Genomic DNA, 57,098 nt, shown 5'->3' with positions numbered 1-57,098 from the left:
AAGTTTGGAACAGCTAGCATGCGTAAACATCATGGATTTCACGGATGTGTCACTGACGGCGTTGCGCGTCCTGCGGGCCGTGGCCGAACAGGGAACCTTCACCGCGGCCGCGGCGTCGCTCGGCTACACCCAGTCCGCGGTCTCCCGGCAGATCGCCGCGCTCGAGCGCGCGGCAGGCACCGAACTGCTGGAGCGGCGGCGCGACGGGGCCCGGCTCACGCCCGCCGGCCGCGTCGTCATGCGCCGTGCGACGTTCGTACTCGACGAGATCGCCGCGACCGCCAGGGAACTGTCGGGCCTGCCCGAGCAGACCGGAACGGTCCGTCTGGGCTGGGTGCCCAGTGCCGGTGCCGTGCTGCTGCCCCGAGCCCTTGCCGCACTGCGTGAAAGCGATCCCGGACTCGAGGTCGTCGGCCGCGAAGGCGGCACCCCGGCCCTGGTCCGCGCCCTGCGGGCGGGCAGTCTGGATCTGGCCCTGCTCGCAGCGGCGCCACCGTTCCGCGCGCCGGACACCGAGTCGCCCCCACTCGAGCTGCGGACACTCACCGAGCGCCCGCTGTGTCTCGCGGTGCCCGCCACGCATCCTCTCGCCCGCGGCATCTACGCGGATGTGGCCGATCTGCGTGGACAGCGCTGGATCGCCGGGTCCCCATCAGGAGAGGACCGCCTGATGGGCGTGTGGCCGGGCCTGGACGAGCGCCCCGAGATCGCTTTCACCGCCCGTGACTGGCTGGCCAAACTCCACCTCGTCGCCGCAGGGTGCGGACTGACCACCATCCCCGCCTCGCTCGTCTCCGCGGTACCCCCCGGCGTGCGGATCCTCCCCGTCCGCGGCGGCCCGCAGGAACAGCGACGCCTGCTCCTGGCCCGCCTGCCCGACCCGCCGACCCAGGCCGTGACACGTGTGTCCGCTGTCCTCCGCGCGACGGTGGTCGACGTCCACGCGCCCCATCCCGACGCATGAGTGCGGTGCTGCGCCGGCCCGGACCCGCGCCTGCTCATGACGTCTCGATCAGCTCCAGCAGATTGCCCTCCGGGTCGGCGACGTACGCGTAGCGCATACCTTCACTGGCGCCGGGCGCAGGGCGCGAGACCGCAGCGGCGCCGCAGTCCTGCGTCAGGCGGGCGAACGCGCCGTCGGGATCCGGGACTTGAAGCGCCAGGTGGGTGAAGGTCTGCGCGGCGGTGGCAGCAAACGCATCGGTGTGCGAGAAGGGGCGCGATCCGGACCGCTCGACGAACTCCACCCGCAGGCCCGCCGCATCGCTCAGAACGACGGTGCGGACTCCCGCCTCAGGCATCTCTAGACGCTCTTCCACCTGCGTGAGCCCGAACGCGTCGGCGTACCAGGCTTCCTGCGCGGCAAGGTCCGCGACCGAGAGGCTGATGTGGTGAAAGCGAGCAGCGGACATGACGACTCCCCATGGTTAATGATATTTACCTGGTAAGTGATGTTAACCTATCGGGCATGGCTCCTCCCGCTTCTCGACGCCCTGTCGGCCACCATCACGGCGACCTGCGCAACTCCCTCCTGCGGGCATCATTGGAGCTGGTCGGCGAGCGAGGTCCGCACGGATTCACCCTCGCCGAAGCGAGCCGCCGGGCCGGCGTGAGCGTCGCGGCGCCGTACAAGCACTTCGCCGACCGGGACGCGCTACTGGCGGAACTCGCCGCACAGGGCTACCGGGAGCAGCAAAACCGCTTCGCCGCGGCCATGAACGGCATCGAGGACCCCGCCGAACAACTGGCGGCCTTCGCGGCGGCGTACGTCAGATTCGCCGCCGAGGAACCTGCTCTGTTCGATGTGACCTTCCATGCCGGACTCGACAAGTCCCAGTTCGCCAAACTGGCCACGGCGGGCGACCAGGTGGCCCGCCTCCTCCTGCCGAGGGCCCAGGAGCTTGCCTCAACCCCGGACGCCGCATTTGACCTGCTCCTCAGGATCGCCGCCGCCGCACACGGCCTGGCAGTCTTCCTTCGGCAGGGCTTGTTCGGTGCGGGAAATGCGGTCCTCTCCGACACCGAGGAGAAGGCCGCCCGCACGGCGCGGGCCATCACGCGACAGGACGCCAGCTCGTGATCACCTGAGTGATGAACTCCGGCGCGCAGCCCCAGGCCCGAGAAGGGCCACGTTCGTGAGACTGATCTGCTGGGACACGGAGTAGGACACAACCTGAAGCCGCAGGTCACAGCATCGCTACGAGACACTACCGTTGAGATCCCACATCTCAGAAGCTGTTGTCGTGCCGATCTTGTTTGACGCCGGTTCGAGTGTGGCGAAGACCGATAGCTGGTCTCGCAACGTTCGCAGCCGGTGGTCAGCAGCTTGCGAAGAAGGTTTGCTGGCCCCGATGGCGCACGGCAGGTGGCCCCGAAGGGCATCGGCTGGTCCTGCTATGGGGGCCGGCCACAGCCCGACTGCCAACAAGGCCATGCGGCCACGGTTACCGGTCAGAACGCTCAAGGCCGGCGCGACCACTGATCTGCTCTGTGGCTGGCGTTCGGACGAAACGGCGCGGTACAGGGTTGAGTCCTGACTACGGTCTGGCCGTGCCGGTGGAGTCTTCGGAGGGACAGGTGACGGCCCAGGCCGCCTCGATCATCTGAAAGATTTCGCCCACCGCGGCCTGCGGATCGGCCGCCTCACGAGCCAGCGCATAGGCGTCGATCACGAACCTCGCGATCGCCCGGCAGGCCGTTGGGGTCCCTGACAGGTCGGGATCGGCGGCGATGGCCGTCGCCAACGAATCCGCGTGGCGCAGCCGCATCGACTCTTCGTACTTCCGCAGGGCGGGTGATGCATCGATCATGCGCCAGATCGGGGCGGCGCTGTCCGCTGTGCAGTGTCGCACCAGGGACTGGATCTCGCGGCGCAGCGCGGGGATGAGCGGCTCGTGCGGCGCCCGGTCGGTGACCGCCCGCGTGAGGCGCTGCTCGAAGTCTTCGTCCTGTTCGAAGACCAGGGCCTCTTTCGAGGCGAAGTGGGAGAACAGCGTGGTGACGGCGACGTCGGCCTCGGCGGCCACGTCACGGATGCCCACCGCGTCGTACCCGTGCTCCAGGAAGAGCCGCAGGGCGGCGTCGGCGATCTTCTGGCGGGTCGCGGCCTTCTTGCGCTCACGGCGTCCGGTCGGCACGGTCATACCCTCACACTATCAGGTGCGAATGCATAACAGGTTCAAAACAATAACCGTTAGTGCTATGGTCACGGCATGAAGAAGGTGAGCTTCGCCGAGTTCGGCGGTCCGGACGTACTGCAACTCATAGATGCCGAGGATCCTCATGCGGGCCCCGGCCAGATCCGCATCGCCGTAAGGGCGGCAGGTGTGAACCCCGTCGACTGGAGGCTCCGTGAAGGCCAGGTCCTGGGGGCCCATCCGATCGAGTTGCCCGCCGGAGTCGGGCAGGACGCCGCCGGGGTGGTGGACGAGGTCGGTGAAGGCGTCGAAGGGTTCGAGGTCGGCGACCGCGTGTTCGGCGAAGGCACGAGCACGTATGCCGAGTTCGCCGTACTGTCGGCCTGGGCCCGCATGCCCGAGGGCCTGACGTTCGAAGAGGCGGCCGGCTACCCCTCCGTGGTGGAGACCGCGCTGCGCATCATCCGCGAGGTCGGTGTGCGCTCCGGGCAGACGCTGCTGGTCAGCGGCGCGTCCGGAGGAGTCGGATCAGCGGTGCTGCAGATCGCCCGCGACCGCGGCATCACGGTGATCGGGACCGCTGGGGCGGCCAACCAGGGTTATCTGCGCAGCCTGGGCGCCCTCGCCACGACATACGGCGCAGGGTGGGTCGAGCGGGTGCGGCAGCTCGGCCATGTCGACACAGCCCTCGACCTGGCCGGCTCGGGCGTGATCCGCGAGCTCGTCGAACTGACCGGGGACCCGCAGAAGGTCGTCTCCATCGCCGATCTCGGTGCGCCGGAGCTCGGTGTCCGATTCTCCGGCGTCGCCGGGAGCATGCCAGAAGCGCTCGCCGAAGCCGTCGGCCTCATCTCGCGGGGAAAGCTCCACATCCCGGTCGAGAAGTCGTACACGCTTGCCGAGGCCGCGGCGGCGCACATCGACAGCCAGGCCGGTCACACTCGCGGGCGACGGGTCCTGGTTGTCTGAAAACCAGCTGCGCGTCGTCCTCAAGCAGAAACGCCCTATCGCCCGGCCGGACCACGGTATAGGGCATTAGGAGACGTCAAGATGCTGGAAAACGCGACGGCCGGCCCTTACTGCAGAAGAGCCACACCCTTCCCCGGTTCGCTGCCCAACTGAGGGTGCTGCGTGGGGTGTCGGAGCCCTGGCCTACGCTTCACTCACCGGCCACGGGGCCGGCACAGGCTGCACACACAGCAGTCACACGCCCTTGGGGGGTCGAATCACCGTGCGTATCCGCACACTTTCGGCTGCTGTCGCGACGGCAGCCCTTTTCAGCTCCGCGGTACTGGTGGCCGGACCGGCGGCCGCCGACACCAGCGTGCCCATCAGCGTCGGCACCGTGAACGACACCGTCGTCGACGGCACCCACCAGCACCTCTACATCAGCGGCGACAGCACGATCTCCGTCGTGAGTTACACCGGCAAGGTGCTCAACAAGCTCACCGGCCTGCCCCAGGTGTCCGACCTTCAGCTGAGTCCGGACGGCAGCACCCTGTACGCCGCGGTCACTGGAGCGGACAAGATCGTCGCGTTCGACACCACGACGCTCACGCAGACCGCCGAGTACCCGACCGGCGCCGGGACGGCACCGCGCTGGATCGCCCTCACCGAGGGCCGTATCTGGTTCGGCTACGGCGACCAGTGGGATTCCGGGCTCGGCCGCATCGACCTGACCGCCGACCCGGCCACCGTGACCCTCGACCTCGCCGGCGACCACGACTTCGCTACTACGCCGAGGCTGTTCGCCGACCCGGCGAACCCCGACACCCTGGTCGCCCTGGACCCCGGCATCAGCAGCGGGCCGATCATCGTCTACGACGTGTCATCCGGTACGCCGGTCATCCGCGTCGCCGCGAACGAGGGCGGCTTCTACCGGGACGGCGCGCTCATGCCGGACGGGCAGTCGATCGTCGTGGCCGGGCCGGGCAACCGGGCGGTCACCGAATACCGGCTCTCCGACCTGCAGATGGTGCACGAGTACCCGGTCAAGGACGAGCCGGAGACCGTCAGCGTCGCCCCGGACGGCACGGTCGCGGCGACCGCGCTCGACACCGAGAACACCGGCGACACCTACGTGTTCCCCGGTGGCGCGGACGCCCCGGCCAGCGTCCGCAACCTGTCGGACGCGTGGATGCCGTGGGGCGGGCACTCGACGGCCTGGTCGGCGGATGGCACGAAACTGTTCGTGCTGACCGGGACCTCCGAGTTCAGGGACTTCCAGACCGTCACCGAACCGCGCAAGTACGTCGCCAAGCTCACCGCCGACGCCCCGGCCACCGGCACGCGCGCCAAGGCACTCACCGTCAAGGGCACGCTCACGACCGGTCTGAAGCTGCCGGCCGGCACCCTGCTGGACGTCGTGCGCACCGACCTGCTGTCCCCGTCGGGCACGTCGCTCGGCACCAGGACGCTGGGCGCGAACGGCACGTTCTCCTTCACCGACGCGCCCCCGGCCGGCGGCAAGGTCCGCTACACCGTGACCTACCCCGGGGACGCCGCGCACACCCCGGCATCCGCCTCGGACACCGTCAACGTCACCCGGGTCACGCCCGCCCTGACGCTCACCAACAACAAGAAGGCGTACGACTACGGCAAGAACGTGGTCTTCACCGCCCACCTCGGCACCACGTACAGCAACCGCACGGTGGAGATCTGGGCCGACCCGTACGGCGCAGACAAGCCGAACAAGCTGCTGAGGACCGGCAAGACCGATTCGCACGGCAACCTGTCGGCCACCGTCACCATGTCCCGGGACACCGCCGTGACCGCCGTCTTCAAGGGCGACGCCCGCTACGCCGGGCGGACCGTCAAGTCCACCGCCTACGCACACGTGAAGATCGCCAGTTCACTGTCCAAGTACTACCGCACCGGCACGATCGGTTCGACCCGCTACCGCTACTACCACAAGAACACCGACGCCGTCCTGACCACCACGATGACCTACTACAAGGGTCGCAAGGAGCGCCTGGACCTCCAGGTCTACTCAGGCGGCAAGTGGTACACCACGGACTCGGAGTACTTCTCCCTCGGCACCAGCGGCAAGTCCATCGTCAACCTCGGCCACGCCGGGACGTCCGGCGTACGCGCCCGGGTACGCACCTCTTACATCGACCCCTCCTCAGGCGACAACGTGAACACCACCACATACGGCGCCTGGAACTACTTCTACTTCACCAGCTGACACAACGAACAAGAGACGAGAGCGGCGGGGACAACCCGCCGCTCTCGTCTCCCCCGGGCGGGGGGGGCAGCCGCACCACAGGTCCCGCGGTGGCCACTTCATGTCGAGTGCGTATTCGCAGTGCACCTCAAGCCGACCGGTCAGATCCACACGCCTTCGACGTCACAGATCGACCGAATGTGTCCACTCGTGCCCGGGTCAGCCCAGCCCCGGCAGGCTGCGCAGTTCGGCGATCCGCAAGATCCGCGCGAAGACCAGGAACAGAAGGACCATGGCCATGCCGCCAGCAGCCAGCGAGAGCGCCGGCGTCCACGAGGCCGATGCCAGGCTCTGGTCGCAGGAGCGGGCGATGAACCACCCAGCAGCGCCGGCCGCGGTGGCAGCCGTGGTCAGCTTCGCGTAAGTGCGACTGATGCGTCGGCCATCGAGCAGCCCTTCCGTGTGTCGCCTGAGACGCAAGGCGGTCAGCAGTAGGCCGATCGCGTAGGACAGAGCGTAACCGGCGGCCATACCCGTCACGGCCCACTGCGGAGACAGCAGAAGGTGGCAGGCCGCGGCGAGCGCGATGTTGATGCCGCTGATCCACACTGCCATCCGGAACGGTGTGCGGGTGTCCTCGAAGGCATAGAAGCCGCGCAGCAGGAGGTACTGGCCGGAGAACGGGATCAGTCCCAGACCGAAGGCTTGCAGCATGTGCCCCAGGGGAACAGTGGCGGCTGTGTCGGCGGCGCCGTGGGCGAACAGCAGCTGTGCGATCTGCGGGCCGAAGGCGAGGAAGAAGAAGGCAGCCGGGACGATGACGACGCCGCTGACCCGCAGCGCGCGGGACAGGTCGGCGCGCAGGTCGTCCAGACGGTGTTCGGCCACGGCCCGGCTCATGCGCGGGAGCAGGGCCGTCACGAGGGAGACCGTGACGATCGACTGGGGCAGCATCCAGATCTGCTGGGCGTAGCTGTAGGCGGTGTAGCCGACGCCGTCCTGGGGCAGAGCGGCGTCGGCGGCGGATGCCAGCCGGGTGACCACGGTGCTCGCCACGAGGTTGGCCAGCACGAAGAGCAGCGTCCAACGGGCCGCGTTCACGCTCTTGCGCAGTCCGGTGCCTCGCCAGTCGAAGCGCAGGCGGAACCGGAAACCGGCGGCGCGAGCGTAGGGGATCAGGGCGAGAGCCTGGATGGCCAACGCGAGTGTGGTTCCGACCCCGAGCAGTCTGACTTGGGAGTCGGTGATGTCCGTGACCTGTTCGGGGGCGGTGATGAGACCGAGATAGATGCCGAACATGGCTATCAGGACAAGGTTGTTGAGGACCGGGGTCCACATCATCGCCCCGAACCGATTCCGGGCGTTGAGGACCTGACCGAAGATGCTGAACACTCCGTAGAAGAAGATCTGCGGCAGCAGGAAGCGGGCGAAGACCACAGTCAGTTCGAACGCGTCGTGGGTGGCGGGTGTGTCGTGCTGGTAGACGCTGATGATTCCAGGAGCGGCCCACGTTGCCACTGCGGTCCCGACACCGAGGACACAGAGCACCAGGGTGACCAGACGCTGCTCGAAGGCGGCTCCGCCGTCAGCGTCTTCCGCCCGAGCCCGGACCAGCTGAGGAACCAGGACGGAGTTCAGCGCACCGCCGATCAGCAGGAAGTACAAACTCGTGGGCACTGTGTTGGCCTGGTTGTAGGTAGTGGCCAGCAGCCCGGTACCCAGTGCGGCCGCCTGCAGCATCTGCCGTATGAGCCCGGTGGCACGCGAGACAACCGTGCCCGCCGCCATCAACGCAGACGAACGCAGCAGCCCGCCCCCGCCCTTCGGCTTCTTCGGGGCCGTGTTCCTCCGTCTGTCGGACCGATCTAACCGCTCGGGCGACGTCTCCTCGATCATGCGCACAATCTACGATCAGGCGCTCCCCCGGCCGGACTCGCCTCGGAAATCGAGGCTCAGGACAAGCCACCCAGGACACCATCACGGCCTTTCCCCTCGACTTGATCGGGGCCCCAGCGGGACACCGAGGACTCCACCACCACCGTGGCCGTGGAACCGGTGACCTCCGGTACCCGCACACTCAGCCGGCCCAAGTACCTCCTCCCACCCGACAGGCGGTCGACAAAGACAACACCGCCTGCGCCGCCAAGCCGAGCACGGCAGGCTGCCGCGTCCCGGAGTTCGTCTACGCCGACTCCACCACGGCCGCGGCCGGCAGCCTCGGTGACGTCAAGGACCAGGTCAAGCAGCTGAAGGTATGGCTCACCGACCCCGGTGCGAGCGCGGCCACCTCGACCGTCGTGGCCCAGTACGCCTACGCCTGCTCCGGGTTGCTGCGCGAGGCCTGGGACCCGCGGGTCACCGCCGTCCAGAAGGAGACCTACACCTACGACGCCGCCGGACGCATGGCGACGTACACGTCCGGTGCCGAACTGCCCTGGACGCTCAGCTACAGCAGCGGCAGTGACGTCAACGGCCCGGCCGGAAGGCTGCTGAAGGTCTCCCGGCCCACCCTGACGCCCGGCACCTCCGGCACCACCAACGGCACCGCCACAACTTCGGTCGTCTACGGCGTCCCGATCTCCGACAGCGCCGCGCCCTACCAGATGGACGCCGCCACGGTGGCCGCCTGGGGCCAGAGCGACCTGCCCACCCGGGCCGCCGCGGTCTTCCCGACAGATCAGGTGCCCGCCGCGAACAACGGCACGGCCCTGACCGCGGCCGACTACCGCCGGGCCACGATCACCTACCTCGACGACGGCATGAACACCCTGAACGTCGCCGAACCCGGCGGTCACATCTCGACCAGCGAGTCCCACCGGCACGGCCGTCGACGCGGCGTACTCGGCCCGCTGCTGCCGGTCGGCCTCGGTGATCTCCGGGTGGACGGGAGCCGTTTCAGGGGCTGGCCACAGCTGGATGAGGTGGCGCTCGCCGTGGTCGCCGATGCCGGGTTCCGGGTCATCGGCGTGGCAGTACAGGCGCATGCGCACCCAGTCTCCGCCGTCCGGGGCGGTGGGGAGCTCAAGGGGCGGCTCCTCGTCGGGCCACGCATCCAGGATGTCGCCCGACTCCAGTGTCGCCAGGTGCAGGGCGGGCAGCTCTGGGCGCAGGCTGAGTTCCTCGGCCCGCTCCCACCCGTCGTCGGTCTCCGGGGCGGGCGGGGCGTCGTGGAGCTCGATGGTCATCCGCAGGGGGCCGGTGTCGGTGGTGGTCAGGACGACGGCGTTGGCGTCGGTGGCCGGGCCGCAGCGCCAGCCGAAGGGCATCTCGGCGGGGTAGGTGTAGTCGTCGGTGAAGCCGACGAGGTAGCCGTTCTCGCCGAGTTCGACGGTGAACGAGGACGCACGGACCAGCATGAGGGCCTCCTGGAACGGGCAGGGTGCCTCCTCCTGCGGCGAAGCGGGAGGAGGCACCCTGGCTGGCTCGGCGGGAGTGTAGCGAGGCTCAGGCGATCACGTAGAACGGGTCGTCGTCCATGACGTGCATCTGGCCGCGCCACGCGGTGATACGTCCGTCCTGGGACTTGTTCTCGCTGACCTTCACCCAGGTGATCTCCCGCTACCCGCTGGTTGGCGGGAAGCTGCGTGCCGCCTTCCGTGGTAGAGGCGAACGGATACTCGTCGCAGGGCGCCGTCGGACTTGCCCTGGCTGGTGGTGTGCGCAATGGAGATGGTGAACTTCTCGCTCCAATTCGTGGAGCCGGCCTTGAGGGTCATCTGGTGCTTGACGTCGAAGTCAGCTGTGCCCTCGATGACCGGCTCCCGGTCGACGACCTTGATCACGTCTACGGGTCTGTGCGCGGTAGTCGACGGTCATGTGACCAGCCAACGGGTCTGTCGGCAGCCGTGTCCAAGGCTTGTTTCGCAACCCGTCATGCAGGAGCTGCATGACGGACGTGGCTTATGAGGCCGACTGCAGCCAGTGGTCAGGTGTGGCGGACGAGGAGCTTCTTCGCGGACTCGACAAACTCCGCGACGAGGAGGCTGGTGTCCGCAGCGCGGGTGGCGACGACGACCTGGCAGGGCTCGACCTCGTCGACTGGAACGGCGACGAGGCCGGGGCGGAGGGTGTGACGCAGGTCGCCGGCCGGGACGACGGCGATGGCGTTCCCCTCGGCGATGGCCTCAAGCTTGTCGTCGTAGGTGTCGGCAAGGGTGGGGCCGAGCGGGGCGGGGTTGTTGTCCGGGCGGGGTTCGAGCCGCCAGAAGGCGGTCCAGTCGGCACTCGCGCCGGTGCAGCGAGTGGTTCCGCGGAGATGTCAGCAGTGGTGACCGACTCCTCCCCTGCCAGGCGGTGGGACGCGGGCACGAGCAGGGCCCGAGGCTCGGCGTAGAGGACCGCCAGGTCGAGGCCGTCGGCCGGGATCGGCAGTGGTGTGCGGATGACGAGGGCGTCGACCTGCCGGTCGGGCAGGGCACCGGCGTCCTGCGAGCCGAGGTGGCGGGTGCGGACGTGGGCGTCGGGATGCCGGTGGCGCAGATCGCGTACGGCGGGCGTGACGATCAGATCGTCGGCGTACCCGATGGTGATCGTGCGCGTCGGCGCGGCGGCGCGTGCGGTGAGCACCGCCTGCCGAGCTCCGTGCAGGAGCTGTTGCGCCTGTGGAAGGAACGCCGCGCCGGCGGCGGTGAGCCGGCTGCCCTGGGTGGTGCGCTCCAGCAGGCGTACGCCGAGGGTGTTCTCCAGCCGCTGTATCTGACGGCTCAGGGAGGGCTGGGCGACCCGTAGCTCCTCGGCTGCACGGGCAAAGTTCAGCTGTTCGGCGACGACCGTGAAGTACCGGACAAGTCGCAGGTCCAGGTCGGGAAGCATGCCCATGCCCATAGCCTACGCGTTATGCAATTACTGCATGACGAGGTGCAAAACGGGTCTTGGACGGCCTGCTCCGACCGTTGTTGTCATTCACCTATGACCATTGTCTTCGTCAACGGCGTTCCTGTGACCTCCGCGGTGTGGACGCCGCTGATCAACGAGTTGTCCAAGTCTCAGCAGCAGGAGATGGTCCTGCTTTCGCCTCCGGGGTTCGGTGCGCCGCTTCCCGCGAACTTCGGCGCCACGTTCGTCGACTACCGGGACTGGCTCATCGACGAGCTGTCACGATTCGAGGCGCCCGTCGACATCGTCGGCCACGACTTCGGCGGAGGGTACGCCCTGGAGGTGGCGATGGCCCGTCCCGACCTGCTCCGCAGCTGGGTCAGCGACACCATCGGCGGTTACGAGCCGGACTTCACCTGGCATGAGATCGCGAAGCTCTGGCAGACGCCGGGCGACGGGGAGCGCCACGTCGAGGAGATCTTCTCGGGAGACGTCGAGGAGCGGGCAGCACGCATGGTCGACTGGGGCATTCCCGAGCCGGCGGCCGGCGAGGTGGCACTCGGTCAGGGCCCGCAGAGGCAAGGCCATTCTCGCGCTGTACCGGTCCGTGCCCCAGGCAGTGCTGATCGAGCGCGGCCTAGGTCTGCCCGCGGCGGCCGCAAGGCCGGGTTTGGTTCCCGTCGCCACCGAGGATCACACGGCCGGCAGCGTCGCCCTCCGCCACCGCGCTGCCCAGCGCGCCGGCGCTCGCGCCGTCGACCTCAACGGACTCGGTCACTGGTGGATGCTTCAGGACCCGGCGCAGACAGCCAGCATGCTGTCAGATTTCTGGAACAGCCTGTAGCGGACCACGGCGCTCGCCACCCTCGCGGCGCTGGTTACCGGACAAGCGCTGAGCGGGCTGACCCGCCGGTCGGCAGATCGCGCACCAGGTCGCCGTCATGCGGGCCGGGCGGGTCGTCGAGTCGGGGCCGCCAGGGGAGCTGTTCGCCGGGCCCCGCCACGCGTACACCTGAGAGCTGCCGGCGGCGATCCCCGGCCGTGTCCCCTCCCCCGCCCCGGCGGCGACCACCCGTCAAGGATCAGCATGAGCACTCCTGACATCACCTCTCCGGCCTTCCTCACCCCCGGCGGCCTCGCGGACGCCGACCCCTGTCCGGGCCTGGAGGAGACCCTCCGGCTGTTCGAGTACAGGGAGCGGAACGGGGGGACGAAGAGGCAGCCGCCCGGGGCCCCGGCCACGCCCGCCCCCCGCACGGCTCGGCGCCCGAGCCGTCAGAGGCCGGACGTGGCCTGTTCGTCCTGCAGCGCGGCGAGGGCGGCCGCCAGCTTGCCGCGGCCGGTGATGCCCAGGCGTGGGTAGATGCGGTAGAGGTGCGCTCCGACGGTGCGGTGCGAGATGAACAGGCGCTGGCCGATCTCCCGGTTGCTCAGCCCCCGCGACGCCAGCACGGCTATCTGCATCTCCTGGGCGGACAGCTGATCGCCGGTGTTCGCGTGCCGCCGACCGCTCGACTCGCCGGTGGCACGCAGCTGTTCGCGGGCCATCTCGGCCCAGGGCCGCGCGCCGACCCGGTCGAACTCGGCGCGGGCGAGCCGCAGCGGGTTCCGGGCGTCGACGTTGCGGCGTTGGCGGCGCAGCCACCGGCCGTGGTGCAGACGGAGCCGGGCACGCGACAGCGTCCATGCGGCCGGCAGTGCGGTCAGGGCCGCGGCGTAACGCTCCTCCGCGGTGTCGTCCGGCGCCAGCACCGCGTCGGTGTAGGCGTGCGCCACCACCATCATCTCCGAGGGCAGCCGACCGGCCAGCTCCGGAAGACCGGCCAGTAGGTCCCGGGCCTGCCGTACGGTGCCCGCCGCGACCGCGGCGTCCGCCAGGTCCGGTGCGAGCAGCCAGCGGCTCACCGAGTGGTAGTGCGGATCCGCGGGATCGAAGGCGCGCGACAGCACGTCGTACGCCTCCGTTGCCCGGCCTTCGAAGAGCGCGAGCAAGCCGTCGGTCTGCTGTGCCATCACGGTGACGAACGGCATCTGCAGGAACAGGCCGTGCGTGCGCAGTTCGCCGGTCGTCCGCGTCGCCTGCTCGGTTTCCCCGCGCAGCGCCGCCACCAGGCCGGCCGTAGCCTTCAAGCCCAGCCAGACGATCCACTCCCCGGTCTCCTCGGCCAGGGCCAGTCCTTCGGCGCACTCCTCGCGAGCCCGCTCGAGCCGGCCGAGGTACACCTGCGGCCAGGCGGCGGCCAGTGAACGGGCGAGAAGCCCGAGCCGGCCCTGCGAACGCCATGCCGCGGCCGCCGCCGCGAGGTACTGGACGGCGCGGCTGGCGTCGCCCGTCACCATCGCACCGCTGCCGAGGAAATGCAGGATCCGGCCGTCCTGATGGTCTGCTCCGATACCGCCGAGCCGCGCGATCACGTCGGCCCCGTGCCGGTACGGCTCGGCATACGCCCGCACCGCGAGCACGTGGGGGGCGTTCGGATCGGGACTCCATCGATCGAGTTCCGCTGCGGTCCGGGACCGCACCTGCGCGTCGCCGTCCTGGAAGAAGCACCGCGCGCTGGCTCGCCACAAGAGGTTCTCCGCGACGTCTCGGGCTCCCGCGTCGAAGGCTCCGGCCGCCGCGGTGACCATGTCCTCGATCCGTCGTTCCGGCTCGCCCGGTTCGAAAGCAGAACTGTCCGACACCACCATCAGGCGAGCCCGGTCGACCGGGTCCAGCACGCTCATGTCCATGCGGTCCAGCAGCGCCTGGACACTGATGCTGTGGTTGATCTCGCTGGACAATTCGGCCGCCCGGACCAGGATGCCGGTCCGGCGCTGAGCGTCGAGGACGAGGTCGGCCGCCTGACGCAGCGCCGGAACGGCTGCGGCCGCCCTGCCTGCGGCCTGCGACGCATCGGCGAACCGTTCGAGCCGAGCGGCAAGCTCCTCGTCCGGCCCGATCGTGGCCGCTGCCTCGTGAGCGAGTCGGCGCTCGGGGGTCCCTTCCATCACCGCTGCGAGGGCACGGTGGGTGGCCAGCCGGTCGGCGAGTGTCGCATGGTTGTAGATGGCCGTGCGCATCAGCGGATGGCGGAACTCGGCGGTGAAACCGACCAGGGTGACCAGATCCGCGTCGACCGCCTCCTGCACCGCGTCGACGGAGACCGCAGAGCCGGTGAGGCGGCTCGCCAGATCCAGCAGGAGGTTCAGGGGCGCGGCCGGCTCGGCGGCCAGGACCAGGAGCAACGTACGGCACTCCCGGCTCACGGAATCGGTACGTGCGGAGAAAGCGTCCTCCAGCCGCTGGGTCAGCGGCAGGTCGTCCAGCTGCGCGGTCATGCCCTGGACGGCCTTGGGCAGTTCCACCAGGGCCAGCGGATTGCCCGCCGCACGCTCCAGGATGAGCGCCCGCAACGACGGCGGCAGGTCGGGCGCGCCGGCATCGAGCAGTTCGGCGGCGGCCGGCCGGCTGAGCGGCAGCAACGGAAGGTCCAGGTGTCCGTACGACTCGGAGTACTGGACCCGAGCGCCGGCGATCACCTGTATGGCGAGGTCATGGGTGCGCCGGGCGACGAACTTGAGCACGTCCCGGCTTGAGGAGTCGATCCACTGCAGGTCGTCCACCAGCAGCAGGAGCGGCCGGAGGCTGGCCTCGTCGGCGAGGAGTTCAAGCACGGGCAGTCCGACCCGGTATATCTCGGGCTCGGTGTCGCTGGCGCTGAACGCGGCGCTCAGCGCCGACCGATGCGGATCCGACAGGTCCTTCATGCCACGGGCGACCGGCTGCAGCAGCATCTGCAGTGCGGCGAACGGCAGCCACTGCTCGGGCTCCACCCCGGAGGTGCGGAGCACCTTGAAGCCGCTTTCCGCGGCCTCGGCCCCGACCGTGCGCAGCAGAGCCGACTTGCCGACGCCGGCGGCGCCGTGGACCAGCAGTGCACCACCGTGCCCGGCTGCGGCGTCCGCGAGCAGACCCCGCAGGGTGCGCAGTTCCTCGTCGCGCCCCCTCACACTCGTGCGGATCCCGCCTTCTGCGGGGTTCGCGACAACCGCGTCCCGACACGTGCGCCCGCGGGATGCTCAGGCGCCGGACGTTCGTTCATCGGCACGACAAGCAGGGGGCACAGCACGTGAAGCTTCTCTCCGCCAGGGGGGGTGGTCCGCTCAGCATGCTACTCGTCGGGGGCGACCCTCCTGTCGGTGAGGGTGGACCATCAGTCGCACGACTCTCTGAGGTCGCGCCTCGTCCTACAGCTGGACGGCAAAACCCTCCGGCCCCAGAGAGCTCCTCTCCTCCCCGAGGGGCACGACGTCGAAGGTGGCGGTCAGGAATTCGTCGATCACGATCGCGGACGCGGCTACGACGAACGTCTCCCGGCCCGACCGGAACGACAGGTACACCAACCCATGGCCACGGATTTCGTCGGGCCAGACCTGCACATCACCGAAACCGTCGAGCCGCCGCCTGCCGGAGGCCAGGAGGTCGCGGCCGAACTCCCACTCGATGACCGGATCACTGCCCGCGTTGAACGCCATGGTCACGGAGTACGGCTCCGCGCTGTCATAGCGGAGCTCTGTCATGACCGGCAGCGCCGCCCCCTCTTCGAGGAGAGCCACGACCGTTCGACATGTCACCGGCTCCGGCTCGACACCCCACCTGGCGTGGCTCTCCCAGCCTGCTTTGCGAGCACACCCCGGCTCGTCATCGGTGTCGAAGACCTTGCCGCTCATGATTCGTCCCCTCTCGTCTTCCCGTCCGCCACGAGCCTGGGACGGGCTGAGAGGCGATGCATCAGTCAAGTGACTACGAGGGCACGCGGCTCAGGCCGCATCACGGAACCTCACCCCATCTGTGATTGACTCACATGAAACCGTCTCGAATGCACCTATGGCTGTAATGTGGTTCTCGTGACCACCCGCGCACCTCACGAAGCCGCCCCGCCGACCGCCTCGCGCGCCACCGACCGCCCCGGGGACGCCTCGCCTTTCGCTCTCGCCCTCCTGTTGCGGCGGGCGCACTGGCGGGTGGCCGGGGTGATGACGGAGGCGCTGCGCCCGCTGGGTATCGAATTGCGGCACTTCGCGGTGCTGCTGGTACTGGTCGACCGGGGGCCGACGGTGCAGCGGGACCTGGGTCCGGCGACGGGGTCGGACAAGGCGGGGGTCATGAGGGTCGTGGACGATCTGGAGCGGATGGGACTGGCCGTCCGCAAGGCGGTTCCGGGAGACCGGCGGGTGCGGGCGGTGGAGATCACGCCACGGGGTGTCGAACTGTTCGATGCGGCACATGTGGCGGCGGAGCCGCCGGCCGAGCGCCTGGTGGCCGATCTGGAGCCGGGTGAACGCAAGCAGCTGACAGGACTGCTGACCCGGTTCGCCCACCCCGCCGAGCACGGCAAGGCATGACCACACCCACCCCTCTCCACCCACTGTCACACTCACCCGAGATAGTATTGACCGATACTATATCGAGTGAGACGATTGCGTGGGTGTTCAAGGAGAAGGGATGCGGGCGATCATGAATGTCTACGAGGCCGTCGCGAGTCGGCGAGCCGTGCGGGGCTTCACCGACCAGCAGGTACCGCGGGAGGTGCTGGAGCGCGTGCTGTCCGCCGCGGCCTGGGCACCCTCCGCATCGAACCTCCAGCCGTGGCAGGTCTACGTGCTTACCGGCCGACCGCTGGCCGAGCTCAAGAAGCGCGCCGGCGAACGCATAGCCGCGGGCGACCCCTGGGACGAGCCCGAGTACGAGCAGTACCCCCCAGCCCTCAAGAGCCCTTACCGGGAGCGCCGATCCGCCTTCGGCGAGCAGCGGTACGGCGCGCTCGGCATTGCGCGCGAGGACCTGGAGGCGCGACAGCGGGCCGCTGCCGCGAACTGGGACTGTTTCGGGGCGCCGGCCGCCCTGTTCTGCTACGTCGACCGCGGCATGGGCCGGCCGCAGTGGTCGGACCTGGGCATGTATCTGCAGTCCGTGATGCTGCTGCTCCGCGCAGAAGGGCTGCACAGCTGCGCGCAGATGGCCTGGGCGAAGTACCACAGGACCGTCGCGGACGTCCTGTCGCCGCCGGACGAACTCCTTCTCTTCTGCGGCATGTCGATCGGGCACGAGGACGTCACGGCAGGCCAACCCCGTATCGGCCGGGCGCCGCTCGAGGAGACGGTCACGTTCGTCGGCGGCAGCTGACCCGGCGGCGCCGGCGGTCAGAGCGAGCCGTCGCCCTGCGGTGACGGGCCCCCGTGCGAGCCGGATTCCGGGAGGGTGGGGGGCTGGTTCCAGGACCGCAGCTTGTCGGGATTGAGGACAACCCACACCTGCGCGACACGGTGTTCAGCGATGTCGAGACTGATGACGGCGGCGGCCTGGCAGTCGTAACGGACGACGAGGCCGGTACGCCCGTTGACGGAGCGGGTGGTCAGGGTGGTGCGAGGGTGGCGGGCCAGGAGCGTCAGCAGGCCGTGGGCGACCGGACGGCTGCCGTGCACCGGCCTGCTCAGTGCGCGGACCTTGCCGCCGCCGTCGAAGAACGCCGTGACGTCCGGACACAGCAGCGACTCGAGCAGTTCGGCATCCTCGTCCACGCAGGCCTGGCGGACCGTGCGGGCGAGGAGATCCTGTTCCTCAGGAGGGGTGGAGTGCGAGCGCTGCCTCCGAAGGCTGCGGCGGGCACGGTCGGCGAGCTCGGCGCACTCGGGCGCCGGGCGTCCCACGATGTCGGCCACCGTGCCGGAGGCCATCCCGAAGACGTCGTTGAGCACGAACGCCGCCCGCTCGGCCGGCGACAGGGAGTCCAGCGCGTTCAGCAGAACCCGGCTGACCTCCTCCGCCAGGCCCGCCTGAGCGCCCTCGACGTCTGGTGGTTCCGTCGGGTGCTCCGCCGTCCGGTCAGGCCGACCTGTCACGCCACGGCGGGGGCGGGCGAGCAGGCCCAGGCAGATCCCGCCCGCGGTCTTCGTGAGCCAGTGCCGGGGAGCAGTGATCCGGCCACGCTCCGCGTCGGACAGGCCGTACCAGCGACGGTAGCTCTCACCGACCACGTTCTCCGCCTCGCGGGAGTCGCCCAGCATCCAGTAGGTGACTTCCAGCAGGTGCCGCCGCTCGTCGAGCAGCTCGGCGACCGGCACCGCGTCGGCCTCGTCCATAGGCTTCTCCCCCTCACCGGGCACAGCGCAACAACGACAGGTACGTTCCTCGGCTCACTCCTCTGACCGGGCAAGCGCGCGTCGTGTGACACCGGCCGTCTCCCGCGGCCGCGCATCCCAGGAATGCACCGGGCGGGAGCCCGGCTCGTCACACAAGCCGGGGACAACCGGTCTTCCCTCACGCCGGTGTGACCAGAACGTCGAAAGGGAGGGCCTGGCTGTGCTCGTTGTTCCGAATCCGAAGGTCGTCAGAGGACTGCTGACCCGATACGCGTGCCTGCGGATCGCGTTCGCCGGGAACGAGGGGCGGGAGAGGGCACGCGAACTCGAGGACGTGAGTTACACGCTGTGCATCACGATGGGGGCCCGGACAGTCGACGAGGCCATAGCGGCCGCGGACACGCTGCTGAAGGCTCGGGCCGCCGGGCGGGGAGGTGTCCGGGAGCCGAGCGGCGGGGACGGTCCCCCGACGAGCCCCTCCGACCGCCCAGCGCCCGGTGGCATCCCCTCCGTCGCGCCGTAGAGAACCGTCCTCGCCCCTTTCCGTACGGCCGTGGGCGAACCGGTCCCCGTCCGGGCGTGGTCATGCCTTGTCGTGCTCGGCGGAGTGGGCGAACCGGGTCAGCAGTCCTGTCAGCTGCTCGCGTTCGCCCGGCTCCAGATCGGCCACCCGCCAGTGCGCCCGCCGCAGGGAGCGAAAGGCGAGGTATCCCCGGGGCGGTCGGTGGCACGCGAGGCGGCCGAGGGCTGGGGAGTGTCGGCTGTCACAGCACCACGTACTGCGTGCCGCAAGACGGCATCGATGGACGCCTGCCATTCGGCGGTCTCCTCGGCGTCCCTGCCTGGTAGCGACACCCAGGAACCGCGGTCGTGCCGTTCCTGTGACCTCCTTCGGCACATGGACGACGTGTCCGCCGGCCCCGTGCGGTGATCGGCGTCTCGTGATCAAGGTGGGCGCACAGCCGGCGAACCCTCGAACCGGGCGCGGTGACGACACGACGAACGAGACCCGGGTCACATCAGGCGTCGGTGTCACACCTCGGCGGCCTGCCCGGTCAGTAGTGCGTACCAGCAATTCCGCAAGGAGGATCCATGGACGCGCGTCTCAACTACTACGGCAATCCGCTCGCGGGCAAGGTGCTCAAGCACCTCGTCTCCGCCAGCAAGGCGCTCTCGGACTCGACGCTGCCGGCCACCGTGCAGCATCTGGTGGAGGTCCGCGCCAGCCAGATCAACGGCTGCGGCTTCTGCACCGACATGCACACCAAGGAAGCCACCCACGCCGGGGAGACCTCGGTACGGCTCAACCTGATCGCGGCCTGGCGGGAGGCGACGGTCTTCACCGAGGCCGAGCGCGCGGCGCTGGAGCTGGCCGAGCAGGGCACCCGCGTCGCGGACGCGGCCGGTGGTGTCACCGACGAGGCCTGGGCGAACGCCGCGAAGCACTTCGACGAGGACCAACTCGCGGCGCTGACCAGCCTGATTGCCGTCATCAACGCCTACAACCGCATCAACATCATCACCCAGCAGCCGGCCGGCGGCTACAAGGTAGGCATGTTCGGCTGAGCTCGAAGCCGGGCCGGATGCCGAGGGCCGGGAGGCAGCCGGGCAGGGACGACCCTTGTCCCGTCATCGATGCCTTCGGCGCGGAGCACGACGTTCGGGGCGCCGGCCGACTGCGCTCAAGCAGGTGGTCGGCCAAGCCGGTCTCTTCGGAGCCCGGCACCGCTGCGCCGATGTCGGCGCTGCCGGGACCACAGCCGGCCCAACGGTGGCGGACGGTGGCCGCCCGCCGCGTGAAACTCGCTGTAGATCAAGTCGTTGTGAGCCTGGAACCGCTGACGCCAGCGCGTCCGTTCCGGGCCGGTACACGGAGGTGGCACCATGCACGAAATGCACTCAGAGGCCGGATTCGGACCGAAGATGCTGGCGGACGTCAAGCCGCCCTTCGTTCCCGAGGGCGCTTCGGGAATGACCGTCCTCGTCGAGTGGGCTCCCGGTGACCCCGGGACTCCTCCGCACCGTCACTCGGGGCCGTGTTTCGGCTACGTCCTCGAAGGCGCGGTCCGGTGGGAGCTCGAGGGCGAGCCGGAGCACGTGATCAAGGCCGGTGAGACGTTCTGGGAGCCGGGCGGTGAGGTGATCCACTACCAGAACGGCAACGCCTCCTCGGAGGTGCCGGCCAAGTACATCGTGTTCATGATGTGTGCGCCGAACCAGCCGATGCTCACCCTGGTCGACGACGAGGAGCTGGAGAAGCGGGCCCACCTGCGCGCCCCCCGCCCCACCGACTGAGCTCCCGCCCGCGCACTGGCCGGTTCCCGACGGAGTCACGGGACCTCGGCCGACGACAGCGAACAGCCCCTCCCCTGCGCACCGCCATGGATCTCGCCATGGCGGTGCCGTCGTATGAACGGCGGCCCCGGGCCGGCACACGGCGTCCCCGGACGCCCCGGCCGCGCCCGGTCAGGAAAGCCAGTCGGTGTAGCGAGTGGGCGCGAGGTGCGCGTTCTTGTCGGTGAGGACGTCGCCCTTGACCACGGCGAACATACCGGCGGTGGGGTCGGTGACGACGGTACGGGGGTCGCCCTTGTGGGACAGGGTGATCCGGCCCAGTTCGTCCAGGGGGAAGATCTCGGGGCCGGCGACGTTGCGGATCCCGTTCAGCGGGGCGCCGGCCGCCACCTCCGCCACCGCGTGCGCGACGTCCCTGGAGGCGATGGGCTGAATGGGCGTGGCGGGAAGCCGGACGGTGTCCCCGTCGGCGGTCCAGGACAACACCGCATCCATGAAGTCCATGAACTGCGTGGCCCTGACGATCGAATAGGGGATCGGCCCGTCCGCGAGGACCTTCTCCTGGAGCGCCTTGGCGCGGTAGTAGTCCAGCTCGGGCACCTGGTCCGTGCCGACGATCGAGAGGATGACGAAGTGGCCGACGCCGCCCTTGTCGGCCGCCGCCAGGAGGTTGTCCATCGAGTTCTGGAAGAACGCGAGGGAGGCGTCGTCGAAGGTCGGGGAGTTCGTCAGGTTGATGACGACGTCGGCTCCCCTGACCGCCTCGTCCAGACCCTGACCGCTGAGGATGTCGACCCCTGTGGACTGCGAGTGCGGCACCGCCTCGTGCCCGGCGGCGTTCAACTCCTTGACGACCTGCGACCCGATCAGTCCCGTACCGCCGATGACCGCGAACTTCATGACATGCCCTTCCGCCCGTAGCTTGTCCGGAATATTACGTAAGTCACTATATGTGGGCGTCAGAGGGTTCGGCTCGGACACACGTCAGGGTGCGCAGCAGCCTCCGTCAGCCGCGAGGCGACCCACCGGCGCCCGAATCGACGGCGACTGTCACAACGGCGGGGATCTGTCGGTCAACTGACTGTCCGCATCTGGAAACCCTCCATACGCGAAGGTGCCCCCTATGGCATTCGTCATCACCGGTCCGTCGGGTTCTGCCCGCGGCCGCCCGGAATCCCGCAGCGCACGGCGGCTCGGTACAAACAGGCCGCGGGGTGCACACAGGCCGACGAACGTGAGCCCTGCGGCGTCGGTTTCGGCTCAGCGCCCGGCCGTGCACTGCGACGCCGATGGAGACATGCCGTGAACGAGCCGACCCGGTTGCCCGATCTGTCCACCGACAGGGACTTCGACGGAGAGGCCTTCGCGCCGATCTACACCACCACCGTGACGGTGAACGGGGGAATGACGAGTCACGGGCGGGCCTCGGGAAGGGCTCGCTCGAGCGACGGCGTCCTGGATCTCGACCTGCGCATGCCCGCGGAACTGGGCGGGGACGGTCAGGGGACGAATCCCGAGCAGTTGTTCGCCGCCGGTATCGCCGCCTGTTTCCACGGGGCGCTGAGTCTGGTCGCACGGCAGGCCGCACTCGACCCCGCCGCGATCTGCGTGGAAGCGACCGTGGCTTTTGGACGGGACCCGGAAGACGGCGGCTACCTGTTGCACGTGGACCTCGAGGTCAAGTGGCCGGACATCGACCTGGCCGTCGCCGCCCCGCTCGTGGAGAAGGCCGATTCGCTCTGCCCCTACACGAAGATGGCCCTGCGGGGAACACCGACGAGCATCAGGCTGGCCTCGTAGCCGACGGCGTCGGCTGCTCGCCCGGCCGTATGTCGTTTCGACTGCTGTCGTGTGTCTCGTGCTCACACACGACAGCAGTCGCAAGAGAGTGCCGCCCCACCGGTACCGGCCGCCCGAAAGCCGCGTTCACAGCGCATCCGGGGCCACGGGCGGAACGTCGGAGCCCGATTCCAGCGCGCTCCTGCTCTGCTTGATGATCTCCTGGACGTGCAGCTCGATCTCCTGCGGATTCAGGCCGAGCGCCTTGCCTATGTGCACCGCCCAGATCTCGGCACGGAGATCGGTCTCGAAATCCAGATCGGCCCGGACGTTCTCCCGTGCGGCTTGCCGGTTCTGGCTCACCATGACGAAGGTGGACAGGAAGATGGCCTCAAGGCTCACGATCATGGTGAGCAGCCCGAACGGGTAGGGGTCGAAGACCGCCGCGGCGCCGAACAGCCTGAGGTTGAGGGCGATCCACGCCGTGAACCAGACGGCGTGCACGTAGACGAAGCCCATCGTGCCCGCGAAGGCCGTGATCGCGTCCGCGAACCGGTCCTGCGTCGTGCGCACCCTGGCCAGCACCAGCCGCTCGTGGCGCGCACGGAGGTCGAGGCGGTCAGTGCCGCCGGAAGCGGAGCGCGGCCGGATGGCCCGGCCTTCGGATCGAACGGTCATTCGTACTTACACCCTCATTCCCTCGCCGAGGACGCCACCGCCACAACGCCCTCACGCCCGGAGGACACCTGGGAGTACGACCGGAGGTATGACCGTGCAGACCGCGAGATTGTGACGGCCCACGCCTGATCCGGGCGCTGTCACAGATTCCGGGACGGCCCGGTCCTAGTGGGTGACAATCCCACGGCGATCGGAGTAGGTCGTGACTCTCACCGAACAACGTATTTCCGCCACGGTGCTGGTGATCGGCACCGGAGGTGCCGGGCTGCGCGCGGCGATCGAACTGGCCGAGGCCGGTGTCGACGTCCTTGCGGTCGGCAAGCGCCCCAAGGAGGACGCGCACACGGCGCTTGCCGCCGGAGGAATCAATGCCGCGCTCGGCACCATGGATCCCGAGGACAGCTGGCAGCAGCACGCGGCCGACACGCTCAAGGAGAGCTACCTGCTCGCCGATCCCCGCACCGTGGAGATCGTCACCCAGGGCGCCGCCCGGGGCATCGGCGACCTGGAGCGCTACGGCATGGCCTTCGCCCGGGAGGAGGACGGACGGATCTCCCAGCGCTTCTTCGGCGCTCACACGTTCCGGCGGACCGCCTTCGCCGGCGACTACACCGGTCTGGAGATCCAGCGCACGCTCATCCGGCGCGCGGACCAGCTGAACATTCCGGTGCTCGACGGTGTCTACATCACCCGGCTGCTGGTCCACGACGGCGCCGTCTTCGGTGCCTACGGCTTCGATCTCACCCATGGCACGCGGTACCTGATCCACGCCGACGCCGTCATCCTCGCCGCGGGTGGTCACACTCGCATCTGGCGGCGGACGTCCTCCCGGCGCGACGAGAACACGGGCGACTCGTTCCGCCTGGCCGTGGAGGCCGGCGCCCGGCTTCGCGACCCCGAGCTGGTGCAGTTCCATCCTTCCGGGATCATCGAGCCCGAGAACGCGGCCGGCACCCTCGTCAGCGAGGCCGCGCGCGGTGAGGGCGGCATCCTGCGCAACGCGCTCGGCGAGCGGTTCATGAACCGCTACGACCCCGCCCGCATGGAGCTGTCGACCCGCGACCGCGTGGCCCTGGCCTCCTACACGGAGATCAAGGAGGGGCGGGGCACGCCCAAGGGCGGAGTGTGGCTCGACGTCTCCCATCTGCCACGGCAGACGATCATGACGCGTCTCCCCCGCGTCTACCAGACCCTGCTCGATCTGCAGATGCTGGACATCACCCGCGATCCGATCGAGATCGCGCCCACCGCGCACTACTCGATGGGCGGGGTGTGGGTACGCCCCGAGGACCACAGCACCGACGTGCGCGGCCTGTACGCCATCGGTGAGGCGTCGAGCGGCCTGCACGGTGCCAACCGCCTCGGTGGGAACAGTCTCATCGAGCTGCTGGTCTTCGGCCGTATCACGGGCCAGGCGGCCGCCGCCTACTCGCGGTCCCTGACCGCCCAGCCGCGGTCGGCGTCGGCTGTCGCAGAGGCCCGCGCCGAGATCGACGAGCTGCTGGTGGCCGACGGACCGGAGAACGTACGCGCCCTGCAGCGCGCCATCCGCAACACCATGACCGAGCACGCCGGAGTCGTACGCGACGAAGAAGGCCTGCGCGCCGGGCTCGCGGAGCTCGCGGCGATCGAGAAGCGCATGGAGGACGTCGGCGTCCACCCGGACATCGCCGGCTTCCAGGACCTCGCGCACGCCTTTGATCTCAAGTCCGCGGCGCTGGCGGCCCGGGCCACCCTCGAAGCGGCACTTGAGCGCCGGGAGACCCGCGGCTGCCACAACCGCAGCGACTACCCCCACCTCGATCCCGCGCAGCAGGTGAACCTCGTGTGGTCGCCCACGACCGGTATCACCCGGGAAAGCATTCCTGCCATCCCCGACGAGATTTCCTCCCTGATGGCGGAGGTCTCGACCGACGGAAAGCTCGCCGAATAACGCCGGGATCCGTTCCGGGCATTTTCTCGATTCTTGCAATGAACACCCACGAAGAACACCTACGAAAGGACACCGCCATGAAGGTCGTAGTGATCGGTGGAACCGGGCTCATCGGCTCGAAGCTGGTGGGCAAGCTCGCCGAGTACGGGCACGAGGCGGTCGCGGCCTCGCCCAACACCGGCGTCAACACCGTGACCGGTGAAGGGCTGCAAGAGGCACTGCGGGGCGCGTCGGTCGTGGTCGATGTGTCGAACTCCCCCTCGTGGGTCGACGAAGACGTCATGAACTTCTTCCGCACCTCGACCGCCAACCTGCTGCGTGCCGAGGCGGACGCCGGTGTGACGCACCACGTCGCGTTGTCCGTGGTCGGTACCGACCGCCTTCAGGAGAGCGGCTACTTCCGTGCCAAGCAGGCGCAGGAAGAGCTGATCAAGGCCTCCGGCATCCCGTACTCCATCGTCCACGCCACGCAGTTCTTCGAGTTCGTGAGCGGGATCGCGGACATCTCGACGGAGGGCGACACCGTGCGCCTGGCCCCCGTCAAGTTCCAGCCCGTCCACTCCGACGACGTGGCAGCGGCCGTCGGCCGCACCGCGGTCGGCGCCCCGGTCAACGGCGTGGTGGAGGTCGCCGGCCCGGACGTCTTCCAGCTCGACGAACTCATCCGTCAGCTACTCGCCGCCAAGGACGACACGCGCACGGTCGTCACCGACCCGAGCGCCCCATACTCCGGTGCCGAACTGGAGGAGACCACGCTCGTGCCGGGTCCTGACGCACACATCGCCGAGACCCGGTTCACCGACTGGCTCGGGCAGCAGCGATAAGTCCTGCGAGCGGCCCCTGGCGGCGGTCAGGGGCAGGCCGGACCGGCGGCATGGACATCACGAACGCCGCCCTCGGCAACAGCAGTGTCAAGGCGCTCGTGTACATCGACGCCTTCGTCCCCGCGAAGGGACAGTCCGCAGGGGAGATCGCCGCTTCCGAGCCCGGTTCGGGAGTGATCGTGCAGGATCCGACGACGGTGTTCGACCTCGTCCCCTTCCCGGGCGCATCGGACGGGGACGCCGACCTCCCGGCGCCGTGGCCAGGCTCATCACCACGGTGGCCCGCACCAGCTGATCCGTACACGGCCCTCGCGATCGAGGCTTGCGGGACGGAACTCCCGGGACTCGCCGAAGGTAAGAAGCACCGCCCTCGATGACACCGTCGAGGGCGGCTGCCCGATGTTCCGGAGACCGCTCAGCGCTCACCGGCCGGCCCCGGCCACAGCGCCCGCACCGCGTCGGGCACCTCGGCCACCACCGCCGGATCGAGCAGAGCCACTTGCAGAATGTAGCCGGGCAGGACGGAGAGCATCGTCGAAGCGATCCCCTCTGCGGTCGCGTTCGCCGGCAGACCGCCCCGCTCCTGGTGGTCGCGGACCAGAGTGACGAGATTGGCGCGCATGCCGCCCATGAGGTCGTCGAGCTTGCGCGCCAGCGAGCGGTTGCGCATGGCCTCTCCCCAGACCAGAACCGCGAGGCCGGCCACGCCCTCCTCGGCGGACTTGACCCGAATCACGTCGAGCAGTTCCGCCATGACCGCCCCCATGGACCGGCCCCGCCGGTTCGCCGCGACGGCGACCGTGATGTCCAGGACATCGCGCATGTTCTCCTCGGCGATCGCGAGGATCATCTCGTCCTTGCTGGTGAAGTGCCGATACACCGCGCCCGCGGACAGCCCCGACTCCGCGAACAGGTCCTGCATGGACGTGGAGTGGAACCCGTCACGCAGGAAGCAACGGCGCGCTGCGTCCAGGATCTGCTTGCGGCGGGCGTCCATGTGCTGCTGAGTGACCTTGGGCATAGGGCAAGGCTACCAAAGAAAACGAACGTTCGTGTTGACGCTTGGGGACCTCACGGGCCAGACTGAACGCTCAAGAAAAACGATCATTCCTTTTTATGAGAGGGCGGGCCGTGAGGAACCCCTTGTCAGGACACCAGACGTGGCGGGAAGTAGCCATTGCCGCCGTGGTGCTGCCCATAGTGATCACTCTGGCGGTGATGACGTTCGCCTGGCCGGCGGGGCGGATCTCGCCACGCGACGTCCCGGTGGGGATCGTGGGCACGGGGCCGGCCAGTCAGCACGCGGTGGAGAAACTGACTCAGCAGAAGCCCGGCGCCTTCGACTTCCGCCTCTACCCCGACCAGCACGCGGCGCGGTCGGCGATCAGGAACCGGGACGTCTACGGAGCCTTCGCCGTCTCCGGCCACGGCATCACCGTGCTGAAGGCCACCGCCGCGAGCCCCTCCGTGGCTCAGCTACTGACCGATGTCGGACAGCAGCTGGCGGACAGGGCCAGCGCGCAGGCGACCGCCCGGCAGAAGGCTGCCGAACAGAAAGCCGCCGAGCAGAAAGCTGCCGACCAGAAGGCCGGCGGCGCGCACTCGCCGGCGAAGGCCCACCAGCAGGCAGCCGCCCAGCAGGGAGCCGCCGGCGCTGCTTCCCCGGTGAAGATCCTCGCGAAGTCGGTCGACGTGGTGCCCGTCGCCGCGGACGACCCTCGGGGTGTGGTGTTCAGCTCATCGGTCTTCCCGCTCACGATCTGCGGCATCATGATCGGGGCGTTCGTCACGATGGCCCGCGGCCTGGCACGCCCGCGGCACCGGGTGCTGACGCTTCTCGTGGCATGCGCCGTCGCGGCCCTCGGCGTCTATGCGGTGGCCCAGGGTTTCCTCGGGGCGCTGCCCCACAACCACGTGGCCACGTGGGCGATCCTGACCCTCGACCTGCTCTCCGTCAGCGCCACCGCCGCCGGTGCGATCCGGCTCCTGGGGCCGGCAGGCCTCGGGCTCAGCGCCGCGCTCATGGTTTTCGTCGGAAACGCCTTCTCCGGCGCCACCTCCGCTCCGGAGATGCTCCCCAAGGGCGTGGACCACGTCGGCCAGTGGCTGCCCCCGGGCGCCGGTGCCGGCCTGCTGCGCGACATCACGTACTTCGACGGCAACGCCGATGCCGGTCACCTCGCCGTCCTCGTCCTGTGGACCGTCTGCGGGCTCACGGCGGTCATGTGCGGCCACTGGGTCATCAGGGAAGGCCGCGGCACGAAGAGCGGGGCGCCGGCTTCCGGAGAGTCGCTCCCGGCACTGCCCGGGTCAGGCACCGCCCTGACGGTGCGGCGCCACGCGCACGCGCACGCCCGTCGCCCTGACGGGGAGGACTGATACCGAGCGCTTCATGTGCGCGATCACGACGTGGCCGCCGCGGACTTCGGACCGATACCGAAGACCGATGAGGCGCCGACGCACGCGGACTCCCGCCACAACCACGGCCACGGCTACGGCCGCACCACGACCACCGAATACAGCGCGAGTTGGCGCATCGCGACGGCTCGCGCCGTACCGGAACGGACACGCACCATGCCCACCCCACAAGACCCTCACCCGGCAGACCGAACCGAGCATCCTCGGTCCTCCGGCACCTCTCCGGCCATCGCCCGGGCCTTCGACCTGCTCAGCAACGACTGGAACGGCCTGATCCTCATGGCTTTGGCCAAAGGGCCGGCCGATCGGGCGCAGATTCGCGAGCGCGTACCCGGCATCAGCAGCCGCATGCTCACCCAGCGGCTCCAGGAGCTGACCGCGATCGACCTGGTCACCCGGGAGGTCCGGCCCGGGCTGCCATCGAGGCCCCGTTACGCACTCTCTCCGCATGGCAAGGCGTTTCTCGTACCCCTGGCCGTTCTGTTCCTGTGGGCGGAAGATCACCTTCCTGCGAGCAGCGCACCGGTCGGCCGACCGGCCACGACTGACCTCTGACAGCGTCCCGTCCGGACGCGACCGCTGCGGAAGGCGGGAGTCGGCGGGGCTACGCTCCGTGGCAATTCGCGCATATTGTTACGTTTCATAGCCTTCCGACTGGCAAGGGCGGCATGTAAAGCAGACGAGGGAGCCTGGTGATCTTGGACGTCTATGAGGCGGTGACGAGCCGACGAGCCGTACGTGGATTCATCGACCGGCCCGTCCCGAGGGAGGTGCTCGAGCGGGTGCTCTCCGCCGCCGCCTGGGCGCCCTCCGGGTCGAACCTCCAGCCCTGGCATGTCTACGTGCTGACCGGCCGGCCGCTGGACGAACTCAAGGAACTCGCCGGCGGGCGTGTGACCGCGCGCGATCCCTGGGACGAGCGCGAATACGAGATGTACCCGCAGACACTGAGATCCCCCTACCGCGAGCGCCGGTCCGCCTTCGGTGCGGAGCGCTACAGCTCACTGGGCATCGGGCGAGAGGACTGGGAGGCGCGCCAGAGGGCCGCTTCCGCGAACTGGGAGTGTTTCGGCGCCCCGGCCGCCCTGTTCTGCTACATCGACCGCGGTCTGGGCCGGCCCCAGTGGTCCGACCTGGGCATGTACCTGCAGACGGTGATGCTGCTGCTCCGCGCCGAAGGCCTGCACAGCTGCCCGCAGATGGCGTGGTCGGTCTATCGCAAGACCGTCGCGGAGGTCCTCTCGCCCCCCGACGACCTCATCCTCTTCTGCGGTATGTCGATCGGATACGAGGACACCACCGTGCCCTACACCCGTACCGGCCGGGCACCGCTCGAACAGACGGTCACCTTCGTCGACGAATAGGTTCCGCGCGAGAAGGTGACCCTGGGGCGTGGCGGTGTCAGGCAGCGATGCCGCGGCTGTCCATGGCGTCCTCGACGATGTGCAGCCCCTCCAGGCCCGGCAGCTTCGCGATGTGCGCGTCGATGCCGCGGATGAGTTTGCGGCCCTCGGAGCCGCCGAAGAGGTGGGTCATGACGTGCGTGACCTCGGCCTCGGGCATGACGCCCGAGCCGACCGGGCCCCAGGCCTTCTCCAGCGCCAGGCGGGCGACCACACGGGCCTTCCTGCTCGCGGCGAGCCGGTCGCGCGCCTGCGACGCGTAGAACGCGACGTGCTTCGTCTCCTGCTGTGCGATCCGTCTGAGCAGCGGTACCAGCACGGGGTGGCTCTCCAGCGCGGCGAGCCGGTGGTAGGCGGCGGTCGCCGACCACTCGTTCGCCGCTCCCCATGCCATGTGGACGGCAACGAAGTCGTTCCCGACGAGCCGGCCGATCACCGTCTGCTTCACGGTCCCCAGTCGGTCCCGCCAGCCGAGCTTCAGCCGGGTCGCCTTGAGCTCGTCGAAGTCGACTTTGACGTTGTGACGCTCCAGCACGGCGGCGAGCGCTTCGCCGTGCCAGAACTCCTCGCGGTTCCACATCGTCATGAAGGCGCCCACCGCGGGCTCGTCGTGAGACGGGGTCGTCAGCAGATCACGCAGGTAACACACCGTGTGGTACTCGATGTCGCACATGTAGCGCACGGTGCGCAGCGTCTCCTCGGGCAGCGGGTTGCGCTCGAACTCGTCGAAGTCGAGGTCGGCCCACTGCACGCCGGTGGAGTTCTTCGTGTACTTGTCGATGTCGAAGGCCATCAGTAGCTCATCCCTTCGGTGCGCGCCGGATGCGCCGCCCGGGCCGCGACGACCTCGCGGCGTACCCCCGAACCGCCGCTCTTCCAGCGGTGGATGTCCCAGTTCCTCTTGTGCGACGCGCGCGCCAGTCCGGCGTCGGGGTTGATCGCAGAGGGCTTGCCCAGCAGCGACAGCCACGGCAGGTCGGCGTGGCTGTCGCCGTAGCCGTAGGAGGCGGCGAGGTCGTAGCCGCCCTCCTCGGCGTACCGCTGAAGCCACGCGGCCCGCGCCTCGTCCACCAGCGGCGGCTTCGCCAGGTAGCCGGTGAGCACCCCGTCCCGCACGTGCATGGAGCTCCCGACGACCTCGTCGAACAGGTGGGCGAGCGGAGCGGCGAGAAGCGCGACCGAGCCGGTGACCAGGACGGTACGGTGACCTGCCGCGCGGTGCTCACGGATACGCGTCAGAGCGTCCGCGCTCGTGTGCCGCAGCATCGTGTCGGCGTAGCCGCGCCGCACCACCTCCTCCAGGCGGGCGACGGGCATGCCGCGGTAGCGGCGCAGGAAGGCGCGGATGAACTCGCCGCGGTCACGCCGCTCGGCGCGGAGATAGCCGGGCAGCGAGACGAGCAGGTCCGCCACCTCCTTCGGCCAGGCCGCCTTGCGGAAGCCCGCGGTACGCACCCAGAGGTACTGCTCGACGATGTTGGAGTCGACGACGGTCCGTTCGAGGTCGAAGACGGCGACCACGTCGGTGCGCCGTGGCAGTCCGCGTCGCGGACGGGCGTCCGTGGGCCGGACGACGGCTGCCTTGCGACGGCGGTGGGCCGCCGTCAGTTCGCCGAGGGCGGGGAGGTGCACCTTCTGCAGGTACTCCTCCCAGTCGATCCGCTCCACATCGAAGCCGCGGTCCTCGCGCACCTCGGCCGGAAGGGCGTTGTTCAGCGCGCGGGTGTTGCGGTCGTCGAAGACGATCTCGGTCTGCGCATACGCGCGGTAGAGATCGATGAAGTTGCCGAGGGTGGCGATGCCGGCGCGCAACCTGGCGTTCCCGGTCGCGAGAGCGCGCTTGCGCTCGTCATTCGGCATCAGCCGCAGAGCGGTGTCCCACAGGTCGGCCTTCGCCCTCGCCAGCCGGAGGTTCCGGTTGAACCTGCGCTCGCCCGAGAACTTCCACGCCGGCACTTCGACGAATCCGCCGTCCTTCGCAACCGGGTGCTGCGTGTAGTAGTCGCGTACGTTCTCGTACATGCGGTGGAAGGGCAGCGGATTCGACGCACCCGAGGCGATGTGGAAGTACCCCGGCTCGTCGACGGGGGCCGGGTTGGCAGCCACGGCCAGGATGGCGTTGACGACGAAGTCGACGGGGATGACATCGAGGATCGAGTCGGGCAGCCCGGGGAAGTCGGGCAGTTGGCCGCGACCGTAGGCGAAGATCAGCGGATCGGCCACCTTGAAGCCGTCGATCCAGCCGGGGAAAGGGTGCCGGAGCGCGCTCTCGATGATCGCGGGCCGGACCAGCGAGAGCCGGTGTCCGGCCTCCCCCCAGAGGTCTTCCGCGGCGCGTTCGGCGAGTGCCTTCGTCAAGGTGTACACGTCGGTCCACCCGAGGCTCTGCGCACGCCGCCGGCCGGTGGCGACGAGCTGGGAACGCACCCACGCGCGGCGCGCGTTCTCGCTCGCGCGGGCCGCCGCGATCGGGCCCTCCTTCCCGTGGTCGCCGCGGGCGCGGGACATGAACCGCTCCAGCATCGCCGGTTCCCGCGAGGCGAGTTCGGTCTGCTCGTGGGTCCGGGTGGCCAAGGTCAACTCGGTGTGCCAGAGGACGTCGTGTTCGAGCCTGGCTTCGGGCACCACACCACGGCGGAGCCCTCCGACGTAACAGGTCGACACGTGGACGACGTGCGGGTCGGAGCCGGAGGCGAGCAGTGCCTCGTACAGGCCTACTGCGCCGTTGACGTTCGTGTCGAACGCCTCGTGGATGGGCGGGTCGAACGAGACGGTCGACGCCGAGTGGATGACGACGTCGAGGTCGGAGGGCAGCTCGGGGATGCTGCTCATGCTGCCGTCGAGCACGGTGATCCGCTCCCGGACGATGCGCTCGGCCTCTTCGGCGCCCACGGCGTCCCGCCAGCGCCGGAAGACGGGTTTGCGCAGCAGCTGCCGGAGCCGGTCCTGCCCGCTCTGGCTGCCCTTGCGGCGCACGAGGAGCGAGACATGGGTGGCGGGGTGGTCGCTGAGCAGCCGCTCGAGCACGGCCTGTCCGACGAACCCGGTGGCGCCGGTCAACAGGACGTGCGCGTCGCCGAGTCCGGTGTTCGCGTGCTGCGGTGTCATGGAAGGAGCCTCGATTCCACGGTGGATGCGACACCGGCACGGATGCCGGGGAGCGCGGCGACCATCCCGCGGATACGACGGGCCTCGGCCCGTCCGCGCTGGTCGCCGAAGACATGACGTTCGAAGAAGGTGCGCTCGTGCCTGGAGCGGTCGACCGAGCCGAGCGGCCAGGCTGCGTGCCGGAGGGCGCGGCAGGTGAGGCGCTGGGCGCGGGCCGAGCCCCGGAGCCGGCGCTCCGCCTCCTCGGCGAGGAAGCGGATGTGACGGTGCTTGGTCTCCATCACGGGGTTGATGATCGACGCCATCGCGGAGGACTCGTCGGCCAGCCGCCGGTAGGCCGCCTGCGTGATCCACTCGTCCACGAGGCCCGTCGTCACGTGCACGGCGACGATCTGCGCACCGGTGAGGGCCGCCCGGAGGGAGCGGCGGACCGGGCCGCGGCGTCCACGGCGCTCCGCGGGGACCCACCGTGCCGGACCGGCGCTCGGCGGCAGGTCGCGGGCGGCGGGAGAAGCGTCCAGGACGGCGTCGAGGGCGTCGGCCGTCCAGAACCTCTCGAACATCCACGTGGTGAGGAACGCGGTGACCCGGGCGTCCTTGTGTGTCGCCGTGACGAGCAGGTCGCGCATGCGGTGCAGCGTCGTACGTTCCATGTCGCGCAGCGCGCGTACGAGTCGGACGGACTCGGCGTCGAGCGGCTCGTCGGCGAGCGGCCCGAGGTCGAGGGTTGCGCGCCGGCTGCCATGTGCCGTGCGGGCGAACTCCCGCACGTCGAAGGCCGCTGTCTCGGGCGGCAGGGTCGTCTCGTTGTTCGGGGTCATGCACGGGCTTTCTGAGCGGGAGCGGGGGAACTCTGCGGCAGTCCTGAAGCCTGCGGGGAGCCGTCGGGGGCCGACAGGTGAGACCGCGCCACCGGCACATGTGTGACACCACTCGCCTCCGACAGGTGCGGAAGCCCGTGTCACAAGGCGGAAGCGTGCCCGGTCTAACGCGATGACCCCGCAAACGAAAGGTGTGTCAGGCGCGTGGACAGCGATCTGCGGTGTACGAGGCAAGTCACCTGGTTCGGCTCGTCGGAGCCGGCCGTGGGCCGAGTGGGGCCCTCTGATGTCGATCAGAGGGCAGGGGAGAGCGTGCTGAGCCGTACGCGGGTCGCGCTTGTGACCGGTGCCACGTCCGGGATCGGGGCGGTGTTCGCGCGCGCCCTGGCGGACCGCGGATGGGACCTGATCCTGGTGGCGCGCGACAGGGAGCGGCTCGGCCGGGTGGCCGCCCAGCTCGAGTCCCGGGGCAGTGCCGTCGAGGTGCTGCCCGCCGACCTGGCCGAGCGCGCCGACGTCGCACGTGTCGCCGCCCGGCTGGAGGACCCGGCCCGTCCGGTGGACATGCTCGTGAACAACGCCGGTTTCGGCGTCCGCGCACCGATGACCTCGACCGACACCGCGCCGCACGACCGGGCGATCGAGGTCATGGGGCGTACGGCGCTGGTGCTCGCCGGCGCCGCCGGCCGGGCCATGCGCGACCGCGGCCACGGTGCGGTGGTCAATGTGTCGAGCACGGCCGGGTTCGTCACGATGGGAAGCTATTCGGCCGTCAAGGCCTTCGTGACCTCGCTCTCCGAAGGACTGGCGAACGAGCTCCACGGAACGGGCGTCACCGTGACGGCCCTCTGTCCGGGCTGGGTCCGCACCGAATTCCACACGCGGGCCGGAATCCGGTCGTCGAGCATTCCGGACTTCCTCTGGCTGGACGCCCGGCGAGTCGTCGAGACGACGCTGCGCGACGTGCGCCGCGGACGGGTGATCTCCGTGCCGAGCCTCCGGTACCGGCTGCTGGTGTGGTTCACACGGCATCTTCCCCGCCGCGCCGTGCGGTGGATCTCGCGACGGATCTCGTCCGGCCGCAAGGACAGTCTCACTCACTGAAGGAATCAGTGCGGGCGAACCCGCACGGGAAGGAAGCGGATGCCTGCGGCGATACGCGGCCGTTTCACCTCACGCTCACACGCTGCGGCGCGTTTCATCGCACAGCGAGGGCTGCTCAAGCCCCTCGTCTGGAGCCTGACCAGCGTCACGGTACTCGGGCGCGAGCGGTTGGCGGAGGTCGAGGACGCGTATGTCCTCGTCGCCAATCACACCTCTCACCTCGACACGCCGCTCATCATGGGCGCGCTGCCGCGCCGGCTGGCGCGCTACCTCGCGGTGGGAGCCGCCGCGGACTACTTCTTCGACGTGTGGCGGCGGCGCGGCCTCACGGCCCTCTTCTTCAACGCCTTCCCGGTCGACCGTACCGGAACGAACACACGCGCGGTGAGCGCCAAGGCCCTGCTGAACCGGGGCGTGCCACTCCTGATCTTTCCCGAGGGGACCCGATCACGCGACGGCTCACTCGGAGCGTTCAAGCCCGGGGCGGCGGCGCTCGCCTCGTCGGCCGGGGTGCCGGTGCTCCCCGTCGCCGTCATCGGCGCGCACGCGGCGCATCCTCGCGGATCGAACTGGCCGAAGCCGGGCCGGCTGCCGGTCGGCGTCGTCTTCGGCGAACCGCTCACCGCCCTTCCCGGGGAGTCGAGGACCGAGTTCACCGAACGTGTCCGCTCGGCGATCCTCACCCTCACCGAGGAGAACGCCGACCGCGTGCTCGGCGTACGGACGACCTCACGCCTCATACCCGAAGGAGACCGCTCGTGACCGAACCCGCCCGCCGCACCGACGCGACGCCCACCGCTGATGTGAGACACATGAAGTGGTGGGGCTGGGGCGTGGAAGGTGTCGGCTTCCGGCACGAGGACAAACCTGGTTTCGCGCCATTCGTGCACAGGGCCATCGGCCTCGACCTGCGCGCGGGCGAGCGTGACGTGGAACGACCCGACGTCGCTCGGTTGCAGGTGCCGGCCTCGACGGCGCCGGAGGGGTTCGTCGCGCTGCTGACCGCCATCGTCGGAGCCGGGAACGTCCTCGTGGACGACCTGTCCCGGGTCGTCCACACCTACGGCAAGAGCCTGCGTGACCTGGTCCGCATCCGGGCCGGCGAGATCGCGCGCAGTCCCGATGTGATCGTCTACCCGGCCGACGAGGCGGAGGTGCGGAGCATCGTCGACGCGGCCGTCGAGGCGGACGCCGTGATCATCCCCTTCGGGGGCGGCAGCAACATCGCGGGCAGCCTGGAGCCGCACGCGGACGAAACCCGGGTGGTCGTCTCGCTCGACCTCGGCCGCCTCGACCGGGTGCTGGAGATCGACCCCGACTCCGGCCTGGCACGGGTCCAGGCCGGGGCACTGGGACCTGATCTGGAGGCACAACTCAACCGGGACGGCTGGACGATGGGGCACTTCCCCGACTCGTTCACCCACTCGACGCTGGGCGGGTGGGTCGCCACCCGCTCCTCCGGCATGCAGTCGGACAAGTACGGCGACATAGCGGACATCGTCAAGGGGCTGCGTGTCGTGCGGACCGGCGGGGTCCTCGTGGTCCGTGCCGTGCCGAGCGCGTCGACCGGGCCGAGCGTGCGGGAGATGGTGGTGGGCTCCGAGGGACGGCTCGGCGTCATCACCGAGGTCACGGTGCAGGTGCACCGCCTTCCCGCGAAGCGGGCGATCCACGCCTACTTCTTCGAGAGCCTCGACCACGGCCTCGCGGCGATGCAGGAGATCGCGGAGAGCGATGTCTCGCCCTCGGTCACCCGTGTCTCGGACGCGCACGAGACGGCCTTCTCCCTGGCGACGAGCAAGGAGGCGAGGGGCATCCGCAGAACGGCACAGGCCGGCCTCATGGCCTACCTGAAAAGGCGTGGCTGGAACCTCGACGAGACGTGTCTCTCCTTCATCGGCTTCGAGGGCGAGAAGGCGCACGTGAGGCGGCAGAAGTCGGTTGTCGACCGGATCGTGCGCAGGCATCACGGCATCGGCGTCGGCACGGGACCGGGTGCGCTCTACGACCAGAAGAAGTTCGACACGCCGTACATCCGCGACTTCCTGCTCGACCGCGGCGCCGCCGGCGACGTGAGCGAGACCGCGGGCCCGTGGTCGAAGCTCCGCGGCATCCACGCTGCGGTCTACGAGGCGGCGGACCTCGCCTACGAGAGCATCGGCCGTGCCGGCTGGACCATGTCGCACCTGTCGCACTCCTACCACTCCGGAGCCTGCCTCTATTTCACCTTCGCCTTCGTCTTCGGGGACGACCCCCTGGGCGAGTACGACACCGTCAAGCGCGCGATCCAGCAGGCGTTCGTCGACGCCGGCGGCACGATCTCGCACCACCACGGGGTGGGCCTGGAGCACGCGCCCTGGTTGGAGGAGGACATCTCGCCCCAGGGTGTCGCGATCATGTCGGGGCTCTTCGGCGCCGCCGACCCGGGCGGCAACTTCAACCCCCGCAAGATCGTGGTCTGAGCGGGTGCGCACCGCCTTGTCACACGCCGGCCAGGTACCCCGTCTCAGATGACAACCCCTGGAGGTCTTCTCTGCCATGACTACTGCACAACGCGACCACGCCACGCACTGGCGTGAACGGGGAGCTTGCGTGCGCCTGGACCCCGAGCTGTTCTTCCCCATAGGCGACGGCGGTCTGACGCACGTTCAGATCGCCCAGGCCAAGGCCGTCTGCCGTCGGTGCCCGGTCATGGATGAGTGTCTCGGCTGGGCCATGCGGGTCGAGCAGGTGGAAGGCATCTGGGGTGGGACGACGGAAGGCGAGCGCCGTCTGATCAGGCGGCGCGACAGCGCCGATCGCCATCTCGGGGCCACGCCTGTCACATCCACGTCTCCTGCCCGGTCATACGGGTGGAAGCAGTCATGAGCCTGCCGCCCGGGGAGCGCAGATCAGGCGCCCTGCTGACTCGGTTCTGCCCACGATCAGCGACCGACCTGCCGAATCCGTTCCCCGTCCGGCTGCAGGGCGGGCTCATGTCGTCAACGGCGTCCCATTGCGGGCCGGATGAGGAATGGTTGCCGGGGCATGGATGATCAGAGCCAGAAGGAAGAAGCGGCCGAGGGAGGCGGTGGGGAGCGCATTGCCCGCTGGGCGCAGGGACGCCTCGGCCCGTACGGCCTCTTGCGGGCCAGAGCACGCAGGGCATCCCCCGACCACTGGTCCTTCTTGTTGGGAGAGATCTGTCTCTACAGCTTCCTCGTCATCGTCGTGACCGGGATCTACCTGAGCCTGTACTTCCATCCGTCGATGAAGGAGGTGCAGTACGAAGGCAGTTACCTCCCGTTGCGGGGGCGGACGGTGTCGGAGGCGTTCGACTCCACCATGCACGTCTCCTTCGACGTCCGTGGCGGCCTGTTGATCCGGCAGGCGCACCACTGGGCGGCCCTGGTCTTCATCGGGGCCGCGCTCGTCCACATGCTCCGCGTGTTCTTCACCGGCGCCTTCCGCAAACCCCGTGAATTCCAGTGGCTGTTCGGCTTCCTGCTGCTGGTCCTCGGGATGTTCGGAGGGCTGACGGGATACGACCTGCCGGACGACCTGCTGTCCGGCACCGGGCTCGCCGTCGTGAACGGGACGATCCTCTCCGTACCGGTCGTCGGAACCTACCTTTCGATGTTTCTCTTCGGAGGCGAGTTCCCCGGCGGCGAACTGGTGGCGCGCTTCAACGCGATCCATGTCCTGGTCATCCCGGCCGTCATGGTGGGCCTGCTCGTGGCCCACCTGATCCTGCTGCTTCATCACAGGCACACCCAGTATCCGGGCCCGGGACGGAGCAACAGGAACGTGGTAGGGCCGCCGCTGAAGGTGCGGGCGGTGAAATCCGCGGGCGTCTTCTTCCTGGTCGCCGGTGTCGTCTTCGCGATCGCGGCATTCGTGCAGATCAATCCGATCTGGCTGTACGGCCCTTACCGCGTCGACCAGGTCTCGGCCGGATCGCAGCCCGACTGGTACATGGGCGTGGCGGACGGACTGCTGCGCGTCATGCCCGGCTGGGAGATCGCCCTCTGGGGCCACACGCTGGCCCTGGACAACTTGATTCCGCTGGTGGTGGGCGTCGGTTTCTTCCTGGCCATGGGCGCGTATCCGTTCGTCGAGTCCTGGGTGACCGGGGACGACCGTGAGCAGCACCTGCTCGACAGACCACGCAACCGCCCCGTGCGCACGGCCCTCGGTGTCGCCTGGATCGGCTTCTACCTGGTGTCGCTCGTCGGCGCGGCGAACGACATCATCGCCACCCGGTTCCATCTCTCGGTCGAATCGGTGACGTGGGCGGTGCGCGTCGGCCTGTTCGTCGTGCCGGTCGCGGCCTACGCGGTGGCCAAGCGGTGGGCGCTCGGTCTGCAGCGCACAGATCACGACAAGGTGCTGCACGGTCGCGAGACGGGCGTCGTCAAGCGCCTGCCACACGGCGAGTTCGTCGAGGTCCACGAGCCTCTCGGCCAGGCGGAGCTGCACCTCCTGACCCAGCACGAGCAGTACAGCCCGATCGCGGCCGGTGCGAACGGCAGGGGCGCCGGTGCCCGTCTCGCCCGGCGCCTGCGGGCCGGGTTCAGCCGCGCCCTCTACGGCGAGGGCGCACAGGTCCCCAAGCCGACTCCGCAGGAGTATCGGGAGATCACCGAAAACCACCGCGTGTGACCGTGCAGTCCGGCTGTCGGCGGACGGTGTGGGAGAGAGGTTCGAAAAACTGTGCCGAGAACATGTCTCATCGTGGACTTCGGCGGTGTGCTCACCACGTCACTCGATGACGCGGTGCGTCGCTTCGAGGCCCGCGAGGGCCGACGGTGCTCCAGGACGCCGGACCGCTCGCCATTCCCGAAGGTGCTTCGGCGATGACCATTCGGGTGAGAGCGGTCCGCTTCGGGTTCGAGGGCGAGTCCGAGCGCGTCGCCGAAGCCGGCGGGACGTTCTGGGAGCCGGGTGGTGATGTGATCCATTACCGGGACGGCAACGCGCTGGCGGATGCGCGGACCAGGTTCGTCGTGCCGATGATGTGCGCGCCGGGCAAGCCGATGCTCGGACTCGCCGGCGACCAGGAACTGGCCGACCGGGCCCGCCCGCGCGCCCCGCGCCCCACCGGCTGACCACCCGCCCGTCCGTACGCCGCTGTGCGACACGGATGCCGACCGCTCCGTGGGAGGGTGCATCTCGGCATGAGTGCCACTGAAGTCGTCCACTCCATGCTCACCGCCCTGTTCGCGGCGGCCGCTGCCCGGGCGCTCCGGATGAGCGTCCGGGCCCGGACCGGTGGTTGCCGCGACCGCGTCGACCACCTGCTGCACGCCGCCATGGCCCTGGCCATGGCGGTGATGCCGTGGAGCTGGGGCGGCGCCCTGCCCGCGCTGCCGCAGTCGGTCTTCTTCGCCGCCGCCGCACTGTGGTTCCCGCTGACCGCCGTCAGGAGCGGCCAGGAGGGACAGTTGCCGGCAACCGTGAGGCGACTGCCCCATGCGGTGAGCATGGCGGCGATGACCTGGATGTCGTACCGCGCGACCGGTCATTCGCACCGGGCCATGGCCGACGGCGTTCCCCCGGCCCACCAGGCCATGGAGGTCGGCCACTCCATGGGCGGATCGGAAGCCGACAGCATCGTGACAGGCGTGCTGGCGCTGTACCTGCTCGCGTGTGCTCTGTACTCGCTGACCCGCGGCATGCCCGCGCTGCGCACCACCGGCACGGTGGCCGACTCGACCAGCCTCAGCAGTGTCTGCCACCGCTTCTGGGACGGAGCGACGGCCATGGGAACGCTGGTCATGCTGCTCATGCCCCATTGACGGAAACCAACTTCCTCCAGGAGATCGACATGACCACCACTCCCCCTGCGCTGTCCGACGACCTGCTCGGCGCCGACTTCTACCTCTACGAGGCGCTTCTCGCGGACGAGGAACGCAAGATACTGCTCAAAGCCCGCGCCTTCCTGCGTGACGAGGTGAAGCCGTTGGTCAACGAGTACTGGGAGAAGGGCGAGTTCCCCGTGGAACTCATCGAGAGGTTCCGCCGGAGCGGCCTGAGCGCCCTGCCGTACGAGGGTTACGGTGACCACCTGCCCGCCGCGAGCCACCTGCTCGGCGGCATGCTCGCGATGGAGATGAGTCGCGTCGACGCCTCGGTCGCCACATTCTTCGGCGTCCACGACGGGCTCAGCTTCTACTCCGTCCTCACCGGCGGCGACCAGCAGCAGCGGGAGAGGTGGCTGCCCGCCATGGCCTCGATGGAGAAGATCGGCGCCTTCGCGTTGACCGAACCGCTGGGCGGCTCCGACGTCTCCGGCGGCATGCGCACCACCGCCGAGCGCCGGGGCGGCACCTGGGTGCTCAACGGCGCGAAGAGGTGGATCGGCAACGCCACCTTCGCCGACCACGTCGTGGTGTGGGCGCGGGACGTGGACGACAACCAGGTCAAGGGCTTCGTCGTGGAGAAGGGCACCCCCGGGTTCGTGCCGGTGAAGATCGAGGGCAAGATCGCGCTCCGGATCGTGCAGAACGCCGAGATCACCCTGACCGACGTACGGGTCCCGGAGGCCGACCGCCTCCAGAACATCACCTCCTTCCGGGACGTCGCGGAGATCCTGCGCTTCACGCGCAGCGGTGTCGCCTGGCAGGCCCTCGGAGTCATGATCGGCGCCTACGAGCTCGCTCTCGCCTACGCCAAGGAACGCCGGCAGTTCGGGCGTCCGATCGCCGGATTCCAGATGGTGCAGGACCTGCTGGTGAAGTGCCTCGGCGCCATCACCGCCTCGTGGGGCATGCTGGTGCAGCTCGCCCGGCTGCAGGACCAGGGCATCTTCCGCGACGACCACTCGGCGCTGGCCAAGGGGTTCACGACGTCCCGGATGCGGGAGGTCGTCGCGGCCGGCCGCGAGATCTTCGGCGGCAACGGCATCGTCCTCGACCACGATGTCGCACGGTTCTTCGCCGACGCCGAGGCCCTCTACTCCTACGAAGGCACCCGCCAGATGCAGACCCTCATCGTCGGCAAGTCCATAACCGGGCAGAGCGCCTTCGTGTGAGCAGAACGCCCTTGTACGAGCAGAGCGCCTTCGCGCGCCTCGTGCCCCCGGCATCGCGGTCCGCACGTCGAGGCCGGGGCGCCGCTCACCCGGTGCCGTCGGCGACACCGCCCCGTTCGACCGCCAGCCGGGTCAGTTCGACGCGGGTGTTGATGCCGAGCTTGGTGAAGATGTGTCTCATGTGGGTGTTGACGGTGTGCACGGACACATGAAGCCGGTCGGCGATCGCCCGGTTGGTGAGTCCCTCCACGACGAGCGGGATCAGTTTCCGCTCGGATTCGGTCAGACTCCCCCACCCCGGGGAGATGTCCCTGTCCGGCCGCGTGGCACCCGCGCGCACGCCGAGTTGCCGCAGACGCCGCATGAGCCGCTCGTGATCGCCCGCGGCTCCCGAGGCCGACACCAGCCGGCCCGCTTCTTCCAGGCAGCGGATCGCCTGCGCCGTGTCGGCCGAGGCGGCCATGAGCTCGCCGAGGTCCTCGCAGGCCGCGGCCAGAGCCAGTCGCCTGCCGGTGCTCCGGTAGCCGGCGACGGCGGAGGCGAGTGCACGGGGGTCGCCGTGGCGCAGGCCGTCCACGTGGTCACGGACGGCCGCGCTGATCAACTGGCCGTCGTCCCGGGCGGTCAGGGTGCCCAGTGCGCCGGACACGGCCTGCGCGACCGACGGCGCCCCGCCGCGCAGCGCGATGCGCACGATCGAGGGCCAGTGGGACGGCGGAAGGGTGAGCAGCCGCGTCGGCTCGCTGTCCTCGAAGCTGCCCGTGAGTGCCGCCGCCGCTTCCTGGTGCCTGCCCTCCGCGTCCGCCAGGCAGGCGCGCGCGAGCGACACCCACAGGGCGTACCGCCGCGCGGTCGTACCGGCTTCGGCCGCGCGGAGATGGTCCCCCGCCCTGGCGAGGTCACCGCGCCTGATCTCCACCAGTGCCAGCACGGCTCGGGCCTGCGAATTCGGCTGGGTGATCTCGAGTTCGTCCGCCACTGCCAGGCCGGCCTCGGCCTCCACGGCGGCGTCGTCCAGCGCGCCCTGTTCGAGCAGGGCGCAGGCACGGCGCGCGTGCCAGTGCGGAAGCGACCAACCGAGGCCCAGCGCCTCCGCTTCGTGCTGGCCCTCACGCAGCACCCGCTCGGTGTCGGCGAGCCGGTCGGTGCTGGTCAGTACCGTGGCCAGCCACAGCGCGGGAATTCTCGGAGGCCGCAGGTAGGGCACGGTGGGCTCGGCGTAGGCGCGGGCGGTGGCGGCCTCGGCGAGCTCCAGCGCTCGGCCGAGGCGCCCGCGGTAGAAGGACGTCTGCGACTGGAACACCATGACGCTGACGACGACGGCCGGATCGTGGCTCCGGTAGGCGTCCGCGGCCAAGCCGGTGTCCGTCTGCTCGGCGGCGATGATGTTCCCGAGGTACACGTGGCCCGTCCCCTGGGTCTTCAGCAGCAGGACCCGCAGGTCGTGTGGGAGCGCGGGGAGGTCCAGGGCCTGCTGGAGGTGGGTCATGGCGGCGGCGTCGTCGCCCGCGGCCTGGTGTATCTCGGCAGCCACCAGGCGCAGGTTCGCCTCCTGCGGCGGCTCCAGACCGTCCGACAGGGTCGCGTCGACCAGTTCGAGCGCCTCGCGGACCCGGCGGGTCCGGCCGAGGTACTCGGCGGCGTCGGTGAGCAGACCGACGCGGCGCCGGTCGCGCGGGGGCAGCAGGCCGGCGATCCGCCGGGCCAGGTCCGCGGCGGCGTCGGGGGCGGTCGACGACAGTTCCCGTACGGCGGTGTGCAGCCTGCTCACGGCGTCGTCGTCCACCGGGCCGCCCGCCATGACGACATGCCAGGCCACCTCCGCCGACCGTGCCCCGTCGGCGCGCAGGCTCTCGGCGGCCTCCCGGTGCAGCGCGGTCCGCACGGCCGGCGGCAGGCTCTCGTGGACGGCCTGGCGCAGGAGGTCGTGGCGGAAGGCGAGTCGCGGGCCGTCCGCCGAGAGCAGGCCGCTGTTCAGGGCGGCCTCCACGCCGGAGAGCAGGCTGCCGGGTTGTCTGCCGAGCATGCGGGCGGCCGTGCCGAGGTCGAATTCGCGGCCGAGAACGGAGCCGATCTGGACGAGGCGTACGGCGTCCTCCGGCAGCTGGTGCAGACGTGCGGCGACTCTCTGACGGAAGGCGACGGGGATGTCGCGGTACAGGCGGTCGGCCGCGCCCGCCGCTGCTTCGCCGGCGTCCGGACCGGGGAAAGAGCGCACCAGTTCGATCGCGAGGAACGGATTGCCGGCGACGCCTCGTAGCATCCTGGCCAGAGCCGGCAACGGTTCCGTCCCGAGCACGTCGGCCGCGATGTGTTCCAGTTCCAGGTGCGGCAGCGGGCCGAGGGTCAGCCATCGGGCGCCGAGGCGCTCGAGGTCCTCCCGCACCCTGGCCACGGTCGGGCGCTCGGTCTCGGACCGCACCGCCAGCACCCACAGGATCCGTGAGGAGGCCAGTCGTCCGGGCAGCGTGCGCAGCGCGAAGAGCGTGGCCGGATCCGACCATTGCGCGTCGTCGACCAGCACCAGTACCGGAGCACGCCGGGCCCGGTCCTCCAGCGCGTCGGCGATGCTGTCCAGCAACCGCAGGCGCTGGTCGTCCAGGCCCGCGGCGGCCCGGGGAGAACCGTCGTGGGCCTGCAGGGCCGACTGGAGGGCGGCTCCTGCCGCATACTGATCGAACTCGTCGGCCCTTACGGAGACCACGTCGAACCCGCAGCGCCGGGCCCGCTCGTCCAGCTCCGCGAGAAGCCGGCTCTTGCCGACACCGGGCGCGCCTTCCACGACGACGCAGGCGCCCCGTCCGTCGCGCACCGCCGACAGGGCCTCGCGGACGGCCGCGATCTCACGGTCCCGGCCCCGCAGGCGCAGCCCGGTTCCGGCCTGGTTCCCGCGCCCGGGGTCCAGGTGCCCCGTGGGGTCTGTGCTGCGCATGAGGCAAGCATGCCGCAGCCCATATGTGCCCTCAACGCCGGTCCCCTGCCATGCCGGCCGCGGCCCTCCTCGTGAGCCGGCGGATCACTCCGCGGGGCGGGGGGCGCGCAGGTGGGCCCGCTTCTCCAGCTCCTCGTCGTCGACCAGGGTGAGCATCGGCTGGCCCGGCGCACACATCATGAACACGATGTACTTGGCCGGCACCTCCGAGGAGGCGTTGCCGTTCTGGTAGTGGATCACCTCACCGCCCGGCTCCCAGAACGTCTCACCGGCCTTGATCACGCGTTCCGGCTCGCCCTCGAGCTCCCACCGGACCGCGCCTTCGAGGACGTAGCCGAAACACGGCCCCGAATGACGGTGCGGAGGTGTCCCTGGGTCGCCGGGCGGCCACTCGACGAGGACGGTCATGCCCGAGGCACCCTCGGGAACGAAGGGCGGCTTGACGTCCGCCAGCATCCTGGGGCCGAACGCCGGCCCGTTGTCGTGTCCGGCGCTGTCGGTCGCCGGGTTCTGTACCGACACTGTTGCACCTCCGTAGGCCTGCCCGGAACGGATGGTCCGGCACTGCTGCTCCAGAACCACCCTGCATCCTGTCGGCGGCCGTCACAAACCAGCAGCGCGTGACGGCACGCCCGCGCTACCAGGGCAAGGGGTGGCGTCCCGCCACCGCGCCGGAGTCCGCGGCCGTCGCGGAGACGAGGACGTGCCGATCCGCGGGTACGGGTGGCGCTCCGGGCCGCCGTGGGTCTGGCGGCGCGGGAGCCAGGTCCTCCTCGGCCCAGACCACTTTGCCGCCCGGCACGGTGCGGAAACCCCATCTGCGGGACAGCTGGGCGACCAGGAAGAGGCCGCGGCCGTTCTCGTCATGGGTGCACGCGCTGCGCAGACGTGGGGCGCAGGCGCTCGAGTCGAACACTTCGCAGGTCAGGACCTGATGCCGGATCAGGCGCAGAGTGATCTGACCGCTGCCGTGGCGGACGGCGTTCGTGACCAGTTCGCTGACGATCAGCTTCGTGGCGTCCGCGACGTCCCCGAGGCCCCATTCGGTCAGCTGACGGGTGGCCAGGTACCGGGCGCTGCGGGCGGTGGTCTGGTCGCTGGGCAGCGTCCAGGAGGCCACCTGGGCGGGGTCGAGCGTACGGGTGCGGACCAGGAGCAGCGTGCGGTCGTCGGAGGGGGCCTGCCCCGGGAAGGGTTCCATCGCACTGCTGCAGAGTTCTTCCAGGGGACGGCCCGGTTGTGCCAGGGCGCCGCCGAGGCGGCGCATTCCCACGTCGATGTCGTGTTCGCGGGTCTCGACGAGGCCGTCGGTGTACAGGCCGAGGAGACTTCCCTCGGCCAGTTCCAGCTCCGCGGCCTCGTAGGGAACGCCCAGGCCCATCCCCAGCGGGGTTCCGGTGGGCAGGTCGGGAAAGACGACCCGCCCCTGCGGGTCGATGATCGCGGGCGGCGGGTGCCCGGCCCGCGCCATGGTGCACCTGCGCGTCACCGGGTCGTACACCGCGTACAGACAGGTGGCGCCCACGGCCGGGGAGTACTGCTCCGGAGCGTCGGCGTCCTCCTCGGCCAGCCGCTGGACCGTGTCGTCGAGGTGGGTGAGCAGTTCGTCGGGGGGCAGCTCCATGTCGGCGAGGGTGCGCACCGCGGTGCGGAGTCTGCCCATGGTCGCCGCGGCGTTGATCCCGTGTCCGACCACGTCGCCGACGACGAGTGCCACCCGCGCGCCGGACAGCGGGATAACGTCGAACCAGTCGCCCCCGACGCCGTGATCCATGTCGGCGGGGAGATAGCGAGAGGCCGTGTCGACCGCCGCGCCCCCTTTCAGGCGGTGCGGGAGCAGGTTCCGCTGGAGGGCGAGGGCGGCGGTGTGCTCACGGGCGTACTGGCGCGCGTTGTCCAGGGCCAGTGCGGCGCGGCTGACGAGTTCCTCGGCGAGGAGCACGTCGACCTCCTGGAACGGCCCCGGGTCCGAGGTGCGGACGAACAGCACCATGCCCAGCAGGACGCGCCGCGCACGGATGGGAATGAGCATCATGGAGTGGATGCCGTTCTCGTGGATCGTCCGCGCCCGCGCCGGGTCCTGGTCGATCCAGGTGCCGGGAGCGGCGTCCAGGACCGGCTCCAGGTGGGACGTCCCGGTGCGCAGGACGTCGGTGAAGGGTGAGCCGGGCGGCCAGGGGACCACCTCGCCGTGCGCCCACGGGGACTCCGGGACGCCATGGTTGATCGACGCCAGACCGGCGCGCCGGAAGACCGGGAGGCGCCGGCCCGAGGTGCCGATGTGGACCGGGGGGCCTTCGCCGAACGGGACCGACTGTTCGAGGTCCACGGCGACGTAGTCGGCGAGCAGCGGCACGGCCAGGTCGGCCAGTTCCTGGCTGGTGCGCATCACGTCCAGGCTGCTGCCGAGGCGGGTACTGCCCTCGCTGAGGATGGCCAGGCGATCGCGCGCCCGCCTGCTCCCGGTGAGGTCGACGCTGATGACGCACACGCCCAGCACCTGGCCGTCGGCGTCCTGGAGGCAGAAGACCGAAGCCGCGTACGTGTGCTCCCGATGCGGGCTCGACGGCAGCCACGTCCGGTGGTCGTGGACCTGCGCGGGGCCGCCCCGCATCACCTCCCGCATCGCCTCCTCGAGCGCTTCGGCCTCGGCCCCCGGCCGCACGTCGCTGAACCGCCGTCCGAGCCGACGGCCGCGGGAGATGCCGTCGTGGCTCTCCATCGTGTCGTTCACCCACGTGCACCGCAGGTGCGGGTCCCGCACCACGATGCCCATGGGGACGCGGGCGAGCAGCGACTCCCGCACCAGTTCGTTCGTCGTCTCCCCGGAGGCCTCTCCGATGCCGGTCACGGAGACGAGCCACCGGACCGTTTCGCCGCGCCCCCACAGCATCGAGACCCGCAGGCTCATGTCGAGCCGGTGCCCGTCTCTGTGCCGTAGCGTCGTCGTGCCCGACCAGCCGCGCCGGGCCCGGCACCGGTCGGCGAACTCGGCGGTCGTCGGCGCTTCCTGTGGGTACGGCAGGACGGCCGAGGCCGACCGGCCCACCACGTCGGCGGCGGAGTACCCGACGAGCCGCTCGGCTGCCCGCGTCCATCCGACCACCGTCCCCTGCTCGTCGAGCATCGCGATCGCCGACTCCGAGGGCTCACGGATGCTCGGCCGCGTACGGGGTACCGCTGTGTCTGTGCTGATCATCGAATCGTCGTCCTCGGATAGGTGACGGCGAGGCAGGCACCTGCGCTACGCCGGGCTTCGTCGTCGTGGTCGATTCCGGTCTCGGACTTGAGCGCGATTGCACCCCTACTTGTCCCTTTTCAGACCATTGACCGGACGGCACTGCGATCTGTGACAGGGACCGCTGCGGCGCCAGGGCGCCGGACGGTTCTCCCGCGCGGGGGCTGCCGGTGCGGACGTACGGTGCTGGTATCGGCGCCATGCGGGAAGACGGCGCGGTACCGCCCTACGGGTGCCTCGTCCGTCTCCGGCTGCCGCCGGGCGGGGGCGCCGGGCGGAGCTGGACCGGCTGCTGGAGTCCGCCGTGCGCGACACAGGGGTACTCGCGGGTGCGGTCTTCTGCCGGCCTCCGACGACAGACGCTACGGCTGGAGGCGACCGCGGGCCTGCCGGCGGAGTCGCCCGGTTCGTGCTGCGCCAGGCAGGCCTCGACCGCTCGGCGACCCCGGCTCCGTCACCGCGAAGGCCGAGATGCACCGCACCGCGACGGTCGAGCCCGGCCGAGGAGACGGGGGGATGTGGCTCACCGGCCAACCGGCGTGAGGGCGGGCGCAGTTGTGCGGGCGCCGGAGTCGAGGAACGCGGCGATCTTGCTGGGGTTGAACAACCACATCACCCTGCGGATGCCGTCCCCGGAAGCTGCGATCGTCAGGATCGTGGTGGGGGAACCGTCGCGGTAAATGATCATGCCTGTACGGCCGTTGGCCTGGACCGGTCGCGGGTCCGTCCCCTGCCAGAACCGCGGCGTGGCGGTGGCCAGGTTGGCCACGCGCGCACGGCCCACCACGGGTATCCGGGCGGCCCCCCGGATGCCGTTGCCGTCGGACAGGCTGACGATGTCGGGAGCGAGGACGGCTTCCAGCGAGGCCACATCGCCGGTGCGCGCCGCCGAGACGAAGGCGTCCAGCAGGCGTCGATGCTCCAGCGCGTCCACACTCCCGCGCGGCTCACCCGCCAGGCGCTTGCGCGAACGGCTCACGATCTGGCGGACGTTGACGACGCTGAGCTGGAGGACCTCGGCGATCTCCGGGTAGGAGTAGTCGAACGCCTCGCGCAGGACGTACGCGGCCCGCTCGGTGGGGCTCAGCTTCTCCAGCACGAGCAACAGGGCCAACTCCAGAGCCTCCGCACGCTGCGCGCCCACCTCCGGGTCACCACTGGTGTCGACGGGCTCCGGCAGCCACGGCCCGATGTAGGTCTCCCGGCGCACCCGCGCCGACTGCGCCACGTTGATGGCCAGCCGGGTCGTCGCACTGGAGAGGAAGGCCACGGGGCTCACCACCACGGAGCGGTCGGTCTTCTGCCAGCGCAGCCACACCTCCTGGACCACGTCCTCGGCCTCGGCCACGCTGCCGAGCACGCGGTAGGCGATCCCGAAGAGGCGCGCCCGGTACTGCACGAAGTCAGAGACGGCCTCGTCGAGGTCACTCGTCGTGGGGGACGGCTTGAGGTACATGATCCTGTGGTCCAATCGCAGCTGAATCAGAGATCCGGAGCGGCCCCGCCGCACCGGCGGAACGGGCCATGTGAGTGCCGTGGGCTGTTGCCGGAGCGACGGCGGTCGGGCGGGGACATCGCGGTCTCGCGGTCCGCCCCTCGGCTCACATCAGGACTCTGCTCAGGTGATGAGTGCATTCTTCGCCAACAAGGCCAGACTGGGTCATGACGATGTCTGCACGCATCGCATGATCGAGTGATTCGGCCGGTACTGGGCGCGGGCAGTTGATCATGCGGCCCGCGGGCACCGCGTGAGGCGGGTCCGGAAAGCCGGAGTGGCCCGGTGCACCCGCGGGGGCGCATCGCACGATCTGGCGATGCCGACCGGGCCGGCCCACCGGCAGGGGCACCACGGGCCGGAGGCGGCGTCCGGCGGTTCGGCTCGGCGACGTCAGCTCAGCGACTTCAGGAGCACGGCGAAGCACAGGGTCAAGGCCACGCTGACCAGGATCATCGCGGTGAGCGTTCCTCGCAGCCAGTGCGTGAAGCGGTCACGGTGCCGCTGCTGCGCCTCGCTGGCGCTGGCCGCGATGTGTTCCGTCACCATGCGTGCGACGTAGGTCTGTTCCCTGAGGTACCAGCTCTCGATGTCCGCCTTCTGCTCCCGGGTCAGGCCGGGCACCCGCATGGTGAAGAGGGCGACGCGCCGCCGCGCCGCCTCCAGATGAGCGTGCCGGTAGAGGAAGGTCTCGATGTCGGTCAGGCCGCGCGCGGCCTCCTTGCCCGTGTTCATGGCGTGCTCCGCGGTCAGGCGGCCGTGCGGTCACTCGTCGGGCTCTCGCCGGGACGCTGCGGATCGCCGCTCGTGACGAACGCGTCCCGCGGATGCTGGACGGAGGCGAGGGAGACGAGATCCCGGCCGAAGACCGCGGCCGTGAGCCAGACCGTGAGGACGCGGATCTTGCGTTCCCATGAGGGCACGGCCAGGACGTGGTAGCCCCGGTGCATCAGCCAGGCGGGGAGCCCCTTGATGACGATCCTCTTGTACTGGAAGATGCCCCGTCCCAGCCCGAGCGTGGCCACCACCCCCAGACTGCTGTGGCGGTAGTCCTTGACGCGCCCCCCGCGCAGGTCGGCCACGATGTTCTTCGCGAGGCGTCTGCCCTGCCGTACGGCGTGCTGGGCGTTCGGCACCGTGTGGGCCCCCGGCACCGTGGAGGCCAGGTCGGGCACGGCCGCGTCGTCCCCGGCCGCCCAGGCGTCGGGGACGAGTTCGCCGCCGGTGCCCACCCGCAGGTCGGGGCGGACCACGAGCAGGCCCCGTTCGTCGATCGGGAGATCCGAGTGGTTGTGCACGACCGGGTTGGAGGCGTTGCCTGCGGTCCACACGATCAGCGCGGAATCGAACTCCTCCCCGTCGGAGAGCACCACCCGGCCGCCGGCGAGGGAGCGGACCTGTGTGTCGAGGTGGACGTGTGCGCCACGGCGCTCCAGGGACCGCACCACCCAGGCGCCCGGCTCGTCCCCCACCTCGGGCAGGATGCGGCCCCGGGCCTCGACCAGGTGGAAGGAGAGCTCGTCGGCGCTCAGCTCCGGGTACGACCTGAGCATCGCCGTCGCGAGCGACAGCAGTTCCCCGAAGCCCTCGACTCCGGAGAACCCGCCTCCCACGAACGTGACGGTCAGCAGCCGTCGCCGCTCGGGGCCGGGAGGCAGGGAGGCCGCCTGGTCGAAGGCGGTCATCAGCCGGTCGCGGATGGCCACGGCCTCTTCGACGTGCTTCAGGCCGATCGCGTGCCGGGCGAGCCCCGGGACGGGGAAGGTGCGGGTCACGGCACCGGCGGTCACGACGAGGGTGTCGTAAGGCAGTTCGTAGTCCGCTCCGTTGACGGGCCGTACCGTGACCGTCCGGTCCGCGTGGCGGATCGAGGTCACGGTTCCCGCGATCAGCCGGGTGCGCCGCAGGTGCCGCCGCAGCGACACGGCGGCGTGCCGGGCCTCGACCGATCCGGCCGTCACCTCCGGCAGAAACGGTTGGTAGGTCATGTAGGGGCGGGGGTCAACCACCGTCACCCGCGCCTCCGCCGCACTGAGCCTCTTCTCCAGGCCCCATGCGGCGTAGAAGCCTGCGTAGCCGCCACCGACGATCACAATTTCACGCATCAGACCCTCTGTTGGTTGTTGGACACCCTTTAGACAGGGCAGGACCGGAAGGTGTGACACGGCGACCTCAGGATTTCGCGGCGTGCACGATCCCGGCCGATGCGGCGATCCGGTCCGGCAGGAACAGCCCCGCCACGCAGAGCGCGATCAAGGTGGACAGCACCATCACGCCGCGGTCGGTCCGTCGTGGTGGAAGCAGGCTGCGCTCGGATACGCCGGGCCGCCCGCGGAGACGCGCCGTGCGTGAGCCGGCACGACACACCCTGCGGGCTGCGGAAGGCTCGGGTGTGCCGGTCCGATACTCGGTCCATGCGTGTGGAATACGCCCCTGAGGCGATGAGCAGCACCGACTTCTACAGGTTTCTGACATCGGTCGTCATTCCCCGGCCGATCGCCTGGGTCTCCACGGTCACACCCGACGGAAGGACCGAGAACCTGGCCCCGCACTCCTTCTTCAGCATCGCCAGCACCGATCCCCCGATCGTCCAGTTCACCTCGATCGGCAGGAAGGACTCGCTGCGGAACGTCGAGGAGACCGGGGAGTTCGTCGTCAACTTCTCGTCCGAACCGCTCCTGCAACTGATCAACGCCACGGCCGTCGACTTCCCGCGCTCGGTGAGCGAGTTCGACACGGCGGGCATCGAGCGCGAGGACAGCCGAAGCGTGCGGCCGCCCAGGGTGGCAGCCGCGCACGTGGCTCTGGAGTGCCGCTCCCACACCACCCTGCGGATGGGCAACTGCACCCTGATCTTCGGGCGGGTGCTGCATGCCGCGGTCGACGAGGCCTACCTCGCCGACGGCCGCCCCAGCAGCGAGTTGCTGCGCCCCCTGACCAAGCTCGGCGGCGACGAATGGGGCACCCTGGGCGAGGTGCTGCACCTGAACCGCATCCCGTACGAGGAACCCGGCACTGCCTGACCCCCCTCGCGTCCCATCGGGCGGCATCGCTCCGGCAGTATTCGGGGGGACGGCGGCGACGGCGGCCGCCGTGGTGGTGAGCAGACGTCCAGTCAGATACGCAATCGACCCCCGTGCCAGCCGCACCGGTCACGGCCGCTGTCCCAAGATCACCCACCAGAGGCCGGGCCGGGCAGCTTGTCTGCCCGGCCCGTGCACGGGCCTGCTGTCGCACGGGCCGGACACCGGGCGGCCGCTCCCCTCGCCCGCCGTTCACCCGTTTACTCCCTGCCCAACCACCGCCTTCAGCCTGTTCTTTTTCTTCTGGTCTCGAACGGTGTCCTGAAACGACGTCTCGTCCAAGCCGTCCTCTGCCTGCATCTGGCCAGCTCAGACTGAGGTCGGAAAACGCCCAGTCAGGCAACCCACGTGGAGGCGGTACAGGTCTGCCCCTGCATGCCGGGCTCAAGGAATCGGTTCAGCAGCGGACGCCGCCGTTAACGAAGGGCGTCTGGTAGGCGATCTCGTGCCACCACGTGTTCCCGGCAATGTCGCCATATTCGTAGGAGACCTGAAGATCGTCAATGAATGCCTTGACGAAGTCTCCGTCCTCTCCTCGCATCCCGGGAGGCTTGCCTCCCAATGCCTGGGGAGGTCGTCGTTGGTGTACCCGAGCGGCATCGGGCTGTTGTAGCCACTCCGGGTCGCCGGGTGCCCACTGGCCGACTGAGATGAGCCGCTCGGCCACGGCGCGGAGCTGGGCGGCGATGACGGCGCTCGCATCGTCTTCGGGTCCGAGCCGGACCACGTCCAGGACCGACGTCCACGAGGTGGCTGCCGGTTCGAGGACGGCGACGAAGGAGTACGGCCAACCTGGGATGAACGGGGAGGCGGACTTCGCCCGGCTGTAGACGTGGCAGAACAGCAGGTCTGCCGAATACGGCGCGTCCGATCGACAAGGCCGTTGCGCTCCAGCATGGCGCAGGTTCTGGGTGAGCATCTTGTGGCTGATGCCCTCGATCTCGTTGCGCAGTTCGCTGAAGCGCAGGGTGCGATCACCGAGCCCCTCGACGATCAGGAACGCCCATTTGTTGGCGACGTCGGAGAAGATCTCGGCGCGATCGGCCCGGCCGCCACCTACCGGCCCGCCTCCTGACCTCACAGCAAAGGCTCCCCGGAAGTGCCGGCGTCTACGCGCTGCGGCGGGGCTTGCGGGCGGTCGTCTTCTTCACCGCCGTCTTCTTCGAGGCGGTCCTCTTCGCCGACGCGGTCTCTTCGAGGCCGCCTTCTTGGCCGCGGTCTTCTTCCTGGGCCTCTCGTGGACCTGCGCGGTCAACCAGCGCATGCACAAGGGTGGCAAACCCGATACGACGACGGGATCAGAGCGTTAGCGCCTGGTGGGCAACACTGCCGTATCCGCCTCCTGCGGCCCGCTGACCGGCGTGACCCCGACGTTCGCGCAGCCGCCATCCATGGCGCACCATCCTGCAGGCCGGTCAACCCGGCGACGAGCGTGGCCAGTCGGGGGCTCGGGATGCCGGTGAAGATACGACGCTAGTGCTGTGACAGCGTAGGTTCGCCGCTGGGACGCTCGGCATCGGTCAGCGGCAGCCTGACCCGGCTGAACGGTGAGTCATCGAGATCGCCTGGCAGCGTTCGCCCGATAGCGTTCCAGCGTCCCGATGGCCACCACTGAAGTAGCCGCCAACCCAAGATAGATCGGGTCGGCCGGCTCTCGCTTCCAGACACGGAATCCGGCCAACAGGACAACGACCCCAAGTATCGCGACCTGTATCCACCTGATGGCCATGGCCTTCCTCTGGCCATGGCCATGGCCATCAACATCGTCGTCTCTTGCGCGCACTGCAGCTCGTCCAACAGTAGGCATATCACCCGAGGCGTTCCCCGGCTCCCATCCGAAACGACAGAAGCCCTCAACGCGGCCAACCCGGCACTAGCGAGTCGTACGGGCCGGGGAAACGTCACAATTCTTCCAACCCGCATGGTTTGGGTCAGGTTAGGGCCATTCCTGTTGCTCGTGTGTCACGACGCTAGTTCTCCTCGGTAGCGAACAGCTCCAGGTGTGCGCAGCGGGGACAACGGTACGCATCGATCTGCCGTTTCGGTCGGCGCCTCGTATCGACGGCAAAGCCGAGCAGGCCTCGCTTGAGGGGGCCCGCGATCCACCGCGTGTACCCACGAGCCTGTGCTCCGCTGTCCTCGACGAAGCCCAACTCCAGTGCCTCCGTACCGCACTGGGTGCACCGTATGTTGTTCACTGGCGGAGTGTACTGAGCGGTTGGCGGGCGGTGGTCATCGGGGCCAGTTCTCTGTCGTCCTCATCCGAATGACGCACAACGAACAGCAATGGTCCAACGCACACGGTGACATTCACCAAGGTGTTGCGCGTCCGTGCCGGTGTCCTCGCCGCGCGAGGCCTTCGCCTTGTCCACGCACTCCTGCAGCGCGGCCATCAGATCAAGCACCTTGCCCGCCGGCTGCGTGCAGGACGATCACGTTCTCCCGCACCCGCAGCAGCCCCAGGCGCTCGCGGCCGCTCCACGCGAACTTCGTCACCGCGACCCGCGAGGACCGCTCCAGCGCCTGACGCAGCAACTCGTACGGCTTCGCAGGCTGCAGGTAGTAGCCCTCCCCGCTACGCAGGACGTCGACCGACTCCCACGGCACGAACCCGTGGATCTCCAGCGCCTTCGCCGTCGGCAGCGGCAGATTACGCAGCTCCTCGTCGGTGATCGGGATGACCTGCGTCTTCGTCAGCCCCTAACCCTTGCCGATCTCATCCGGACGGACCTCACGGTCCTCCGCCTCGCAGAACTCGCGCACCCGGCCCCGGGCCGTGTCCTCCACGCGCGCTGAGCGACGATTTTTGCCAGGAGCTGTGCCCAGCGGAAGCCGGTACGAGATTCGGCGAGAATTCGACAAGCTTGATGCGGCATGACAAGAGTTGAGGAAATGACATTCCTGCGGCAAACCCCACAGGTGACAACAAGACTGCCTACGTGACAACTATCGCGGCGCTTCGGCTCAGTGATGAGTCGAAGCTCAGAAGTTATCACCGGCGAAGCCGGCTGAACGGGCGGCCAGGGCCGGTCGAGGCAGCCTGGTCGTCACCCATGAGGCATTCGGCTTGTCACACGTGCTCATCCGGCAGGCCTTCTGTCACCAGTACCGAAGATCCGGCATTCCTGGAGGCTGAGGGCGATTCCCGCTGGGAGCGCCGTCGATCTCGGGCAGTCGGCCGGTGCGGACCCGAATCGCTCCCCGCCGATCTTGTGCAGGCAGGCGACTGAACCTGGCCGACGGGCCGTCAGAAGTCGTAGGGCTTCTTGGTGTTCCAGTTCAGTACGTCGGCCTCGCTCCAGCTGAACTGCGGCTTCTGCCCCTTCATGACGACGGAGTAGAAGGGGCCGTTGTGACCGTCCGCACCGCGCAGCGCGATGGCGAGCGACTGCGCCGTGTGGTTCCTCGAGCCGTAGTCGAAGAGGTTCACCGCGCTGTATGCCTTGCCTCCGGGCTGGAGCGTGATGTGCTTGTCGCCCCCCGGGGTGTCCTTCTTCGAGTGCGGCAGTGCGACGTTGTCGACGTTCCAGTCGAGCACCACGGCCGGGTACGAGATGACCCAGCAGGGCTTGGTGCCCTCGTTCACCGCGGTGATCAGCAGGTGGTCGCCCTGCTGACCGGCGAACCGGTGCACCGCGGTGACCAGCAGCTCGTCTCCGCGGCACTGCTGGACGCCGGCCGTTGTGCCCTTGTTCGCGATCTCCTCCGTCCCGCCCGAGAGGGCCGCCGGGCGCGCCCCCTCCTTGCGGCCACCCCCACTGTTGGCCTGCTCCGCCCTGTCCTTGCCGTCCCCGTCAGACGCGGACCGGCTCTGCGCGGTACCAGCGGCGTGGTCGCCGCCTGCCGCCTTCGAGCTCTCGCCGGCGCCGCAGGCGGTCAGCCCCAGCGCCAGTGCGGCGGTGACGGCGGCCAGGGCGGCGGAACGGACGGTAAGGCGGGCACGGTACGTGGTCATGATGAAAACTCCCCCATGGTCTGTCAGGCGCGGCGCTCCCCCTGCTCCCGCAGGGTGACCGGCCGCATCGGCTGTTTCGCTGCACCCCATGAGATGACGCCCAGGCGGGCATTGTTCACCCGGTTCTGTCCGCATTCGGTAACAAGGCAAATGGGCTCAGGCACGCCGGTATCCCACCGTGCCGTCTGGAGCCGACAACGACACAACGTCTGCCACTGGCTCAAGCAGGCAGACGATCACCCCTACTATCGCGCCCTCAAACCGGTGCTCGACGCACACGCCGAGCCGCTCACACAGCTGACGAGGGCCCGGAGCCCGGCCAGTGACAGCAAGCCTGCCTGTGTGACAACTATCGCGCTACGGCACATCAGTCCGGGCTCGCCGGCTGTTCGGGGCACGGCTGCCACAGGCCGAACTCCAAGTGCTCGATGTCTGTGAAGCGACCTCCTCCAGCCGGCCGGCGCGGCGGCCGCTGCCCTGGAAGTACACCTCCTTGCACCCATGGGCGGCGATCTCCCGCAGGCGCTGCTCGATGGCACCCTCTCCTGCGCCTCGAAGTGCCGGGCGGCGTACTGCGGCGGCAGCGCCACCGCCGGACTCTCCTGCGGAGCATGTCCCTCGCGTCCTGACGGAGCGTCGCCGGACCCCGCTGCGCGCGGCGCTCGCGGGCTCCCCCGTGCGATCTAGGGCGTGTTGCGAAAGTCCCGTCGTCCGCCCGGAGGGCGGGCCGCGCGGCGTCAGGTGCGTGCTCTCGGCGTGCCGGGCCCTGATCCACGT

General features: G+C 69.6%; 49 protein-coding genes and 4 pseudogenes. 27 read left to right on the top strand and 26 right to left on the bottom strand.

The window, feature by feature from the left end:
• Positions 1-31 precede the first annotated feature (31 nt).
• On the top strand, positions 32-964 hold the full coding sequence (locus AB0G52_RS35875; protein ID WP_132890941.1) for a LysR family transcriptional regulator: 933 nt from the start codon (positions 32-34) through the stop codon (positions 962-964).
• A gap of 34 nt (positions 965-998) precedes the next feature.
• Here AB0G52_RS35875 and AB0G52_RS35870 read toward each other — a convergent pair whose 3' ends face one another.
• Positions 999-1,412, bottom strand: coding sequence for a VOC family protein (locus AB0G52_RS35870; RefSeq protein ID WP_361342588.1), 414 nt, complete (start codon positions 1,410-1,412; stop codon positions 999-1,001).
• Positions 1,413-1,468: 56 nt separating this feature from the next.
• Here AB0G52_RS35870 and AB0G52_RS35865 point away from each other — a divergent pair, with 56 nt between their 5' ends.
• On the top strand, positions 1,469-2,080 hold the full coding sequence (locus AB0G52_RS35865) for a TetR/AcrR family transcriptional regulator (protein WP_132890943.1): 612 nt from the start codon (positions 1,469-1,471) through the stop codon (positions 2,078-2,080).
• A gap of 457 nt (positions 2,081-2,537) precedes the next feature.
• On the opposite strand, the gene AB0G52_RS35860 is transcribed toward AB0G52_RS35865, so the two are convergent.
• Positions 2,538-3,143 carry a helix-turn-helix domain-containing protein gene (locus AB0G52_RS35860; protein ID WP_361342584.1) on the bottom strand — a complete coding sequence of 202 codons (606 nt, stop codon included), beginning with the start codon at positions 3,141-3,143 and terminating at the stop codon, positions 2,538-2,540.
• Positions 3,144-3,212: 69 nt separating this feature from the next.
• Between AB0G52_RS35860 and AB0G52_RS35855 the strand changes: the two genes are divergently transcribed.
• Together AB0G52_RS35855 and AB0G52_RS35850 are read left to right on the top strand one after the other, a co-directional pair.
• The gene (locus AB0G52_RS35855; protein WP_361342581.1) at positions 3,213-4,106 is read left to right on the top strand and encodes an NADP-dependent oxidoreductase; all 894 of its coding nucleotides are present in this window, start codon (positions 3,213-3,215) and stop codon (positions 4,104-4,106) included.
• Between the two features lie 262 nt (positions 4,107-4,368).
• Positions 4,369-6,324 carry an Ig-like domain repeat protein gene (locus tag AB0G52_RS35850; RefSeq protein ID WP_361342578.1) on the top strand — a complete coding sequence of 652 codons (1,956 nt, stop codon included), beginning with the start codon at positions 4,369-4,371 and terminating at the stop codon, positions 6,322-6,324.
• A 198-nt stretch (positions 6,325-6,522) separates the two neighbouring features.
• On the opposite strand, the gene murJ is transcribed toward AB0G52_RS35850, so the two are convergent.
• Positions 6,523-8,199, bottom strand: a complete 1,677-nt coding sequence (murJ, locus tag AB0G52_RS35845; protein WP_361342575.1) for a murein biosynthesis integral membrane protein MurJ — start codon at positions 8,197-8,199, stop codon at positions 6,523-6,525.
• A gap of 101 nt (positions 8,200-8,300) precedes the next feature.
• Between murJ and AB0G52_RS35840 the strand changes: the two genes are divergently transcribed.
• On the top strand, positions 8,301-9,782 hold the full coding sequence (locus AB0G52_RS35840; protein ID WP_361342572.1) for a hypothetical protein: 1,482 nt from the start codon (positions 8,301-8,303) through the stop codon (positions 9,780-9,782).
• Positions 9,783-9,842: 60 nt separating this feature from the next.
• On the opposite strand, the gene AB0G52_RS35835 is transcribed toward AB0G52_RS35840, so the two are convergent.
• A complete protein-coding gene (locus tag AB0G52_RS35835; protein WP_132890948.1) occupies positions 9,843-10,085 on the bottom strand; it encodes a hypothetical protein in 243 nt (80 codons plus the stop codon).
• A gap of 143 nt (positions 10,086-10,228) precedes the next feature.
• Positions 10,229-11,127, bottom strand: a pseudogene (locus tag AB0G52_RS35830) (LysR family transcriptional regulator).
• Between the two features lie 12 nt (positions 11,128-11,139).
• Between AB0G52_RS35830 and AB0G52_RS35825 the strand changes: the two are divergent.
• The gene (locus AB0G52_RS35825) at positions 11,140-12,219 is read left to right on the top strand and encodes an alpha/beta hydrolase (RefSeq protein WP_361342569.1); all 1,080 of its coding nucleotides are present in this window, start codon (positions 11,140-11,142) and stop codon (positions 12,217-12,219) included.
• A gap of 174 nt (positions 12,220-12,393) precedes the next feature.
• On the opposite strand, the gene AB0G52_RS35820 is transcribed toward AB0G52_RS35825, so the two are convergent.
• Entirely contained in the window at positions 12,394-15,111 is a 2,718-nt protein-coding gene (locus tag AB0G52_RS35820) for an AAA family ATPase (protein ID WP_361342566.1), read from the bottom strand.
• Between the two features lie 237 nt (positions 15,112-15,348).
• Positions 15,349-15,831 carry an SsgA family sporulation/cell division regulator gene (locus tag AB0G52_RS35815; protein ID WP_361342563.1) on the bottom strand — a complete coding sequence of 161 codons (483 nt, stop codon included), beginning with the start codon at positions 15,829-15,831 and terminating at the stop codon, positions 15,349-15,351.
• A gap of 177 nt (positions 15,832-16,008) precedes the next feature.
• Here AB0G52_RS35815 and AB0G52_RS35810 point away from each other — a divergent pair, with 177 nt between their 5' ends.
• Both AB0G52_RS35810 and AB0G52_RS35805 read left to right on the top strand, forming a co-directional pair.
• Complete coding sequence (locus tag AB0G52_RS35810) at positions 16,009-16,506, top strand: MarR family transcriptional regulator (RefSeq protein ID WP_132890951.1); 498 nt, start codon at positions 16,009-16,011, stop codon at positions 16,504-16,506.
• 112 nt (positions 16,507-16,618) lie between these two features.
• Entirely contained in the window at positions 16,619-17,287 is a 669-nt protein-coding gene (locus AB0G52_RS35805; RefSeq protein ID WP_361342648.1) for a nitroreductase, read from the top strand.
• 17 nt (positions 17,288-17,304) lie between these two features.
• Here AB0G52_RS35805 and AB0G52_RS35800 read toward each other — a convergent pair whose 3' ends face one another.
• Positions 17,305-18,243, bottom strand: coding sequence for an RNA polymerase subunit sigma (locus AB0G52_RS35800; protein WP_132890952.1), 939 nt, complete (start codon positions 18,241-18,243; stop codon positions 17,305-17,307).
• On the opposite strand from AB0G52_RS35800, the gene AB0G52_RS35795 reads away from it, so the two are divergent.
• From AB0G52_RS35795 to AB0G52_RS35785, 3 genes are all read left to right on the top strand, one after another.
• A complete protein-coding gene (locus AB0G52_RS35795; protein ID WP_361342559.1) occupies positions 18,176-18,766 on the top strand; it encodes a DUF5133 domain-containing protein in 591 nt (196 codons plus the stop codon). The two genes, AB0G52_RS35800 and AB0G52_RS35795, sit on opposite strands and share 68 nt — an antisense overlap.
• A 569-nt stretch (positions 18,767-19,335) precedes the next feature.
• On the top strand, positions 19,336-19,809 hold the full coding sequence (locus tag AB0G52_RS35790; protein ID WP_132890954.1) for a carboxymuconolactone decarboxylase family protein: 474 nt from the start codon (positions 19,336-19,338) through the stop codon (positions 19,807-19,809).
• A 327-nt stretch (positions 19,810-20,136) separates the two neighbouring features.
• Positions 20,137-20,538, top strand: coding sequence for a cupin domain-containing protein (locus tag AB0G52_RS35785; RefSeq protein ID WP_361342555.1), 402 nt, complete (start codon positions 20,137-20,139; stop codon positions 20,536-20,538).
• A gap of 171 nt (positions 20,539-20,709) precedes the next feature.
• On the opposite strand, the gene AB0G52_RS35780 is transcribed toward AB0G52_RS35785, so the two are convergent.
• Positions 20,710-21,438, bottom strand: coding sequence for an SDR family oxidoreductase (locus AB0G52_RS35780; RefSeq protein WP_132890956.1), 729 nt, complete (start codon positions 21,436-21,438; stop codon positions 20,710-20,712).
• A gap of 402 nt (positions 21,439-21,840) precedes the next feature.
• On the opposite strand from AB0G52_RS35780, the gene AB0G52_RS35775 reads away from it, so the two are divergent.
• On the top strand, positions 21,841-22,338 hold the full coding sequence (locus AB0G52_RS35775; RefSeq protein WP_132890957.1) for an Ohr family peroxiredoxin: 498 nt from the start codon (positions 21,841-21,843) through the stop codon (positions 22,336-22,338).
• 126 nt (positions 22,339-22,464) lie between these two features.
• Here AB0G52_RS35775 and AB0G52_RS35770 read toward each other — a convergent pair whose 3' ends face one another.
• The gene (locus AB0G52_RS35770) at positions 22,465-22,995 is read right to left on the bottom strand and encodes a DUF1003 domain-containing protein (protein WP_132890958.1); all 531 of its coding nucleotides are present in this window, start codon (positions 22,993-22,995) and stop codon (positions 22,465-22,467) included.
• Between the two features lie 202 nt (positions 22,996-23,197).
• Here AB0G52_RS35770 and AB0G52_RS35765 point away from each other — a divergent pair, with 202 nt between their 5' ends.
• The 3 genes from AB0G52_RS35765 (at position 23,198) to AB0G52_RS35755 (ending at position 26,129) form a co-directional block, all read left to right on the top strand.
• The gene (locus AB0G52_RS35765; RefSeq protein ID WP_132890959.1) at positions 23,198-24,928 is read left to right on the top strand and encodes an FAD-binding protein; all 1,731 of its coding nucleotides are present in this window, start codon (positions 23,198-23,200) and stop codon (positions 24,926-24,928) included.
• 77 nt (positions 24,929-25,005) lie between these two features.
• A complete protein-coding gene (locus AB0G52_RS35760; protein WP_132890960.1) occupies positions 25,006-25,752 on the top strand; it encodes an SDR family oxidoreductase in 747 nt (248 codons plus the stop codon).
• A 50-nt stretch (positions 25,753-25,802) separates the two neighbouring features.
• Positions 25,803-26,129 carry a hypothetical protein gene (locus AB0G52_RS35755; protein WP_361342548.1) on the top strand — a complete coding sequence of 109 codons (327 nt, stop codon included), beginning with the start codon at positions 25,803-25,805 and terminating at the stop codon, positions 26,127-26,129.
• Positions 26,130-26,167: 38 nt separating this feature from the next.
• Here the strand turns inward: AB0G52_RS35755 and AB0G52_RS35750 are convergent, their stop codons facing one another.
• Positions 26,168-26,773, bottom strand: a complete 606-nt coding sequence (locus AB0G52_RS35750) for a TetR/AcrR family transcriptional regulator (RefSeq protein WP_361342545.1) — start codon at positions 26,771-26,773, stop codon at positions 26,168-26,170.
• Between the two features lie 95 nt (positions 26,774-26,868).
• On the opposite strand from AB0G52_RS35750, the gene AB0G52_RS35745 reads away from it, so the two are divergent.
• The 3 genes from AB0G52_RS35745 (at position 26,869) to AB0G52_RS35735 (ending at position 29,534) form a co-directional block, all read left to right on the top strand.
• Positions 26,869-28,131: an ABC transporter permease gene (locus AB0G52_RS35745; protein WP_361342543.1), complete on the top strand. Its 1,263-nt coding sequence runs from the start codon at positions 26,869-26,871 to the stop codon at positions 28,129-28,131.
• Positions 28,132-28,146: 15 nt separating this feature from the next.
• On the top strand, positions 28,147-28,725 hold the full coding sequence (locus tag AB0G52_RS35740; protein WP_361342541.1) for a helix-turn-helix domain-containing protein: 579 nt from the start codon (positions 28,147-28,149) through the stop codon (positions 28,723-28,725).
• 143 nt (positions 28,726-28,868) lie between these two features.
• Complete coding sequence (locus AB0G52_RS35735) at positions 28,869-29,534, top strand: nitroreductase (protein ID WP_361342538.1); 666 nt, start codon at positions 28,869-28,871, stop codon at positions 29,532-29,534.
• 37 nt (positions 29,535-29,571) lie between these two features.
• On the opposite strand, the gene AB0G52_RS35730 is transcribed toward AB0G52_RS35735, so the two are convergent.
• From AB0G52_RS35730 to AB0G52_RS35720, 3 genes are read right to left on the bottom strand one after another with little or no spacing between them, the layout of a single operon-like run.
• On the bottom strand, positions 29,572-30,366 hold the full coding sequence (locus AB0G52_RS35730) for a ferritin-like domain-containing protein (RefSeq protein ID WP_132890964.1): 795 nt from the start codon (positions 30,364-30,366) through the stop codon (positions 29,572-29,574).
• Positions 30,366-32,681, bottom strand: a complete 2,316-nt coding sequence (locus AB0G52_RS35725; protein ID WP_361342535.1) for an HAD-IB family phosphatase — start codon at positions 32,679-32,681, stop codon at positions 30,366-30,368. Before AB0G52_RS35725 ends, AB0G52_RS35730 begins: the two co-directional genes overlap by 1 nt.
• The gene (locus AB0G52_RS35720; protein ID WP_361342532.1) at positions 32,678-33,502 is read right to left on the bottom strand and encodes a hypothetical protein; all 825 of its coding nucleotides are present in this window, start codon (positions 33,500-33,502) and stop codon (positions 32,678-32,680) included. Before AB0G52_RS35720 ends, AB0G52_RS35725 begins: the two co-directional genes overlap by 4 nt.
• A gap of 312 nt (positions 33,503-33,814) precedes the next feature.
• Here AB0G52_RS35720 and AB0G52_RS35715 point away from each other — a divergent pair, with 312 nt between their 5' ends.
• The 8 genes from AB0G52_RS35715 to AB0G52_RS35680 all read left to right on the top strand — a co-directional run bounded on the left by AB0G52_RS35715 (position 33,815) and on the right by AB0G52_RS35680 (position 41,618).
• The gene (locus AB0G52_RS35715) at positions 33,815-34,606 is read left to right on the top strand and encodes an SDR family oxidoreductase (protein ID WP_132890967.1); all 792 of its coding nucleotides are present in this window, start codon (positions 33,815-33,817) and stop codon (positions 34,604-34,606) included.
• 39 nt (positions 34,607-34,645) lie between these two features.
• A complete protein-coding gene (locus AB0G52_RS35710; RefSeq protein WP_361342528.1) occupies positions 34,646-35,368 on the top strand; it encodes a lysophospholipid acyltransferase family protein in 723 nt (240 codons plus the stop codon).
• Positions 35,365-37,068 (top strand): FAD-binding oxidoreductase, encoded by a 1,704-nt coding sequence (locus AB0G52_RS35705; RefSeq protein WP_207921828.1) that lies wholly within the window; start codon positions 35,365-35,367, stop codon positions 37,066-37,068. Before AB0G52_RS35710 ends, AB0G52_RS35705 begins: the two co-directional genes overlap by 4 nt.
• A 76-nt stretch (positions 37,069-37,144) precedes the next feature.
• Complete coding sequence (locus AB0G52_RS35700; protein WP_132890969.1) at positions 37,145-37,474, top strand: WhiB family transcriptional regulator; 330 nt, start codon at positions 37,145-37,147, stop codon at positions 37,472-37,474.
• 159 nt (positions 37,475-37,633) lie between these two features.
• A complete protein-coding gene (locus AB0G52_RS35695) occupies positions 37,634-39,247 on the top strand; it encodes a cytochrome b N-terminal domain-containing protein (protein WP_361342524.1) in 1,614 nt (537 codons plus the stop codon).
• Between the two features lie 146 nt (positions 39,248-39,393).
• Positions 39,394-39,693, top strand: coding sequence for a cupin domain-containing protein (locus AB0G52_RS35690; RefSeq protein WP_132890971.1), 300 nt, complete (start codon positions 39,394-39,396; stop codon positions 39,691-39,693).
• Positions 39,694-39,762: 69 nt separating this feature from the next.
• Positions 39,763-40,383, top strand: a complete 621-nt coding sequence (locus AB0G52_RS35685; protein WP_132890972.1) for a DUF5134 domain-containing protein — start codon at positions 39,763-39,765, stop codon at positions 40,381-40,383.
• 29 nt (positions 40,384-40,412) lie between these two features.
• Entirely contained in the window at positions 40,413-41,618 is a 1,206-nt protein-coding gene (locus AB0G52_RS35680; RefSeq protein WP_361342520.1) for an acyl-CoA dehydrogenase family protein, read from the top strand.
• A gap of 85 nt (positions 41,619-41,703) precedes the next feature.
• On the opposite strand, the gene AB0G52_RS35675 is transcribed toward AB0G52_RS35680, so the two are convergent.
• From AB0G52_RS35675 to AB0G52_RS35650, 6 genes are all read right to left on the bottom strand, one after another.
• A complete protein-coding gene (locus tag AB0G52_RS35675; protein ID WP_361342517.1) occupies positions 41,704-44,550 on the bottom strand; it encodes an AAA family ATPase in 2,847 nt (948 codons plus the stop codon).
• 84 nt (positions 44,551-44,634) lie between these two features.
• Positions 44,635-45,006 carry a cupin domain-containing protein gene (locus AB0G52_RS35670; protein WP_132891130.1) on the bottom strand — a complete coding sequence of 124 codons (372 nt, stop codon included), beginning with the start codon at positions 45,004-45,006 and terminating at the stop codon, positions 44,635-44,637.
• A 181-nt stretch (positions 45,007-45,187) separates the two neighbouring features.
• Entirely contained in the window at positions 45,188-47,749 is a 2,562-nt protein-coding gene (locus AB0G52_RS35665) for a SpoIIE family protein phosphatase (RefSeq protein ID WP_361342514.1), read from the bottom strand.
• Positions 47,750-48,311: 562 nt separating this feature from the next.
• A complete protein-coding gene (locus AB0G52_RS35660; protein ID WP_132890976.1) occupies positions 48,312-49,244 on the bottom strand; it encodes an RNA polymerase sigma-70 factor in 933 nt (310 codons plus the stop codon).
• A gap of 432 nt (positions 49,245-49,676) precedes the next feature.
• Complete coding sequence (locus AB0G52_RS35655) at positions 49,677-50,018, bottom strand: hypothetical protein (RefSeq protein WP_132890977.1); 342 nt, start codon at positions 50,016-50,018, stop codon at positions 49,677-49,679.
• Between the two features lie 14 nt (positions 50,019-50,032).
• On the bottom strand, positions 50,033-51,388 hold the full coding sequence (locus AB0G52_RS35650) for an FAD-dependent oxidoreductase (RefSeq protein ID WP_132890978.1): 1,356 nt from the start codon (positions 51,386-51,388) through the stop codon (positions 50,033-50,035).
• A 309-nt stretch (positions 51,389-51,697) separates the two neighbouring features.
• Here AB0G52_RS35650 and AB0G52_RS35645 point away from each other — a divergent pair, with 309 nt between their 5' ends.
• The gene (locus tag AB0G52_RS35645) at positions 51,698-52,306 is read left to right on the top strand and encodes a flavin reductase family protein (protein WP_132890979.1); all 609 of its coding nucleotides are present in this window, start codon (positions 51,698-51,700) and stop codon (positions 52,304-52,306) included.
• Between the two features lie 676 nt (positions 52,307-52,982).
• On the opposite strand, the pseudogene AB0G52_RS35640 reads toward AB0G52_RS35645, so the two are convergent.
• The 6 genes and pseudogenes from AB0G52_RS35640 to AB0G52_RS35615 all read right to left on the bottom strand — a co-directional run.
• Positions 52,983-53,240, bottom strand: a pseudogene (locus tag AB0G52_RS35640) (transposase); the annotation flags it as partial.
• Positions 53,231-53,399: pseudogene (locus AB0G52_RS35635) on the bottom strand (helix-turn-helix domain-containing protein); the annotation flags it as partial. The pseudogenes AB0G52_RS35640 and AB0G52_RS35635, both read right to left, overlap by 10 nt.
• Before the next feature lie 937 nt (positions 53,400-54,336).
• Positions 54,337-54,564 carry a hypothetical protein gene (locus AB0G52_RS35630; RefSeq protein WP_361342509.1) on the bottom strand — a complete coding sequence of 76 codons (228 nt, stop codon included), beginning with the start codon at positions 54,562-54,564 and terminating at the stop codon, positions 54,337-54,339.
• A 199-nt stretch (positions 54,565-54,763) separates the two neighbouring features.
• Entirely contained in the window at positions 54,764-55,009 is a 246-nt protein-coding gene (locus AB0G52_RS35625) for a Ku protein (RefSeq protein ID WP_361342645.1), read from the bottom strand.
• Between the two features lie 604 nt (positions 55,010-55,613).
• Positions 55,614-56,321, bottom strand: a complete 708-nt coding sequence (locus AB0G52_RS35620; protein WP_132890981.1) for a DUF4232 domain-containing protein — start codon at positions 56,319-56,321, stop codon at positions 55,614-55,616.
• Between the two features lie 367 nt (positions 56,322-56,688).
• A pseudogene (locus AB0G52_RS35615) lies at positions 56,689-56,911 on the bottom strand (hypothetical protein); the annotation flags it as partial.
• Positions 56,912-57,098 lie beyond the last annotated feature (187 nt).

This window comes from Streptomyces sp. NPDC021562 (genome assembly GCF_040640875.1).
Classification (GTDB): Bacteria; Actinomycetota; Actinomycetes; order Streptomycetales; family Streptomycetaceae; genus Streptomyces.
The sequence above is the reverse complement of the archived record's forward strand: the minus strand, read 5'-3'. Positions and strand labels throughout refer to the sequence as shown.

Coding starts and splice junctions, on each gene's coding strand:
- AB0G52_RS35875 (WP_132890941.1), top strand. CDS start 32: ATGGATTTCACGGATGTGTCACTGACGGCGTTGCGCGTCCTGCGGGCC.
- AB0G52_RS35870 (WP_361342588.1), bottom strand. CDS start 1,412: ATGTCCGCTGCTCGCTTTCACCACATCAGCCTCTCGGTCGCGGACCTT.
- AB0G52_RS35865 (WP_132890943.1), top strand. CDS start 1,469: ATGGCTCCTCCCGCTTCTCGACGCCCTGTCGGCCACCATCACGGCGAC.
- AB0G52_RS35860 (WP_361342584.1), bottom strand. CDS start 3,143: ATGACCGTGCCGACCGGACGCCGTGAGCGCAAGAAGGCCGCGACCCGC.
- AB0G52_RS35855 (WP_361342581.1), top strand. CDS start 3,213: ATGAAGAAGGTGAGCTTCGCCGAGTTCGGCGGTCCGGACGTACTGCAA.
- murJ (WP_361342575.1), bottom strand. CDS start 8,199: ATGATCGAGGAGACGTCGCCCGAGCGGTTAGATCGGTCCGACAGACGG.
- AB0G52_RS35825 (WP_361342569.1), top strand. CDS start 11,140: ATGCAATTACTGCATGACGAGGTGCAAAACGGGTCTTGGACGGCCTGC.
- AB0G52_RS35815 (WP_361342563.1), bottom strand. CDS start 15,831: ATGAGCGGCAAGGTCTTCGACACCGATGACGAGCCGGGGTGTGCTCGC.
- AB0G52_RS35805 (WP_361342648.1), top strand. CDS start 16,619: ATGAATGTCTACGAGGCCGTCGCGAGTCGGCGAGCCGTGCGGGGCTTC.
- AB0G52_RS35800 (WP_132890952.1), bottom strand. CDS start 18,243: ATGGACGAGGCCGACGCGGTGCCGGTCGCCGAGCTGCTCGACGAGCGG.
- AB0G52_RS35790 (WP_132890954.1), top strand. CDS start 19,336: ATGGACGCGCGTCTCAACTACTACGGCAATCCGCTCGCGGGCAAGGTG.
- AB0G52_RS35785 (WP_361342555.1), top strand. CDS start 20,137: ATGCACTCAGAGGCCGGATTCGGACCGAAGATGCTGGCGGACGTCAAG.
- AB0G52_RS35780 (WP_132890956.1), bottom strand. CDS start 21,438: ATGAAGTTCGCGGTCATCGGCGGTACGGGACTGATCGGGTCGCAGGTC.
- AB0G52_RS35770 (WP_132890958.1), bottom strand. CDS start 22,995: ATGACCGTTCGATCCGAAGGCCGGGCCATCCGGCCGCGCTCCGCTTCC.
- AB0G52_RS35760 (WP_132890960.1), top strand. CDS start 25,006: ATGAAGGTCGTAGTGATCGGTGGAACCGGGCTCATCGGCTCGAAGCTG.
- AB0G52_RS35755 (WP_361342548.1), top strand. CDS start 25,803: ATGGACATCACGAACGCCGCCCTCGGCAACAGCAGTGTCAAGGCGCTC.
- AB0G52_RS35750 (WP_361342545.1), bottom strand. CDS start 26,773: ATGCCCAAGGTCACTCAGCAGCACATGGACGCCCGCCGCAAGCAGATC.
- AB0G52_RS35745 (WP_361342543.1), top strand. CDS start 26,869: ATGAGAGGGCGGGCCGTGAGGAACCCCTTGTCAGGACACCAGACGTGG.
- AB0G52_RS35730 (WP_132890964.1), bottom strand. CDS start 30,366: ATGGCCTTCGACATCGACAAGTACACGAAGAACTCCACCGGCGTGCAG.
- AB0G52_RS35725 (WP_361342535.1), bottom strand. CDS start 32,681: ATGACACCGCAGCACGCGAACACCGGACTCGGCGACGCGCACGTCCTG.
- AB0G52_RS35720 (WP_361342532.1), bottom strand. CDS start 33,502: ATGACCCCGAACAACGAGACGACCCTGCCGCCCGAGACAGCGGCCTTC.
- AB0G52_RS35710 (WP_361342528.1), top strand. CDS start 34,646: ATGCCTGCGGCGATACGCGGCCGTTTCACCTCACGCTCACACGCTGCG.
- AB0G52_RS35700 (WP_132890969.1), top strand. CDS start 37,145: ATGACTACTGCACAACGCGACCACGCCACGCACTGGCGTGAACGGGGA.
- AB0G52_RS35695 (WP_361342524.1), top strand. CDS start 37,634: ATGGATGATCAGAGCCAGAAGGAAGAAGCGGCCGAGGGAGGCGGTGGG.
- AB0G52_RS35685 (WP_132890972.1), top strand. CDS start 39,763: ATGAGTGCCACTGAAGTCGTCCACTCCATGCTCACCGCCCTGTTCGCG.
- AB0G52_RS35680 (WP_361342520.1), top strand. CDS start 40,413: ATGACCACCACTCCCCCTGCGCTGTCCGACGACCTGCTCGGCGCCGAC.
- AB0G52_RS35675 (WP_361342517.1), bottom strand. CDS start 44,550: ATGCGCAGCACAGACCCCACGGGGCACCTGGACCCCGGGCGCGGGAAC.
- AB0G52_RS35670 (WP_132891130.1), bottom strand. CDS start 45,006: ATGCTGGCGGACGTCAAGCCGCCCTTCGTTCCCGAGGGTGCCTCGGGC.
- AB0G52_RS35665 (WP_361342514.1), bottom strand. CDS start 47,749: ATGATCAGCACAGACACAGCGGTACCCCGTACGCGGCCGAGCATCCGT.
- AB0G52_RS35660 (WP_132890976.1), bottom strand. CDS start 49,244: ATGTACCTCAAGCCGTCCCCCACGACGAGTGACCTCGACGAGGCCGTC.
- AB0G52_RS35655 (WP_132890977.1), bottom strand. CDS start 50,018: ATGAACACGGGCAAGGAGGCCGCGCGCGGCCTGACCGACATCGAGACC.
- AB0G52_RS35650 (WP_132890978.1), bottom strand. CDS start 51,388: ATGCGTGAAATTGTGATCGTCGGTGGCGGCTACGCAGGCTTCTACGCC.
- AB0G52_RS35645 (WP_132890979.1), top strand. CDS start 51,698: ATGCGTGTGGAATACGCCCCTGAGGCGATGAGCAGCACCGACTTCTAC.
- AB0G52_RS35620 (WP_132890981.1), bottom strand. CDS start 56,321: ATGACCACGTACCGTGCCCGCCTTACCGTCCGTTCCGCCGCCCTGGCC.